General features: G+C 59.9%; 53 protein-coding genes and 2 pseudogenes (2 of these 55 only partly in view). 22 read left to right on the top strand and 33 right to left on the bottom strand.

What is annotated here, in order from left to right; genetic code table 11:
• The 11 genes and pseudogenes from lysS to ACYZT6_RS03350 form a co-directional block, all read right to left on the bottom strand.
• A protein-coding gene (gene lysS, locus ACYZT6_RS03400; protein ID WP_462025721.1) for a lysine--tRNA ligase crosses the window boundary here: on the bottom strand, window positions 1-550 show its beginning. Its footprint begins 953 nt before the window's first position; only the first 550 of its 1,503 coding nucleotides appear in the window; the start codon lies at window positions 548-550; the stop codon falls past the left edge of the window.
• A gap of 99 nt (window positions 551-649) precedes the next feature.
• Window positions 650-1,745 (bottom strand): peptide chain release factor 2 gene (gene prfB / locus ACYZT6_RS03395; RefSeq protein ID WP_102593528.1). Its coding sequence is split into 2 segments (ribosomal slippage): window positions 650-1,672 and window positions 1,674-1,745, totalling 1,095 coding nucleotides; the frame shifts between segments, so codons are not numbered across the junction.
• A 311-nt stretch (window positions 1,746-2,056) separates the two neighbouring features.
• Window positions 2,057-3,058 (bottom strand): diguanylate cyclase domain-containing protein, encoded by a 1,002-nt coding sequence (locus ACYZT6_RS03390; protein WP_462025720.1) that lies wholly within the window; start codon window positions 3,056-3,058, stop codon window positions 2,057-2,059.
• 48 nt (window positions 3,059-3,106) lie between these two features.
• Window positions 3,107-4,117, bottom strand: a complete 1,011-nt coding sequence (gene cheB, locus ACYZT6_RS03385) for a chemotaxis-specific protein-glutamate methyltransferase CheB (protein ID WP_462025719.1) — start codon at window positions 4,115-4,117, stop codon at window positions 3,107-3,109.
• Window positions 4,114-6,402 carry a response regulator gene (locus tag ACYZT6_RS03380; RefSeq protein ID WP_462025718.1) on the bottom strand — a complete coding sequence of 763 codons (2,289 nt, stop codon included), beginning with the start codon at window positions 6,400-6,402 and terminating at the stop codon, window positions 4,114-4,116. The genes cheB and ACYZT6_RS03380 overlap by 4 nt, the downstream gene beginning before the upstream one ends.
• Complete coding sequence (locus ACYZT6_RS03375; RefSeq protein ID WP_462025717.1) at window positions 6,399-7,082, bottom strand: chemotaxis protein CheW; 684 nt, start codon at window positions 7,080-7,082, stop codon at window positions 6,399-6,401. Before ACYZT6_RS03375 ends, ACYZT6_RS03380 begins: the two co-directional genes overlap by 4 nt.
• Window positions 7,079-8,344: a CheR family methyltransferase gene (locus tag ACYZT6_RS03370; protein WP_462025716.1), complete on the bottom strand. Its 1,266-nt coding sequence runs from the start codon at window positions 8,342-8,344 to the stop codon at window positions 7,079-7,081. The genes ACYZT6_RS03375 and ACYZT6_RS03370 overlap by 4 nt, the downstream gene beginning before the upstream one ends.
• Window positions 8,341-8,877, bottom strand: coding sequence for a chemotaxis protein CheW (locus ACYZT6_RS03365; protein WP_462025715.1), 537 nt, complete (start codon window positions 8,875-8,877; stop codon window positions 8,341-8,343). The genes ACYZT6_RS03370 and ACYZT6_RS03365 overlap by 4 nt, the downstream gene beginning before the upstream one ends.
• Window positions 8,877-10,052 (bottom strand): annotated as a pseudogene (locus ACYZT6_RS03360) (methyl-accepting chemotaxis protein); the annotation flags it as partial. The pseudogene ACYZT6_RS03360 and the gene ACYZT6_RS03365, both read right to left, overlap by 1 nt.
• A pseudogene (locus tag ACYZT6_RS03355) lies at window positions 10,032-10,439 on the bottom strand (MCP four helix bundle domain-containing protein); the annotation flags it as partial. The pseudogenes ACYZT6_RS03355 and ACYZT6_RS03360, both read right to left, overlap by 21 nt.
• 368 nt (window positions 10,440-10,807) lie before the next feature.
• Window positions 10,808-11,530, bottom strand: coding sequence for a tellurite resistance TerB family protein (locus tag ACYZT6_RS03350; protein WP_462025714.1), 723 nt, complete (start codon window positions 11,528-11,530; stop codon window positions 10,808-10,810).
• A 177-nt stretch (window positions 11,531-11,707) separates the two neighbouring features.
• On the opposite strand from ACYZT6_RS03350, the gene ACYZT6_RS03345 reads away from it, so the two are divergent.
• From ACYZT6_RS03345 to ACYZT6_RS03310, 8 genes are all read left to right on the top strand, one after another.
• Entirely contained in the window at window positions 11,708-12,622 is a 915-nt protein-coding gene (locus ACYZT6_RS03345; RefSeq protein ID WP_027924928.1) for a LysR family transcriptional regulator, read from the top strand.
• 100 nt (window positions 12,623-12,722) lie between these two features.
• Window positions 12,723-14,210 (top strand): gamma-aminobutyraldehyde dehydrogenase, encoded by a 1,488-nt coding sequence (locus ACYZT6_RS03340; RefSeq protein ID WP_462025713.1) that lies wholly within the window; start codon window positions 12,723-12,725, stop codon window positions 14,208-14,210.
• 82 nt (window positions 14,211-14,292) lie between these two features.
• Window positions 14,293-15,444, top strand: a complete 1,152-nt coding sequence (gene ydcS / locus ACYZT6_RS03335; protein ID WP_462025712.1) for a putative ABC transporter substrate-binding protein YdcS — start codon at window positions 14,293-14,295, stop codon at window positions 15,442-15,444.
• 263 nt (window positions 15,445-15,707) lie between these two features.
• The gene (locus ACYZT6_RS03330; RefSeq protein ID WP_462025711.1) at window positions 15,708-16,745 is read left to right on the top strand and encodes an ABC transporter ATP-binding protein; all 1,038 of its coding nucleotides are present in this window, start codon (window positions 15,708-15,710) and stop codon (window positions 16,743-16,745) included.
• Between the two features lies 1 nt (window position 16,746).
• Window positions 16,747-17,694 (top strand): ABC transporter permease, encoded by a 948-nt coding sequence (locus ACYZT6_RS03325; protein WP_462025710.1) that lies wholly within the window; start codon window positions 16,747-16,749, stop codon window positions 17,692-17,694.
• The gene (locus ACYZT6_RS03320) at window positions 17,684-18,493 is read left to right on the top strand and encodes an ABC transporter permease (protein WP_462025709.1); all 810 of its coding nucleotides are present in this window, start codon (window positions 17,684-17,686) and stop codon (window positions 18,491-18,493) included. Before ACYZT6_RS03325 ends, ACYZT6_RS03320 begins: the two co-directional genes overlap by 11 nt.
• 157 nt (window positions 18,494-18,650) lie before the next feature.
• The gene (locus tag ACYZT6_RS03315; protein WP_462025708.1) at window positions 18,651-20,075 is read left to right on the top strand and encodes a gamma-aminobutyraldehyde dehydrogenase; all 1,425 of its coding nucleotides are present in this window, start codon (window positions 18,651-18,653) and stop codon (window positions 20,073-20,075) included.
• Window positions 20,076-20,285: 210 nt separating this feature from the next.
• Window positions 20,286-21,770: an APC family permease gene (locus ACYZT6_RS03310; RefSeq protein ID WP_462025707.1), complete on the top strand. Its 1,485-nt coding sequence runs from the start codon at window positions 20,286-20,288 to the stop codon at window positions 21,768-21,770.
• 102 nt (window positions 21,771-21,872) lie between these two features.
• On the opposite strand, the gene ACYZT6_RS03305 is transcribed toward ACYZT6_RS03310, so the two are convergent.
• On the bottom strand, window positions 21,873-22,430 hold the full coding sequence (locus ACYZT6_RS03305; RefSeq protein WP_462025706.1) for a hypothetical protein: 558 nt from the start codon (window positions 22,428-22,430) through the stop codon (window positions 21,873-21,875).
• Between the two features lie 5 nt (window positions 22,431-22,435).
• Entirely contained in the window at window positions 22,436-23,017 is a 582-nt protein-coding gene (locus ACYZT6_RS03300) for a ComF family protein (RefSeq protein ID WP_462025705.1), read from the bottom strand.
• 476 nt (window positions 23,018-23,493) lie between these two features.
• On the opposite strand from ACYZT6_RS03300, the gene ACYZT6_RS03295 reads away from it, so the two are divergent.
• Complete coding sequence (locus ACYZT6_RS03295; protein ID WP_462025704.1) at window positions 23,494-24,006, top strand: BRO-N domain-containing protein; 513 nt, start codon at window positions 23,494-23,496, stop codon at window positions 24,004-24,006.
• Between the two features lie 100 nt (window positions 24,007-24,106).
• Window positions 24,107-24,310 carry a hypothetical protein gene (locus tag ACYZT6_RS03290; RefSeq protein WP_462025703.1) on the top strand — a complete coding sequence of 68 codons (204 nt, stop codon included), beginning with the start codon at window positions 24,107-24,109 and terminating at the stop codon, window positions 24,308-24,310.
• Between the two features lie 10 nt (window positions 24,311-24,320).
• Here ACYZT6_RS03290 and ACYZT6_RS03285 read toward each other — a convergent pair whose 3' ends face one another.
• Complete coding sequence (locus ACYZT6_RS03285) at window positions 24,321-24,506, bottom strand: hypothetical protein (protein ID WP_438662641.1); 186 nt, start codon at window positions 24,504-24,506, stop codon at window positions 24,321-24,323.
• A 658-nt stretch (window positions 24,507-25,164) separates the two neighbouring features.
• On the opposite strand from ACYZT6_RS03285, the gene ACYZT6_RS03280 reads away from it, so the two are divergent.
• Window positions 25,165-26,790, top strand: coding sequence for a glucan biosynthesis protein D (locus ACYZT6_RS03280; protein ID WP_462025702.1), 1,626 nt, complete (start codon window positions 25,165-25,167; stop codon window positions 26,788-26,790).
• A 207-nt stretch (window positions 26,791-26,997) separates the two neighbouring features.
• Here ACYZT6_RS03280 and ACYZT6_RS03275 read toward each other — a convergent pair whose 3' ends face one another.
• The 3 genes from ACYZT6_RS03275 to ACYZT6_RS03265 all read right to left on the bottom strand — a co-directional run bounded on the left by ACYZT6_RS03275 (window position 26,998) and on the right by ACYZT6_RS03265 (window position 30,693).
• Window positions 26,998-28,104, bottom strand: coding sequence for an NADH:flavin oxidoreductase/NADH oxidase (locus ACYZT6_RS03275; protein ID WP_462025701.1), 1,107 nt, complete (start codon window positions 28,102-28,104; stop codon window positions 26,998-27,000).
• A gap of 270 nt (window positions 28,105-28,374) precedes the next feature.
• Window positions 28,375-30,084 carry a single-stranded-DNA-specific exonuclease RecJ gene (gene recJ, locus ACYZT6_RS03270; protein WP_462025700.1) on the bottom strand — a complete coding sequence of 570 codons (1,710 nt, stop codon included), beginning with the start codon at window positions 30,082-30,084 and terminating at the stop codon, window positions 28,375-28,377.
• A gap of 66 nt (window positions 30,085-30,150) precedes the next feature.
• Entirely contained in the window at window positions 30,151-30,693 is a 543-nt protein-coding gene (locus tag ACYZT6_RS03265) for a YaeQ family protein (RefSeq protein WP_150709869.1), read from the bottom strand.
• 147 nt (window positions 30,694-30,840) lie between these two features.
• On the opposite strand from ACYZT6_RS03265, the gene ACYZT6_RS03260 reads away from it, so the two are divergent.
• Window positions 30,841-32,040: a CaiB/BaiF CoA transferase family protein gene (locus tag ACYZT6_RS03260; protein ID WP_462025699.1), complete on the top strand. Its 1,200-nt coding sequence runs from the start codon at window positions 30,841-30,843 to the stop codon at window positions 32,038-32,040.
• Window positions 31,967-32,947 (top strand): TIGR02285 family protein, encoded by a 981-nt coding sequence (locus tag ACYZT6_RS03255; protein ID WP_462025698.1) that lies wholly within the window; start codon window positions 31,967-31,969, stop codon window positions 32,945-32,947. Before ACYZT6_RS03260 ends, ACYZT6_RS03255 begins: the two co-directional genes overlap by 74 nt.
• A gap of 169 nt (window positions 32,948-33,116) precedes the next feature.
• Here ACYZT6_RS03255 and ACYZT6_RS03250 read toward each other — a convergent pair whose 3' ends face one another.
• From ACYZT6_RS03250 to ffh, 11 genes are all read right to left on the bottom strand, one after another.
• Complete coding sequence (locus ACYZT6_RS03250; RefSeq protein WP_131062584.1) at window positions 33,117-33,404, bottom strand: DUF3509 domain-containing protein; 288 nt, start codon at window positions 33,402-33,404, stop codon at window positions 33,117-33,119.
• Window positions 33,405-33,566: 162 nt separating this feature from the next.
• Window positions 33,567-34,922, bottom strand: coding sequence for a transporter substrate-binding domain-containing protein (locus ACYZT6_RS03245; protein ID WP_462025697.1), 1,356 nt, complete (start codon window positions 34,920-34,922; stop codon window positions 33,567-33,569).
• A gap of 121 nt (window positions 34,923-35,043) precedes the next feature.
• Window positions 35,044-36,453, bottom strand: coding sequence for a threonine synthase (gene thrC / locus ACYZT6_RS03240; RefSeq protein ID WP_462025696.1), 1,410 nt, complete (start codon window positions 36,451-36,453; stop codon window positions 35,044-35,046).
• A gap of 104 nt (window positions 36,454-36,557) precedes the next feature.
• On the bottom strand, window positions 36,558-37,862 hold the full coding sequence (locus tag ACYZT6_RS03235; protein WP_027924910.1) for a homoserine dehydrogenase: 1,305 nt from the start codon (window positions 37,860-37,862) through the stop codon (window positions 36,558-36,560).
• A gap of 133 nt (window positions 37,863-37,995) precedes the next feature.
• On the bottom strand, window positions 37,996-38,727 hold the full coding sequence (gene dsbC, locus ACYZT6_RS03230; protein WP_109628141.1) for a bifunctional protein-disulfide isomerase/oxidoreductase DsbC: 732 nt from the start codon (window positions 38,725-38,727) through the stop codon (window positions 37,996-37,998).
• A gap of 285 nt (window positions 38,728-39,012) precedes the next feature.
• Window positions 39,013-39,909, bottom strand: coding sequence for a site-specific tyrosine recombinase XerD (gene xerD / locus ACYZT6_RS03225; protein WP_462025695.1), 897 nt, complete (start codon window positions 39,907-39,909; stop codon window positions 39,013-39,015).
• A gap of 182 nt (window positions 39,910-40,091) precedes the next feature.
• Window positions 40,092-40,442, bottom strand: a complete 351-nt coding sequence (rplS, locus tag ACYZT6_RS03220) for a 50S ribosomal protein L19 (protein WP_003175895.1) — start codon at window positions 40,440-40,442, stop codon at window positions 40,092-40,094.
• Between the two features lie 45 nt (window positions 40,443-40,487).
• On the bottom strand, window positions 40,488-41,261 hold the full coding sequence (trmD, locus tag ACYZT6_RS03215) for a tRNA (guanosine(37)-N1)-methyltransferase TrmD (RefSeq protein ID WP_173860472.1): 774 nt from the start codon (window positions 41,259-41,261) through the stop codon (window positions 40,488-40,490).
• Complete coding sequence (gene rimM, locus ACYZT6_RS03210; protein WP_010463008.1) at window positions 41,243-41,779, bottom strand: ribosome maturation factor RimM; 537 nt, start codon at window positions 41,777-41,779, stop codon at window positions 41,243-41,245. Before rimM ends, trmD begins: the two co-directional genes overlap by 19 nt.
• Before the next feature lie 5 nt (window positions 41,780-41,784).
• Window positions 41,785-42,036, bottom strand: a complete 252-nt coding sequence (gene rpsP / locus ACYZT6_RS03205) for a 30S ribosomal protein S16 (RefSeq protein WP_010463010.1) — start codon at window positions 42,034-42,036, stop codon at window positions 41,785-41,787.
• 250 nt (window positions 42,037-42,286) lie between these two features.
• Complete coding sequence (gene ffh / locus ACYZT6_RS03200) at window positions 42,287-43,663, bottom strand: signal recognition particle protein (RefSeq protein ID WP_003209589.1); 1,377 nt, start codon at window positions 43,661-43,663, stop codon at window positions 42,287-42,289.
• A gap of 210 nt (window positions 43,664-43,873) precedes the next feature.
• On the opposite strand from ffh, the gene ACYZT6_RS03195 reads away from it, so the two are divergent.
• The 3 genes from ACYZT6_RS03195 (at window position 43,874) to ACYZT6_RS03185 (ending at window position 47,653) form a co-directional block, all read left to right on the top strand.
• Window positions 43,874-44,686 (top strand): cytochrome C assembly family protein, encoded by an 813-nt coding sequence (locus ACYZT6_RS03195; protein ID WP_462025694.1) that lies wholly within the window; start codon window positions 43,874-43,876, stop codon window positions 44,684-44,686.
• A gap of 12 nt (window positions 44,687-44,698) precedes the next feature.
• Window positions 44,699-45,934 carry a transporter associated domain-containing protein gene (locus ACYZT6_RS03190; protein ID WP_462025693.1) on the top strand — a complete coding sequence of 412 codons (1,236 nt, stop codon included), beginning with the start codon at window positions 44,699-44,701 and terminating at the stop codon, window positions 45,932-45,934.
• 402 nt (window positions 45,935-46,336) lie between these two features.
• Window positions 46,337-47,653, top strand: coding sequence for an MFS transporter (locus ACYZT6_RS03185; protein WP_462025692.1), 1,317 nt, complete (start codon window positions 46,337-46,339; stop codon window positions 47,651-47,653).
• 114 nt (window positions 47,654-47,767) lie between these two features.
• Here ACYZT6_RS03185 and purT read toward each other — a convergent pair whose 3' ends face one another.
• The 5 genes from purT to ACYZT6_RS03160 all read right to left on the bottom strand — a co-directional run bounded on the left by purT (window position 47,768) and on the right by ACYZT6_RS03160 (window position 51,114).
• On the bottom strand, window positions 47,768-48,949 hold the full coding sequence (gene purT, locus ACYZT6_RS03180) for a formate-dependent phosphoribosylglycinamide formyltransferase (protein ID WP_462025691.1): 1,182 nt from the start codon (window positions 48,947-48,949) through the stop codon (window positions 47,768-47,770).
• Window positions 48,950-49,048: 99 nt separating this feature from the next.
• Entirely contained in the window at window positions 49,049-49,516 is a 468-nt protein-coding gene (locus ACYZT6_RS03175) for a preQ0 transporter (RefSeq protein WP_462025690.1), read from the bottom strand.
• Window positions 49,517-49,721: 205 nt separating this feature from the next.
• Window positions 49,722-49,937 (bottom strand): DUF1289 domain-containing protein, encoded by a 216-nt coding sequence (locus ACYZT6_RS03170; protein ID WP_462025689.1) that lies wholly within the window; start codon window positions 49,935-49,937, stop codon window positions 49,722-49,724.
• Entirely contained in the window at window positions 49,934-50,458 is a 525-nt protein-coding gene (locus ACYZT6_RS03165) for a gamma carbonic anhydrase family protein (protein ID WP_462025688.1), read from the bottom strand. The genes ACYZT6_RS03170 and ACYZT6_RS03165 overlap by 4 nt, the downstream gene beginning before the upstream one ends.
• Before the next feature lie 56 nt (window positions 50,459-50,514).
• Window positions 50,515-51,114: a CoA pyrophosphatase gene (locus ACYZT6_RS03160; RefSeq protein ID WP_461979771.1), complete on the bottom strand. Its 600-nt coding sequence runs from the start codon at window positions 51,112-51,114 to the stop codon at window positions 50,515-50,517.
• Window positions 51,115-51,260: 146 nt separating this feature from the next.
• On the opposite strand from ACYZT6_RS03160, the gene ACYZT6_RS03155 reads away from it, so the two are divergent.
• From ACYZT6_RS03155 to ptsP, 6 genes are all read left to right on the top strand, one after another.
• Window positions 51,261-51,812, top strand: coding sequence for an NUDIX hydrolase (locus ACYZT6_RS03155; RefSeq protein WP_145306858.1), 552 nt, complete (start codon window positions 51,261-51,263; stop codon window positions 51,810-51,812).
• Between the two features lie 68 nt (window positions 51,813-51,880).
• On the top strand, window positions 51,881-52,384 hold the full coding sequence (locus ACYZT6_RS03150; RefSeq protein ID WP_462025687.1) for a L,D-transpeptidase family protein: 504 nt from the start codon (window positions 51,881-51,883) through the stop codon (window positions 52,382-52,384).
• 447 nt (window positions 52,385-52,831) lie between these two features.
• The gene (locus ACYZT6_RS03145; protein ID WP_010463034.1) at window positions 52,832-53,563 is read left to right on the top strand and encodes a GntR family transcriptional regulator; all 732 of its coding nucleotides are present in this window, start codon (window positions 52,832-52,834) and stop codon (window positions 53,561-53,563) included.
• A 47-nt stretch (window positions 53,564-53,610) separates the two neighbouring features.
• Window positions 53,611-54,717, top strand: a complete 1,107-nt coding sequence (gene nagA, locus ACYZT6_RS03140; RefSeq protein ID WP_462025686.1) for an N-acetylglucosamine-6-phosphate deacetylase — start codon at window positions 53,611-53,613, stop codon at window positions 54,715-54,717.
• On the top strand, window positions 54,698-55,720 hold the full coding sequence (locus tag ACYZT6_RS03135; protein WP_462025685.1) for an SIS domain-containing protein: 1,023 nt from the start codon (window positions 54,698-54,700) through the stop codon (window positions 55,718-55,720). The genes nagA and ACYZT6_RS03135 overlap by 20 nt, the downstream gene beginning before the upstream one ends.
• 64 nt (window positions 55,721-55,784) lie before the next feature.
• Window positions 55,785-56,811: the beginning of a phosphoenolpyruvate--protein phosphotransferase gene (gene ptsP, locus ACYZT6_RS03130; protein ID WP_462025684.1), read on the top strand. The gene runs 1,490 nt beyond the window's last position; the window shows 1,027 of its 2,517 coding nt (coding positions 1-1,027); its start codon is at window positions 55,785-55,787; the stop codon falls past the right edge of the window.

The following is a 56,811-nucleotide window of genomic DNA, read 5'->3' as shown; positions in this document are numbered from 1 at the left end:
GCGAACGCACGCGGAAGGTCTGGCGCACCTCTTCGTTGACGATCAGGTCAACGTAGCGCTGGCGATAGCGCTGTTCGGTGTCGGTCAGGCCGTGGTGCTTGTCCGGCAGCGGGCGCAGCGACTTGGTCAGCAGGCGCACTTCGGTCATTTCAACGTACAGGTCGCCCTTGCCGGAACGCGCCAGGGTGCCAACGGCTGCAATGATGTCGCCCATGTCCCAGGTTTTCACCGCGGCCAGGGTTTCTTCGGACAGGGTCTTACGGTTGACGTAGACCTGAATGCGCCCGGTCATGTCCTGGATCACCATGAACGAGCCACGGTTGAGCATGATGCGACCGGCAACCTTGACCGGGATCGCAGCCTCTGCCAGCTCTTCCTTGGTCTTGTCCGCGTACTGTTTCTGCAAGTCTTCGCAGTAGTTGTCGCGGCGGAAGTCGTTGGGGAAGGCATTGCCCTTGGCGCGCTCGGCAGCAAGCTTTTCCTTGCGCAGGGCGATCAGGGAGTTTTCTTCCTGTTGCAGGGCTTGCGGGTCGAGTTCTAGGTCGCTCATGTCTTTAAGTATTCCATCAGATTCATTGTCCCCGGCCGTTGGCCGGGGATCGCTCAGCAAGGACTAGGCGTCCCCCCGAGCTCCTACAGGGGGATCGTGTTACAGGCCTTGTTTCAGGCTCGCCACCAGGTATTCGTCGATATCGCCGTCGAGTACCTTGTCGCAGTCACTGCGTTCGATGTTAGTGCGCAAATCCTTGATTCGCGACGCATCGAGCACGTAAGAGCGAATCTGGTGACCCCAGCCGATGTCCGACTTGGTGTCTTCCAGAGCCTGGGAGGCGGCGTTGCGTTTCTGCACTTCCTGCTCGTACAAGCGCGCCCGCAACATTTTCATCGCGGTGTCTTTGTTGGCGTGCTGGGAGCGTTCGTTCTGGCAACTGACCACGGTGTTGGTCGGTACGTGAGTAATCCGTACGGCCGAGTCGGTGGTGTTTACGTGCTGACCACCGGCACCCGAGGAGCGGTAGGTGTCGATGCGCAGGTCCGACGGGTTGATGTCGATTTCGATGTTGTCATCGATTTCCGGCGACACGAACACGGCCGAGAACGAGGTGTGGCGGCGGTTGCCGGAGTCGAACGGGCTCTTGCGCACCAGACGGTGCACGCCGATCTCGGTGCGCAGCCAGCCAAAGGCGTATTCGCCCTTGATGTGGACCGTGGCGCCCTTGATCCCGGCGACTTCACCGGCGGACAGTTCCATGATGGTCGCGTCGAAACCGCGTTTGTCAGCCCAGCGCAGGTACATGCGCAGCAGGATGTTGGCCCAGTCCTGGGCCTCGGTACCGCCGGAGCCGGCCTGGATGTCCAGGTAGGCGTTGTTGGCGTCCATCTCACCGCTGAACATGCGACGGAATTCGAGTTTTTCCAAGGATTCGCGCAGGCGCTCGACTTCGGCAGCTACGTCATCGACGGCGGCCTGGTCTTCTTCTTCGGCGGACATCAGCAGCAAATCTTTGGCGTCGGCCAGACCGCTGTGCATTTCGTCGAGGGTTTCGACGATTTGAGCCAGCAGCGACCGCTCGCGGCCCAGTTCCTGAGCGTACGACGGGTTGTTCCAGACAGCCGGATCTTCAAGCTCGCGATTGACTTCAGTCAGACGCTCATGCTTTTGATCGTAGTCAAAGATACCCCCGAATAGTTTCGGAGCGCTCGGACAGGTCCTTGATACTGTTAAGGATCGGGTTGATTTCCATGGCGGGCAGCACTCGTTGGCGAACTTTTGAAAGCCGGCGAGTATAACGTAATCAAGCTGTCACGGCAGCCCGCCTGGCGGCTTTAGTGGGTTCTTTATCGGGCTTGAGATCGCTCCCCCTCACCCTAACCCTCTCCCCGAGGGGCGAGGGGACTGACCGAGTTGTTCTTCGAGCTACATCGACCTGCAATACCGAGCCGAACTCAGGACCTGGAAACCATGGAGATCGGCTCCCTTTCCCCCTCTCCCCTCTGGGGAGAGGGCTGGGGTGAGGGGTGGATTCAAGCTACAACACAAAGTCCTAACCAATCCTCACTCAATCCCCACCTGATTACGCCCATTGTTCTTCGCCAGGTACAGCCCCTTGTCCGCCGCCGAGATCAATTGCCGGCAGTCACTGCCCTGCTGCGGGATCATGGTCGACAGGCCGATGCTAATGGTCAGGCTTGAGCCTTCGCTGGGGAAAATGTGCGGAATCTTCAGCGCTTCCACGGTCATGCGCAGTTTTTCCGCCACCAGCCGTGCGCCACCCGGCGTGGTATTGGGCAGCACCAGGACAAACTCTTCCCCGCCGTAACGGGCCGGCAGGTCCGACGGTCGGGCGCTCGCATCGCGAATAGCGGTAGCGACTTTACGCAGGGCTTCGTCGCCTTCGAGGTGGCCAAAGCTGTCGTTGTAGGACTTGAAATAGTCGACATCAATCATCAACAGCGACAATTGGCTCTGATCACGTAGCGAACGGCGCCATTCCAGTTCCAGGTATTCGTCGAAGTGCCGGCGGTTCGACAGCCCGGTCAAGCCGTCGGAGTTCATCAACCGCTGCAGCACCAGGTTGGTGTCGAGCAACTGCTGCTGGCTGACCCGCAACGCGCGGTAGGCCGCATCACGCTGCAACAGCGTCATGTAGGAGCGCGAGTGATAGCGAATGCGCGCCACCAGTTCGATGTTGTCCGGCAGTTTGACCAGGTAATCATTGGCCCCTGCCGCAAACGCCGCGCTCTTGATCAGCGGGTCTTCCTTGGTCGACAGGACAATGATCGGAATGTTCTTGGTCGCCGGATGGTTACGGTATTCACGCACCAGGCTGAGGCCGTCCAGGCCGGGCATCACCAGGTCCTGCAGGATCACCGTCGGCTTGATGCGGATCGCCTGCGCAATGGCCTGGTGCGGGTCGGCGCAGAAGTGGAAGTCGATATTCTCTTCGTTCGACAACCCGCGGCGCACCGCCTCGCCGATCATCGCTTGATCGTCCACCAACAACACCATGGCGGCGTTTTCGTCGGTCTTGAAGTCGTCGAGCTGTAAGTCATTCATGGGCGGTCACCTGAATACTGCCTGGGCCAGGATTGCTGTGAAAAGTCTTCATTTTGGGAAAATCTCCAGCAATCGTGGCGCTATCTTGTCCAGTGGGCGAACTTCCACGGCGGCATCGATGGCCGCTGCCGCTTTCGGCATTCCGTAAACCGCACTGCTTTGTTGGTCCTGAGCGATGGTCAGGTAGCCCTGTTGGCGCATGAGTTTAAGCCCCTGCGCGCCGTCACGCCCCATGCCGGTGAGCAAAACACCCACGGCATCGCCGTTCCAGTAACTGGCCACGCTCTCGAAAAACACATCGATCGAGGGCCGATAGATCTCGTTGACCGGTTCGGCGGTGTAGGCCAGCGTGCCGTTTTTCAGCAAGCGAATATGGTGGTTGGTGCCCGCCAGCAACACCGTGCCGGCCAACGGGGGTTCGCCTTCCTGGGCCAAGCGTACCTTCAAGCCGCTGGCACTGCTGAGCCATTCGGCCATGCCGGCGGCGAACACCTGATCAACATGCTGCACCAGCACGATGGCAGCCGAAAAATCTTTTGGCAGGCCCTTGAGCAAGACTTCCAGCGCCGCCGGCCCACCAGCGGATGAGCCGATCGCGATCAAACGCTGGCGCGAGGCCGAACTGCGGAGCGGGCTGGGGGCCGATCGCTCACGATTGCCCTTGTCACCAATCAGCCAGCCGATGTTCATGATCTTGCGCAACAACGGCGCCGCCGCCTCTTGGGCATTGCCGGCGCCGAGTGCCGGGGTGTCGACCACGTCCAGCGCACCGTGGCCCATGGCCTCGAACACCCGGTGCACGTTCTGCTGCCGGTCGACCGTGACGATAACGATGGCGCAGGGGGTCTCGGCCATGATCCGCCGGGTCGCCTCCACGCCGTCCATCACTGGCATGATCAGGTCCATCAAAATCAGGTCCGGGGTGAATTCGGCGCAACGTTGCACCGCCTCGGCGCCGTTGCCGGCGACCCAGACCACGTCATGCGCCGGTTCGAATGCCAGGGCGCGGCGCAGGGCCTCCACCGCCATGGGCATGTCGTTGACGATGGCTATTTTCATGCCCGCGCTCCTCCGATGAGCTCAACCACTGCATCAAGCAGGGCGTCGTCATGAAAACTGGCTTTGGCTAGATAATAGTCGGCTCCGGCGTCCAGTCCACGACGACGGTCTTCTTCGCGATCTTTATAGGACACCACCATAACCGGCAGCGATTGCAGGCGATTGTCCTGGCGCAACAAAGACACAAGTTCGATGCCGTCCATGCGCGGCATATCAATGTCGGTGATCAGCAGATCGAAATCCTCCGAACGCAGGGCGTTCCAGCCATCCATACCGTCGACCGCCACGGCCACGTCGTAACCGCGATTGAGCAGCAACTTGCGCTGCAACTCGCGAACGGTCAACGAATCGTCGACCACCAGAATCCGTTTGCGCGCCGCCTCGACGGCCTGGCTGCCTTGACGGGCAATCCGCTCCAGACGCCCGGTGTTGAGCAGCTTGTCCACCGAGCGCAGCATGTCTTCGACGTCGACGATCAGCACCACCGACCCGTCGTCGAGCAAGGCCCCGGCGGAAATGTCCTGCACCTTGCCCAGACGTTCGTCCAGCGGCAATACGACCAACGTCCGCTCGCCAACAAACCGTTCGACCGCCACGCCGTAAATCGCTTCACGCTCGCGAATCACCACGACTTTCAAGGTTTGCTGACTGCTCGGGCTCGCCGGCCGCTGCAGCAGCTGACTGGCGGCGACCAGCCCGACATGCCGGCCTTCGTGCCAGAAGTGCTGGCGCCCTTCGACCTGAACGATGTCCGCCGGCTCCAGATCACACATGCGCTCGATGTGCGCCAGCGGAAACGCGTACGCCTCATCACCGACTTCCACCACGAGACTGCGCACCACAGACAGCGTCAACGGCACTTCGAGGTGAAAACGGCTGCCCTCGCCCGCCGTCTGCTCCAGCACCACCGCGCCGCGCAACTGTCGGACCATGTGCTGAACCGCGTCCAGGCCGACGCCACGCCCGGACACTTCAGTGACCGTGTCGCGCAGGCTGAAACCCGGCAGAAACAGGAAGGTCAGCAGCTCCTCTTCGCTCAACTGGGCCGCGGTTTCAGCCGGGGATAACTGCCGCGCGATGATGCTGCGGCGGACCTTTTCCAGATCGACGCCGTGACCGTCATCGCTCAACTCCAGCACCAACAGACCGGCTTGATGGGAGGCACGCAGACGAATCAGGCCTTCTTCAGGCTTGCCAGCCAGCAAGCGTAGTTCGGGGGACTCGATGCCGTGATCGACGGCGTTGCGCAGCAAGTGGGTCAGCGGTGCTTCGAGCTTTTCCAGGACATCGCGATCCACCTGGGTTTTCTCGCCCTCGATCTCCAGCCGCACCTGTTTACCAAGGCTGCGACCGAGGTCGCGGACCATGCGCACTTGCCCGCCCAACACGTCGGCAAACGGCCGCATGCGACAGGCCAGCGCGGTGTCATACAAAACCTGCGCCCGCTGACTGGCCTGCCAGGCGAACTCATCCAGTTCGGCGTTTTTTTCCACCAGCAATTGCTGGGACTCGGCCAGCAGCCGCCGGGCATCGCCCAGGGCTTCCTGGGCTTCGAGGCTCAAGGCATGTTCCTTGAGGTGGACGTTGAGGTTTTCCAGGGCCCGCAGGCCATTATTCTGCATGCGCTTGAGGCGTTGCATCGTGGCCAGGTGCGGCTTGAGTCGCTGGGTTTCCACCAGGGATTTGCTCGACAGGTCGAGCAGGCTGTTCAAGCGTTCAGCCGTGACGCGCAGCACACGTTCGCCATTATCGGTGGTGCGCCGGGTCCTTTTCGCTGGTTCTACGGGTGGCGGTTCGGCGACCGGAATCAGGGCTTCGACCGTCGGCGCGAGCGCTTCAGGCTCGGACTCGGTGATGAACGGTGCAATCGGCGTGCTGATCGGCATGGCCAGCGCCAGCGGATCCAGCAACCGCGCCATCAGTGCCACATACGCCTCGATATCCGCCGGCCCGGGATTGTTATTCGGCGTCGCGATACGCATCAGCAAATCGGTGCCTTGCAGCAAGGCGTCTATGTGCTCGGGCCGCAGGTACAGGCGCCCTTCCTGCGCGCTGACCAGGCAATCTTCCATCACATGCGCGACGCTGACGCCGGCATCGACCCCGACAATCCGCGCCGCGCCTTTGAGCGAGTGGGCCGCGCGCATGCACGATTCCAGGTGATCGGCCTGGGTCGGATCGCGTTCAAGCGCCAGAAGGCCTGCACTCAGCACCTGGGTCTGGGCTTCGGCTTCGAGGCTGAACAGCTCCAGCAAAGAAGCGTCGCGCATTTGCTCGGGGGTCATGTGAGGCTCCGGGTCACGGCGGACAACAGCTGTTCTTCATCCAGCCAACGCAGGCTGCGACCTTTGAATTGCAACACGCCCCGGGTGTATTTGGCACTGGCCTGGGAGCCGGACTGCGACGCGGCATCGAGGATGCGCTCGTCAATGGCATGAATCCCGTCCACTTCGTCCACCGGCACCACCACCGGGCCGCCGTGGGCAGCGATGATCAGCATCCTCGGCATCACTCGCGCACCAGACGCCACGCTGCTGGTGCCATCGAGACCGAGCAGTTCCACCAGCGACAAGCACGCCACCAACGCACCGCGCACGTTCGCCACACCGAGCAGGGCCCGGGAACGCTGGTGCGGCAAGGAATGAATCGCTTGCAGCGGCGCCACTTCGACCAGACTGCGGGTGGCCAGGCCCAGCCATTCTTCGCCGAGACGAAACATCAGCAGCGAGCGGGTTTTGACGTCGATTTCGACCGCCACCGAGACCTGCTCGCGATCGTCCTGCTGCAAGGCGTAGCGGTCGAGCAAGCGCGTGGCAGCGGCGGAGTACACCGCGCAGTTGCGGCAGTGAATGTGTTCGATCAGCAGCGGGCAGGACTTGTCGCCGCGTATACCGATGCGGTTCCAGCAGTCGTCGATGGCCTGGGCATCTTCATGGGTGACGCTCAAGGTGTCGGAGGCCTTCATCGTTTACGCTCACTGTCGGCGGCGCGCTCGCTGCGGGCGGCGCGGTCCTGCAATCTTTTGGCACCCGCCGTGTCGCCCAGAGATTGCAGCAAGGCTGCCAGGTGCATCAACGCGTCGGGGTGTTGCGGTTCGAGGTACAACGCCTTGCGATAAAAACCTTGGGCTTCGAGGACTCTGCCGGCGACATCGCTGAGCAGCCCTAGCCAATAAAACACCTGGGCCACCGGTTCGTGACTGCGCAAATAACGTTCGCAGGCAGCGCGGGCATCGGCGCTTTTGCCTTCGTTGGCCAGCGCAGCGATGTTCGCCAACAAGGTGGCAGCGTCCGAGGCTTTCGGCGTGACCGTCGGCGGCAAAAGGGTTGCGAATGGACGATTGCGCACGGGCGGCGGGGTCACGCTGCGCACCGGTTGGCGCACCGGCAGCGGTGTCGGTACGAAGGCTGGCAGAGGCTCGGGTACAGGCGCGCTCTGACGGCTGAACGCAAAAGACTGCGGGATGCCAATCGAGCGCATGCCGAAACGACCGAGCAAACTGCCTTCAGCTGGGCCGATAAACAGCACGCCGTCGACATGCGTCAGACGCTTGAGCACTTCGAAAACTTGCTGCTGGGTGGGCAGATCGAAATAGATCAGCAGGTTGCGGCAGAACACAAAATCATAAGGCGGCTCGCTGGCCAGCAACGCCGGATCCAGCAGATTGCCGACCTGCAAACGCACCTGTTCAAGCACTCGCTCGTTGAGGCGGTAGCCGTCTGCTTCGGGTCTGAAATGGCGCTCGCGAAATTCGATGTCTTGGCCACGAAATGAATTCTTGCCGTACAGCGCGCGCTTGGCCTTTTCCACCGACAGCGGGCTGACGTCCATGCCTTCGACCTTGAACTGATGCGGCTTGAGGCCGGCATCGAGCAAGGCCATGGCGATGGAGTACGGCTCCTCGCCAGTGGAACAGGGCAGGCTGAGAATCCGCAGCGCGCGCAGGTTGTTGATGTCGGCCAAGCGTTTGGTGGCCAGTTTCGCCAGGGTCGCGAAGGATTCCGGGTAGCGGAAAAACCAGGTTTCGGGAACGATCACCGCTTCGATCAACGCCTGCTGTTCATCCTGCGAACCTTGCAGCGTGTGCCAATACTCATCAGCCGTCATCGCCCTGGAGGCCGTGCTGCGCTGGCGCACCGCGCGCTCAATGATCGCCGGCCCCACCGACGTCACGTCGAGGCCGATGCGTTCCTTGAGAAAATCGAAAAAGCGCTGATCGCTGCTCATGGCCGCTCCTCAAGCAGCGTCAGGTCCAGCGGTGACGAAGGAAAGAGCAGCGCGCGCACCTGATCATCGAGCAGATCGGCCACCCGCACCCATTGCAGCAAACCCTGGGCATCTTCACGAACCGGCCCCAGGTAGGGCGCATGGCGATTGTCCAGGCCATAGGGTTTAAAGTCCGCCGGGTTGCAGCGCAAGGTGTCGGTGGCCTGCTCCAGAATCAGGCCGAGCAACTGTGAAGGCGTCTCCTCATCCGGCCAATAGTGCACCAGCACCAGCCGCGTACTGGTGCGGGCTTGCGCCGGTTGACCAAAGGTCAGCGCGCTGAGGTCGATCACCGGCACCACCGCACCGCGATAGGCGAACACGCCGGCGACCCACTCCGGGGCCTTGGCAATCGGCTTCAACGGCAGGCACGGCAGCACTTCGGCCACTTCGCGCGCCTGCAAGGCATAACGCTCGTTGCCGATGCGAAACAGCAGAAACAACGCGTGTTTTGCCGGCATCACCGCGCCACGTTTGACCACAAGTTCGCTCATCAGACTTTGAATCGCGAGACGCCGCCCCGCAGCCCCACGGCCACCTGGCTCAGCTCGTCAATGGCGAAACTGGCCTGGCGCAAGGACTCGACGGTCTGGCTGCTGGCATCGCCCAACTGCACCAGCGCGTGGTTGATCTGTTCGGCGCCGGTGGCCTGCGCCTGCATGCCTTCGTTGACCATCAACACCCGCGGCGCCAGCGCCTGAACCTGGTGGATGATCTGCGACAACTGCTCGCCGACCTGCTGCACTTCGGACATGCCGCGGCGCACTTCTTCGGAGAATTTGTCCATGCCCATGACCCCGGCCGACACCGCCGACTGGATCTCGCGCACCATCTGCTCGATGTCGTACGTGGCCACGGCGGTCTGGTCCGCCAGACGCCGCACTTCGGTGGCGACCACGGCGAACCCGCGACCGTACTCACCGGCCTTTTCGGCTTCGATGGCGGCGTTCAATGACAAGAGGTTGGTCTGGTCGGCGACTTTGACGATGGTCACGACCACCTGGTTAATGTTGCCGGCCTTCTCGTTGAGGATCGCCAGTTTGGCGTTAACCAGATCGGCCGCGCCCATCACCGAGTGCATGGTCTCTTCCATCCGCGCCAGGCCTTGCTGCCCGGAACCGGCTGCTACCGAGGCCTGATCGGCGGCGGTGGAGACTTCGGTCATGGTGCGCACCAGATCACGGGAGGTGGCCGCGATTTCACGGGACGTCGCACCGATTTCGGTGGTAGTGGCAGCGGTTTCGGTGGCGGTGGCTTGCTGTTGCTTGGAGGTGGCGGCGATCTCGGTCACCGACGTGGTGACCTGGACGGAGGAGCGCTGGGCCTGAGACACGAGCGAGGTGAGCTCGGCCATCATGTCGTTGAAGCCGGTTTCCACCGCGTTGAATTCGTCTTTGCGCTCCAGGTTCAGACGGCCGCTGAGGTCGCCGGTGCGCATGATTTCGAGGATCTGCACAATCCGGTTCATCGGCGCCATGATTGCGCGCATCAACAGCAAACCGCAGAGACCGGCGGCTAACACGGCGACCAGCAGGGAAACGCCCATGATGATTTTGGCGGTGACCACGGCGTCATCGATGTATGCGATGTCCTGGTCGGCCACCGCTTTGTTTTCGCGCAGGATGTCATTGAGCTTCATTCGACCTGCGGTCCAGGCCGGAGTCAGTTGCTCGTTGAACAGCTTGATGGCGTCGGCCTCTTGATTGCGCTTGTGCAGGTCGAGTACCGCGGCCAGGAGCTTGCCGTACTCCGCATGGAGTTTTTCGAATGTCGCGAATTCGACCTTGTCTTCCTCTGTAGTCACGGTGGCGCGATAGTTACTCATCGCTTCCTGCACACGCGCTTCGTAGCTTTTGAAGTCTGCGGCGTCTTCGGCACTGATGCCCTGCCCTTCCTTCAGGCCCAGCATTTCCTGAATATGGAGAAAACTGTCGACCCAGGCGCCGCGAATCGTCGAGCTGTAGTAGACCCCGGGCAACGCGTCCTCACGGACACTGGCTTCGCTGGTTTCAATCTTCAACAGCCGGGAATACGAGACGACGACCATCAGCAACATGATGGCGATAATCACCGCAAAGCTCGCCAAGATGCGTTGGCGCAACGTCCAGTTCTTCACAGTCAGTCCTCGGGGCGGTTCAAATGCTGCGGAGTATAGCTGAGGGTGTTTCATTTATAAGACGAGGGTTTGCCTGTTCTCGGCCTCGGGGGAGAAAACGGTGGGAGAGCCTTTGGGGAGGGGCTTTGCGTTGGGTCGGGTGGCGAGCCGCAGGGGCGTGGCGGAGGAAATGAGCCATAGATTGGCCATCGGGAGGTGGTGAGGTTGGAGACGCCTTCGCGGGCAAGCCTCGCTCTTACAAGTTCAGCGCAGTACCTGTGGAGCGAGCGGGCGGCGATCCGACTTGCCCGCGAAAGCGATCTTGAAATTTACAGGGAAGCCTGACGCACCTGCTTCTCCAGCTCAGCTTTCAACCCAGGCTCCAGCTTCAACTGCCGTGCCAGTTCATCGAGGTAGGACTTCTCCATGAAGCTCTCCTCATCCACCAGCATCACGCTGGCGATGTACATCTCGGCGGCCATTTCCGGGGTGCTGGCCGCGCGAGCCACTTCTGTCGGGTCGAGCGGCTTGCTGAGTTCGGCGTGCAGCCACTGCTGCAATTCCTGATCGTTGTCGAGTTTGGTGAATTCGCCTTCGATCAATGCTCGCTCGCGTTCATCAACGTGACCATCGGCTTTGGCCGCGGCAACCAACGCCTTGAGAATCGCCTGACTATGCAGCTCGACTTGGGCCGGGGGTAGACGATCAAGCGTTTGCGGCTCGGTTTTCGGCGCAGTGCCCTGTTGGGCCTGCCAGTTGCCATAAGCCTTGTAGGCAATGACACCAAGCGCCGCGAGGCCGCCGTAGATGGCGACTTTTCCGCCAACGTTGCGGGCCTTTTTGCTGCCGAGTAACAGGCCCATGGCGCCTGCGGCCAATGCACCACCGCCCGCCCCCGAGAGCAAACCGCCGAGGCCGCCCGAACCACCGCTGCCACCGAGCAATCCGCCCAATCCACCGCTGGACGCCTTGTTTTGAGCGCCACCGGCCTTGTTCTGCAACATGTCCTGACCGGACTTGAGTAGTTGATCGAGCAATCCACGCGTATTCATTTTGCCGCCTCCACGAAAGGGGTTAACCGGACACTTAAGGCCACCAGCCTAGAACGAAAGTGCCCCGCGACCGGGGACGAGAGTGCTTCTGGATGTTGCCTGGAAAAACAGGGCTATCGATTAAAGCGATATACACTCAAGCGAATCTATAAAAACCGCCCACCGGGTAATTCCACCATGATGACTTTGCGTCAGATTCGTCACTTCATCGCCGTGGCCGAGACCGGCTCCATCTCCGCCGCCGCGCAAACCGCGTTCATTTCCCAATCGACATTGACCCTGGCGATCCAGCAGTTGGAAGAGGAGATCGGCGTCGGCCTGTTCAACCGGCACGCCAAAGGCATGAGCCTGACCCACCAGGGCCATCAATTCCTGCGCCAGGCACACCTGATTCTGGCCACCGTGGACAACGCCAAACGCAGCCTGCAACAAAGCACCGACCAAGTCGCCGGGCAGTTGATCATCGGCGTGACAAGCCTCGTTGCCGGTTACTACCTCGCGGATTTACTCACCCGTTTCCAGCGCGCCTACCCCAACGTCGAGATCCGGGTGATGGAGGATGAACGCCCGTATATCGAACATTTGCTGGTCAGCGGCGAGATCGATGTCGGCGTGTTGATTCTTTCCAACCTCGAAGACCGCCATGCCTTGCAGACCGAAGTGCTGACCCACTCGCCCCATCGGCTGTGGTTGCCGGCCCAGCATCCGCTGCTGGAACACGACAGCATCAACCTCGCCGATGTGGCCCGGGAGCCGTTGATTCAGCTGAACGTCGATGAAATGGACCGCAACGCCCAGCGCATGTGGTCCGCAGCCTCGCTGCAACCGCGCATCACCTTGAGAACGGCCTCGACGGAAGCGGTGCGAAGCCTTGTGGCCGCAGGACTGGGCGTATCGATCCAGCCCGACATGACCTATCGCCCTTGGTCTCTGGAGGGCGACATCATCGAAGCGCGGCCGATTGCCGACCTGAGCCAGACCCTCGATGTCGGCCTCGCCTGGCGTCGTGGCACAGCGCGCCCGGCGTTGGTGGACCCGTTTTTGACTGTCGCCCGTGAGCAACCCCACGGCGGGCGCAAGCCATCTATTTAATCGAACGCCACCTTCAGTATTTAGAATTTGTCGACCTCGGGCCCGCGAACTAGTCTTGGTACATCAATAAGACGGCCGGGGCCCAGTCACAGGGAGCACCATGGCCACACAAGAAAAGAGAACCCGAAAAATGGCTGGCGCGCAGACCCCGTTGTTCACCGCGTTGTTGATCGATGGCGAATTGGTCGCGGGCCAGGGTTTTGTCGAACCGATCCTCAACCCGGCCACCGGGGAAGTGCTGACCCACATCGCCGAAGCCAGCACCGAGCAAGTCGAAGCCGCCATCCTCGCCGCCCACCGCGCCTTCGCCGGCTGGTCGCGGACCACGCCGCAGCAACGCTCGAACCTGTTGCTGGACATCGCCAACGCCATCGAAAAACAAGCCGACCTCCTCGCCCGCCTCGAATCCCTGAACTGCGGCAAGCCGCTGCACCTGGCCCGTCAGGACGACTTGAGCGCGACGGTCGATGTGTTCCGCTTCTTCGCCGGTGCCGTGCGCTGCCAGACTGGCCAGCTCAGCGGCGAATACCTGCCGGGCTACACCAGCATGGTCCGTCGCGATCCGATTGGCGTGGTTGCGTCGATTGCGCCGTGGAACTACCCGATCATGATGGCCGCGTGGAAAATCGCCCCGGCCCTCGCCGCCGGCAACACGCTGGTGTTCAAACCTTCTGAACACACGCCGCTGTCGATCCTGGCCCTGGCACCTGCGCTGGCCGAGATCCTGCCGCGCGGCGTGATCAACATTGTCTGCGGCGGCGGTGAAGGCGTCGGCAGCCACTTGGTCAGCCATCCCAAAGTGCGCATGGTGTCGCTGACCGGCGATATCGTCACCGGGCAAAAAATCCTCCAGGCCGCCGCAAAAACCCTGAAACGCACGCACCTTGAGCTCGGCGGCAAAGCGCCAGTGATCGTCTGCAACGATGCGGACATTCAGGCCGTGGTCGAAGGCGTGCGCACTTACGGTTATTACAACGCCGGCCAGGATTGCACCGCAGCTTGCCGGATTTACGCACAGGCGGGGATTCACGACCGCTTGGTGGCTGAACTCGGCGCGGCGGTCAGCAGCCTGCGCTTTGCCGGCAAACGCGACGCCGACAACGAAATCGGCCCGCTGATCAGCACCCGCCAACGCGACCGCGTGGCCAGTTTCGTCGAGCGCGCCCTCGGACAGCCGCACATTGAACGCGTGACCGGCGCGGCGGTGCATTCCGGCGCCGGCTTCTATTACCAGCCAACCCTGCTGGCCGGTTGCAAACAGAACGATGAAATCGTCCAGCGCGAAGTGTTCGGTCCGGTGGTTACCGTGACCCGCTTCGATGAACTCGAACAAGCGGTGGACTGGGCCAACGACTCGGAGTACGGCCTCGCCTCGTCGGTCTGGACCCAGAACCTTGACAAGGCCATGCAGGTCGCGGCGCGGTTGCAGTACGGCTGCACCTGGATCAACAGCCATTTCATGCTAGTCAGCGAAATGCCCCACGGCGGCCTGAAACGTTCGGGCTATGGCAAAGACTTATCCAGCGATTCGCTTCAGGACTACAGCGTGGTGCGGCACATCATGGCGCGCCACGGACAGCATCTCTGACTACGCTAATAACAAGCCGCTAACGGCATGCTTCACCACGTTCACAACTGCCCCGACCATAATTAAAGAAGAGGGAATTCCCATGTTCGTGCACAAGACCGCACTGCTCAGTGCAATCACCACAGCACTATTGGCCAGCGCCAGCCTCCAGGCCGCCGAACCGCTGAAAGCCGTCGGTGCCGGCGAAGGTCAGCTGGATATCGTGGCGTGGCCCGGCTATATCGAACGTGGCGAAAGCGACAAGGCGTACGACTGGGTGACCGGTTTCGAGAAGGAAACCGGCTGCAAGGTCAATGTGAAGACCGCGGCGACTTCCGATGAAATGGTCAGCCTCATGGCCAAGGGCGGTTACGACCTGGTGACGGCGTCGGGCGATGCCTCGTTGCGGTTGATCGGCGGCAAGCGTGTGCAGCCGATCAATACTGCGTTGATTCCGAACTGGAAGAATATCGACCCTCGCCTCAAGGATGGCCCTTGGTACGTCGTCAATAAACAAACCTACGGCACCCCGTATCAGTGGGGCCCGAACGTGTTGATGTACAACACCAACGTGTTCAAGACGGCGCCGGATAGCTGGAGTGTGGTGTTCGAAGAGCAAACCCTGCCGGACGGCAAGTCCAACAAGGGTCGGGTTCAAGCCTACGACGGCCCGATCTATATCGCCGATGCCGCGCTCTACCTCAAATCGATCAAGCCGGAATTGGGCATCAAGAACCCGTACGAGCTCAACGAAGTGCAGTACAAAGCGGCGCTGGACCTGCTTCGCAAGCAACAGCCCCTGATCCACCGCTACTGGCATGACGCGACCGTGCAGATGAGTGACGTCAAAAACGAAGGTGTCGTGGCGTCCAGTACCTGGGGATACATGGTCAACGGCCTGGTGGCCGACAAGCAACCGGTTGCCTCTGTCATCCCGAAAGAAGGTGCTACGGGCTGGGTGGACACCACCATGATGCACGTCGAAGCCAAGCACCCGAACTGTGCTTACAAGTGGATGGACTGGTCGCTGCAACCAAAAGTGCAAGGCGACGTATCGGCTTGGTTTGGCGCGCTTCCAGCCGTGCCTGAAGGCTGCAAGGCCAGCGAGCTGCTGGGCGCCGAAGGGTGTGCGTCCAATGGCTACGCTCAGTTCGACAACCTGGCCTTCTGGAAAACCCCGCAGGCTGAGGGCGGCAAATTCGTGCCGTACAGCCGTTGGACCCAGGATTACATCGCGATCATGGGCGGCAGATAGATTTTAGGAACAACTCGATCGGCTCCCTTTCCCCCTCTCCCCTCTGGGGCGGTCCGACGTTTCGGGAGGGCTGGGGTGAGGGGTGGCTTTTGAGGCTACCTCGAATATCTGGGCAAGGGCCAAAACCGCTGCCCTCACCCCCCGCCCTCTCCCGGAGGGAGAGGGAGCTAAAAGCGGACCGAGTACACCGCAACGATTCGGTTTTTTTCAGATGTCCAGGCAAGGCCGCTGTGACGACCCTCGCCTTTTCGGAGCACCGCACCATGACGCTTGCAGTCCAGTTCACCAACGTTTCCCGTCAGTTCGGCGAAGTGAAGGCCGTTGACCGGGTTTCCATCGATATCCAGGACGGCGAGTTCTTTTCCATGCTGGGCCCTTCCGGCTCGGGCAAAACCACGTGTTTGCGCCTGATCGCCGGTTTTGAACAACCGAGCGCAGGCTCCATCCGTATTCATGGCGAAGAAGCCGCCGGGCTGCCGCCGTATGAGCGTGACGTCAACACGGTGTTTCAGGATTACGCGCTGTTCCCACACATGAACGTACGCGACAACGTCGCTTACGGTTTGAAGGTCAAAGGCGTCGGTAAAACCGAACGCCAGAAACGTGCTGAAGAAGCCCTCGACATGGTCGCCCTCGGCGGCTACGGCGAGCGCAAGCCGGTGCAACTTTCCGGCGGTCAGCGCCAGCGTGTAGCCCTGGCCCGCGCCCTGGTCAATCGTCCTCGCGTGCTGCTGCTCGACGAGCCGCTGGGCGCCCTCGACTTGAAGCTGCGCGAACAAATGCAGAGCGAGTTGAAGAAGCTGCAACGCCAACTCGGCATAACCTTCATTTTCGTCACCCACGACCAGACCGAAGCGCTGTCGATGTCTGATCGCGTGGCCGTCTTCAACAAGGGTCGCATTGAGCAGGTCGACACACCGCGCAACCTGTACATGAAACCGGCCACCACATTCGTCGCGGAATTCGTCGGCACGTCCAACGTGATTCGCGGTGATCTGGCGAAGCAATTGAGCGGCAATCCACAGCCGTTTTCGATACGCCCGGAACACGTGCGTTTCGCCGAAGGCCCGCTGGCCAGTCACGAGATTGAAGTCAGCGGCTTGCTCCACGACATTCAGTACCAGGGCAGCGCCACGCGCTATGAACTGAAACTGGAAAACGGCCAGACCCTCAACATCAGCCAGGCCAACGTGCAGTGGCTGGACGTCAGCGCCCAGCACCAGACCGGGCAACGCATCAGCGCACGCTGGGCGCGCGAGGCGATGATCCCGCTGCACGACACCGTTGTCGGCGGAGTGTGAGATGACCTCCGTGGCTATCCCTCAAACCCCGGCGGGAGGTTCGCCGTTACGCAGGTTTTCAAACCTGTTGTACCGCCGACCGAATTTTTACCTGTCGCTGCTGCTGGTGCCGCCGCTGCTCTGGTTCGGTGCGATCTACCTCGGTTCGCTGCTGGTTCTGCTGTGGCAAGGTTTCTACACCTTCGATGACTTCACCATGGCGGTCACCCCCGACCTGACCCTGGCAAACTTTGCAGCGCTGTTCCAGCCGTCGAACTTCGACATCATCCTGCGCACTCTGAGCATGGCCGTTGCCGTGTCGATCGCCAGCGCTATCGTCGCGTTTCCGATTGCCTATTACATGGCGCGTTACACCACCGGCAAGACCAAGGCGTTTTTCTACATCGCGGTGATGATGCCGATGTGGGCCAGTTACATCGTCAAGGCCTACGCCTGGACCTTGCTGCTGGCCAAGGGCGGCGTGGCGCAGTGGTTTGTTCAGCACTTGGGGCTGGAGCCGGTTTTGCAATTCGTGTTGGGCATTCCGGGGGTGGGCGGCAGCACGTTGTCGACCTCGCATCTGGGCCGTTTCATGGTGTTCGTCTACATCTGGCTGCCGTTCATGATCCTGCCGATCCAGGCCTCGCTGGAACGTCTGCCGCCGTCTCTGCTGCAAGCTTCTGCCGACCTTGGTGCCAAGCCGCGCCAGACCTTTATGCAGGTGACTCTGCCGCTGTCGATTCCAGGCATCGCGGCCGGTTCGATCTTCACCTTTTCGCTGACCCTGGGCGACTTCATCGTGCCGCAACTGGTGGGCCCACCGGGCTACTTCATCGGCAGCATGGTCTACGCCCAGCAAGGCGCGATCGGCAATATGCCGATGGCGGCCGCCTTCACGTTGGTGCCGATTGTGCTGATCGCCATTTACCTGTCCATTGTCAAACGACTGGGGGCCTTCGATGCACTCTGACAAAGCCTCTATCGGTCTGCGCATCGCGGCCTGGGGCGGGTTGGTGTTTCTGCACTTCCCGATCCTGATCATCTTCCTGTACGCCTTCAACACCGAAGACGCGGCGTTCAGCTTTCCACCCAAGGGCTTCACCCTGAAGTGGATCGGCGTGGCGTTCTCGCGGCCTGACGTGCTGGAGGCGATCAAGCTGTCAGCTGAAATTGCCGCCATCGCAACGTTGATCGCGATGGTCCTTGGCACCCTCGCCTCGGCGGCGTTGTACCGGCGCGAGTTCTTCGGCAAGCAAGGCATCTCGCTGATGCTGATCCTGCCGATTGCGCTGCCCGGGATCATCACCGGTATCGCGCTGCTGGCGACGTTCAAGACGTTGGGGATCGAGCCGGGGATGTTCACCATCATCGTCGGCCACGCGACCTTCTGTGTGGTGATCGTCTACAACAACGTGATCGCCCGTTTGCGCCGCACTTCGCACAGTCTGATCGAAGCCTCGATGGACCTCGGTGCCGATGGCTGGCAAACCTTCCGCTACATCGTCCTGCCGAACCTCGGCTCGGCGCTGCTGGCCGGCGGCATGCTCGCGTTTGCGCTGTCGTTCGACGAAATCATCGTTACCACCTTCACCGCCGGCCATGAACGCACCCTGCCGCTGTGGCTGCTCAACCAGCTCAGCCGCCCACGGGACGTGCCGGTCACCAACGTCGTTGCGATGCTGGTGATGATGGTGACCATGCTGCCGATTCTCGGCGCGTATTACCTGACCCGGGGCGGTGAAAGCGTGGCCGGTAGCGGCGGGAAATAACGAACAACTCAATATCCACTGTAGAAACCGGCCCCTGTAGGAGCGAGGCTTGCCCGCGAAGGCGTCCTCAAGAAAGCCAAAAGCTTCGCGGGCAAGCCTCGCTCCTACAGGGATCCGGTTCCGGCAGAAAAATAATAGCTTCGAAGAGGACAAAGCCATGCAAACCAAACTCTTGATCAACGGCCAACTGATCGACGGCGACGGCCCCGCCCAACCCGTATTCAACCCGGCCCTCGGTCGTGTGCTGGTGGAAATCAACGAAGCCAGCGAAGCCCAGGTCGACGCCGCCGTACGCGCCGCCGATGCCGCCTTCGAAGGCTGGTCGCAAACCACACCAAAAGAACGCTCGTTGCTGCTGCTCAAACTCGCCGACACCATCGAAGCCCACGGCGAAGAGTTGGCCAAACTGGAATCGGACAACTGCGGCAAACCCTACAGCGCCGCACTGAACGACGAGATCCCGGCGATTGCCGACGTGTTCCGTTTCTTCGCCGGCGCCAGCCGATGCATGAGCGGTTCGGCGGGCGGCGAATACTTGCCCGGCCACACCTCGATGATCCGCCGCGACCCGGTCGGCGTGATCGCTTCCATCGCACCGTGGAACTACCCGCTGATGATGGTCGCCTGGAAAATCGCCCCGGCCCTCGCCGCCGGTAACACCGTGGTACTCAAGCCGTCGGAACAAACCCCACTGACTGCGTTGCGTCTGGCTGAACTTGCGTCGGAAATCTTCCCGGCCGGCGTACTCAACCTCGTCTTCGGTCGTGGTCCGACCGTCGGTAGCCCGTTGGTGACTCACCCGAAAGTGCGCATGGTTTCTTTGACCGGTTCGATCGCTACGGGCTCGAACATCATTTCCAGCACCGCCGACAGCGTCAAACGCATGCACATGGAACTGGGCGGCAAGGCCCCTGTGATCATCTTCGACGACGCCGATATCGACGCCGCCGTGGAAGGCATTCGCACCTTCGGTTTCTACAACGCCGGCCAGGACTGCACCGCGGCGTGCCGTATCTACGCGCAGGAAGGCATCTACGAGAAATTCGTCGAGAAACTCGGCGAAGCGGTCAGCAGCATCAAATATGGGTTGCAGGATGATCCGTCGACCGAGCTGGGTCCGCTGATTACGGCACAACATCGCGACCGCGTGGCCGGGTTTGTCGAACGTGCCGTGGCGCAACCGCATATCCGTTTAATCACCGGCGGCAAGTCTGTGGAGGGGAATGGTTTCTTCTTCGAACCCACCGTGTTGGCAGATGCTCAGCAGGACGACGAAATCGTGCGTCGCGAAGTGTTCGGGCCGGTGGTGTCGGTGACCAAATTCACCGATGAAGCGCAGGTGCTGGGCTGGGCCAACGATTCCAACTACGGCCTGGCGTCGTCGGTCTGGACCTCGGATGTCGGTCGTGCGCATCGCTTGTCTGCACGCTTGCAGTACGGCTGCACCTGGGTGAATACGCACTTCATGCTGGTCAGCGAAATGCCCCATGGCGGTCAGAAACTGTCCGGCTACGGGAAGGACATGTCCATGTACGGGCTGGAGGACTACACCGTAGTCCGGCATGTGATGTTCAAGCATTAAAAACATCGCGGGCAGGTTCACCACCGTCCCTGTGGGAGCGGGCTTGCCCGCGATGGCGTCACCGCAAACTCAAGGAAGAAACTGGCACCCGGCACCACCAGGTTCCACCCCAAAGAAGCCAAAACAATAACCACCGATCCGGGCAGCGCCTTCACGGCCCCGCCACGGTTTCGGACATCCGAAATCTGCCGATTTTCCGGAGCTAACACCATGGATACAACACCCGAACTCGCTGTACCCGTCGCGGACAGCGACGCAGAGCAGCTACGCAAGCTGGGTTACACCTCGAACTTCAATCGCAGCATGAGCCTGTGGGAAAACTTCGCCCTGGGCTTCACTTATCTCTCTCCGGTCGTAGGGGTTTATACCCTGTTCGGCCTGTGCCTCGCCGCCGGTGGGCCACCGATGTTCTGGGCCTATTTGCTGGTCGGTTGCGGCCAGTTGCTGGTGTGCCTGATCTTCGGAGAAGTGGTCTCGCAGTTCCCGATCTCCGGTGGTGTCTACCCGTGGGCTCGTCGCCTGGTGGGCAAGCGTTGGGCGTGGATGGTCGGCTGGATCTACTCCATCGCCCTCTGCGTGACCATCGCGGCCGTTGCCGTCGGTGCCGGCCCGTACCTGGCCGCGATGATGGGCTTTGAACCGAGCAACAACACCAACATCGTCATCGCGTTGTTCCTGACGCTGTTCGCCACCCTGGTCAACCTCAGCGGCACCAAAGTGCTGGCGCGGATCGCCATGTTCGGTTTCCTCTGCGAGCTGGTCGGCGCAGTGATCGTTGGCGTTTACCTGCTGATCTTCGAGCGTCACCAGTCGATCAGCGTGCTGTTCAACACCTTCGATATCAGCATCAACGGCTCGTACTTGCCGGCCTTCCTCACCGCCTCGCTGGCGGGGATGTTCCTGTACTACGGCTTCGAGGCCTGCGGCGATGTCGCCGAAGAAACCCCGAACCCGAGCAAGCAGATCCCGGTGGCGATGCGCATGACCATCTACATCGGCGGCATCGCGGCAATGTTCGCCTGCCTGGCACTGATCCTCGCCGTGCCGGACATGCAAGCCGTGATCAACGGCACCGACAAAGACCCGGTCACCACCATCCTCAACAACGCCTTCGGCCCGGTCGGCTCGAAAGTGGTGATGGGCGTGGTGATGATTTCCTTCATCTCCTGCGTCATCAGCCTGCAAGCGGCGGCGAGTCGTCTGCTGTATTCCTACGCACGAGATGAAATGGTCATCGGCAGCTCACTGCTGAAGAAGATCTCTCCTACGACACAGGTGCCGGTTGCTGCACTATTCGTGTCCGGCGTCCTGCCGGCGTTGATCATTATTCTTGGCTTCTTCCTGCAAGACGCAGTGGCAACCATCGTCAGCTTCGCCGCGATCGGCATCTATCTGGCGTTCCAGATGATCGTGCTCGCAGCGCTGTATGCGCGGATGAAAGGCTGGAAACCGAGCGGCAAATTCACCCTTGGCGCCTGGGGTTGGGCCGTGAACATCGGCGCGCTGGTTTACGGCGTCGGCGCGATCATCAACATGGCCTGGCCGCGTACGCCGGACGCGACGTGGTACATCAACTACGCGATGGTGCTGAGTACGGCGATCGTTATTGGGTTGGGGTTGTTGTACATGTGGATTGCCAAGCCGTATGACCACGGGACTGCGCCTGCGGGGGATGCCTGGAAGGTTGGTCGGTAAGGTTCCTCGGCACCGTTATTGGTGCCGGCGCTGAAATATCCCCTTTCTCACACTCCTAGAGAAAGGGGAGTTATTCACAGCCATAGACTGAAGTTAAAACCATCAAAGCAACAGCTCTGCCTGGTCGTGTTTCAGCAAAGATATGCGATCGAAAAGCTTGATTTTTTCATCTGCCTTTTGTCTAGCGTGATCCGACATAAACGCAACGAGTTCCTCTAGCTGACTCACGTTCCCGACCACTTTAAAGGCTTTTTCTTTGTTAACGAAAACGAGCGACTTTTTCTTTCGAGACAACAGCTCAATTACGTTACTCAGTGTTCCAGTACTTTTTGCATCCCATATCATCAGGCCGTAATCCGCGGCCTCGGCCATGACAACATCCTTCGCCGTAAAAAAAGCTCGCGACCCTTTGGAGTGCTTGGTTTCCACTGTTCTAGCTGGCCACTCTCCAAGATTGTTTCGCGGGACGACGCCACTGCAATAAATAGTAGTTTTGGATCGGGTCAGGCTCAACAAATACTCTTGGATGGATGTGTCGGCTCCGCCTGCGTCACCAACCACGACATCAAACTCTGAATCAACGATATTATTGATACGCTCTTTAACCTTCGGATCAAGGTGTTTGATATTAATAGAGCCCGCAATAAATACAGTTGTCATCTATCTCATTTCCAAGTTAATGCCGCGACGTAGATTTTCCCAACCTTGTGATACTTACGCAAAGCAGCACAGGCGGCATCCATTGACGCCCCACTGTCAAACAAATCATCAACGACCAAAACATTCCAACAGCCTGTACTTGTAATTTGATCATTCACACTGAAGCTAGCACCAATAGCAGCAACCTTTTCAGCCTTGGAATGCAAATCTTTAAGCGATTGCCCCGTAGCGGCCTTTCGGAGTAAATCCGAGAATACAGGCTTTCCGATTATTCGACCTAACTCCATGGCCACCTCAGTAACGGGTTGTCGGGCACGAACATTCGAAGCCGGCATAGGAACTACGAATCCTACTTGAGCAAGCTTAGGTAAAACATTCGCAGCTACAGCTTGAGCAAGAGGGCCCACCTGGCTCCAATCCTTCTGGTACTTGAGCTGGTAGGTTGCCTGTCCTACCTCAGTACGGTGGTTATCGAAGCGTGGGTTTCCGTGCTCATCGTCCCCTAGAAAGGTACTACTTATCATGTGCTTGTCCAGCACCCATCCCAGGTCCCAAGGACCGTTGATCTGTTTGAGGGATACTTTCAAGGCGTTCTCCATTTTTAAGCCTGTACGTTAAGCACCGAAATTTCCTTGGCGCTTTTTGACCATAGGCAATGAAAAACAGAGATTCCAGTCGGACGCCGCGTGGCGCTGACTCTTATGCAAAAACAGGAAATTCCTACAGACCGAACCTTCCGGTAAAAGCACCAATTCCTACAACACCCGGCGCCAGAGTAGACTTGGCGCCGCGAGCGCCTGAACGATAGGCTTGACCTCGTCGCTGCCAAATCAGCGACCCGGGGTCGAAGCCGGTAAATCATCAACATGGCGCATCCGCGCCCCCATATGAACTGGGGCAATTTTTTGCCTTTCAGTTTTGCTTTATGGTGGGCCGTGTGGCGCGGGCCTCTCGGCTTTTCCGTGTTGATCGAGAATGTTCCGACTTCGAACGCCGCACGGTCCGCCACCCATAATCTGTCGAAGGATTAGTGGCGGCTCCCTTATCAACATGGAGTCGAAAAATGCTCAAGCACACGCTAAATCCGTCCGAAACCCATCCTCATTTCATCCCTGCCGTCTTCACTCGCCACAACCGCTTTCTCCACGCTTTAATTCAGGACAACCAAGCTTGGTTCTGCGTCCAGGATCTCGGTCGCCTGATGGGCCGTCCGATGGACCAACGCCTCACTTTTAAACTTGATCCCGATCAACGCCGATACGTCTGGCTGCAGAAGGACGGCAAAACCATCGAATCGCTGATGGTCAGCGAATCGGGAATGTATGCCCTGCTTGTCCATCATTTCATCCCGGAAAACCGAAACCTGCGCCAATGGTTGAGCAACGAAGTCATCCCCATGCTGCGTAATTCGAATGCGCCAACTGTGGATAACATTCCAAGCCTCAGCTCGTTGCAGTGGGCAGGCATCTCGGTGCCGCTGTTGCATTGGCAGAATCAGGCGTGGATCAAGTGGCGGGACGTGCCTGATCTGATGCAGGCACAACGACCGTTCACGATCGTGGGCACTTGCAGTTGAGGGTAGGGACAAACAGATAAAAAAGGGGCTGACGCAAAGTCCGCCCCTTTGGTTTGGGTATACCGGTTCAAATGCCCTCATGAAGGAACAATCCGCAACCATGAAAAAATCGCGTCTCACCAGCCAAAGCGTCGTCGAAGCGATTCCATGTGATAGCTCCTTTGCAGAAAAAAATCTGCACCAGACCTCCGTGCAAAAAAACATCGCTGCTCGCCGACAAGCAATCCACGAAGGCATCACCAACGCCGAAGCAGGAAAACTGACCAGTCTGGCCACCGTGAAAGCCTATTGGCTTTCACGGTAGACATCTCTAGTCAAAACCGCGAAACACTCCGCATCGCATCCACCAGATACCGCATCGCGATCCGGTCGCTTTCCGATAACTCGCGATAACGCTCCAACAGCTTCATTTCGTCCGAATTGAGCCGATGCCTTCGTCGCCCGGTCGCCAGGCAGGGAAAGATTCCTAACATTTCGGTGATGCCTTGTACTTTCGTCATGGACGACGTCCTTCTATAAGACCGAGAAAACTTCAAAAACCGCATCGCCCTATCCTTTTATTAGTCGCCGGCCTGAAGGGCAGAAACCGGCCATGAACACAGAATAGGAACATTCCCGGCGCTGAAAAGCGGTTTTTAGAGTAATTAGTCAAAAAAAGCAGAAATGCCCTATAAATCAGAAAGTGCTGTCGGAAAACTTAACCGACATTTCTTGTTTCATTGCCGCACCGTCAAAGTGCTACCAATCATTTTTTCTCTGCAACCGAACGGTTTAAGCTATTTGGCATCTGTGTAGGGGGCGTTCTCCATTAGTTTCCCCTCCGCGTTGTCGCCTTAAAGCGGGCCAGGCAAGGCGCAGGCCGCTGGGAATGGTTGTTCCCTTTCCAAGGCCTGCAACGCAGGCTGGCCCGCTTTAAGGCACAACCCGAAGGGCCGGGCCTGCTGTTGTGCAGGGCTGCGTTGCTCGAAGCTTATTTGGAATGACCAAACCACGCTTCTCGCGCCTTGCCCTGCACAACAGCAGACCCGGCGCGGAGGGGAAACTAATGGAGAACGCCCCCCTAGTCCGTTGCGTTTGGCCGAAGGCATGTCCGAACCGATATTTTTGATCCAGCACGTGCCAGGAACGGCGCGGGATTGTTAACGACAGGTTGTACTTATGCATCGCAGGAATTTGCTCAAAGCGTCCATGGCCATCGCTGCCTATACCGGCTTGTCAGCCACCGGCTTGCTGGCCGCTCATGCCTGGGCGGGCAACGGCGCCGCTGATGGCGAGGCCCAGGCGTTCGATTTCGAGGCGCTGAAGATTCAGGCCAAGCAACTCGCCGGCAACCGTTATCAGGACACCAAGCAGGTGCTGCCACCGACGCTGGCGACCATGACGCCGCAGAATTTCAACGCGATCCGCTACGACGGCAACCACTCGCTGTGGAAAGACCTGAACGGTCAGCTGGACGTGCAGTTTTTCCACGTCGGCATGGGCTTCAAGCAGCCAGTGCGCATGTACAGCGTCGATCCCAAGACGCGTCAGGCCCGTGAAGTGCATTTCCGCCCTTCCCTGTTCAACTACGAAAAAACCACGGTCGACACCAAACAGCTGACCGGCGACCTGGGGTTTTCCGGGTTCAAGCTGTTCAAGGCACCGGAACTGGACAGGCACGACGTGTTGTCCTTCCTCGGCGCGAGTTATTTCCGTGCGGTAGACGCCACTGGCCAATACGGTCTGTCGGCGCGAGGGTTGGCGGTTGATACCTACGCCAAGAAGCGTGAGGAGTTCCCGGATTTCACCAAGTTCTGGTTCGAGACCCCGACCAAGGACAGCACCCGCTTCGTGGTCTACGCCCTGCTGGATTCGCCAAGCGCCACCGGCGCGTACCGCTTTGACATTGATTGCCAGGCCGAACGCGTGGTGATGGAGGTTGACGCCCACATCAATGCGCGCACCGCCATCGAACAACTGGGCATCGCACCGATGACCAGCATGTTCAGCTGCGGCACTCACGAGCGCCGCATGTGCGACACCATTCACCCGCAAATCCACGACTCGGATCGCCTGGCGATGTGGCGCGGCAACGGCGAGTGGATCTGCCGGCCGCTGAACAACCCGGCGACCCTGCAATTCAACGCCTTTGCCGACACCGACCCGAAAGGTTTCGGCCTGGTGCAGACCGATCACGAGTTCGCCAATTATCAGGACACCGTCGACTGGTACAGCAAGCGTCCAAGCCTGTGGGTAGAACCTACGACCGCGTGGGGCGAAGGCTCTATCGACCTGTTGGAAATTCCTACGACCGGTGAAACCCTCGATAACATCGTCGCGTTCTGGACCCCGAAAAAACCGGTCGCGGCCGGTGATTCGTTGAACTACGGCTACAAGCTCTACTGGAGCGCCCTGCCGCCGGTAGGCACGCCGCTGGCGCGGGTCAACGCGACCCGTTCGGGCATGGGCGGCTTTATCGAGGGCTGGGCGCCGGGCGAGCATTACCCGCAAGTCTGGGCGCGACGGTTTGCCGTGGACTTCACCGGTGGCGGTCTGGACCGTTTGCCGGAAGGCGCGGGGATCGAGCCAGTGGTCACGTGTTCGAACGGTGAGGTGAAAGACTTCAATGTGCTGGTGCTGGATGACATCAAGGGCTATCGGATTACCTTTGACTGGTACCCGACCAACGACAGCGTGGCGCCGGTTGAGCTGCGGTTGTTCATTCGCACCAATGACCGGACGTTGAGTGAGACCTGGTTGTACCAGTATTTCCCGCCGGCGCCGGATAAGCGTAAATACACCTGATATTAAGGGGTTGTCTGGACCGGCCCCTTCGCGGGCAAGCCCGCTCCCACAGTGATCTGTGGCGTACACAAAATACGGATTCCATGAATTCCATTGTGGGAGCGAGGCTTGCCCGCGAAGACGTCCTGACAGACAACAAACATCCCGGCCCAGAAACACAAAAGCCCCGATCAAATCGATCGGGGCTTTTTGTTTTTACAGCCGCATTCAGTCGCGTAAATCCGACTCATGAATTGGCTGATCCCGATGGGTCGCCCGCTGATACTGCGCCGGCCAGATCGCCTTGCGACCACCCAAATCATCATCCGCATGCAGCGGCCAATACGGATCGCGCAACAGTTCACGCGCGAGGAAGATGATGTCCGCCTGGCAGGTGCGCAATATGTGCTCGGCCTGGGCCGGCTCGGTAATCATGCCTACCGTACCGGTGGCAATGCCCGACTCCTTGCGCACACGTTCGGCGAAGCGGGTCTGATAACCGGGCCCTGTAGGAATCTCGGCGTTGGCCGCGGTACCGCCCGACGAGACGTCAATCAGGTCTACACCCAATGCGTGAAGGCGTCGCGCCAGCTCCACGGTTTCATCCGGATTCCAGCCGTCTTCCACCCAATCGGTGGCCGACACCCGCACAAACACCGGCAGCTCCTCAGGCCAAACCGCACGCACCGCTTCGGTAACCTGCAGCACCAGCCGGATCCGGTTCTCGAACGAACCGCCATATTGATCGCGTCGCTGATTGCTCAGGGGCGAAAGAAACTGATGCAACAGGTAACCGTGAGCAGCGTGTACTTCGACCACTTTGAAACCGGCGGTCAGTGCCCGCTTGGCTGCGGCGACAAAGGCCTGAATGACCTCGGCGATCTCGCTTTCATCAAGCTGCTTGGGGTGCGTGTGCTGCGGGTCGAAAGCAATCGGCGAAGGCCCCACCGGCACCCAGCCCCCGTCTTCGGGTTTGACGCTGCCATGCTTGCCGATCCACGGCCGATGGGTACTGGCCTTGCGCCCGGCGTGCGCCAGTTGAATGCCGGCCACCGCCCCCTGAGCGGCGATGAAGCGGGTGATGCGTTGCAGGGGTTCGATCTGTTCGTCATTCCACAAGCCGAGATCCTCGGCAGTGATACGCCCGTCGGCCGTGATGGCCGTGGCTTCGGTGAAAACCAGACCGGCGCCGCCGACGGCACGGCTGCCGAGGTGGACCAGGTGCCAGTCATTGGCTAGGCCATCGACGCTGGAGTACTGGCACATCGGTGAAACGGCAATGCGGTTGAGCAGGGTCAATTGACGAAGAGTATAGGGTTCAAGCAGCAGACTCATGGGGCACCTCTCGAATCAGTGGGCAGGCTCCAGGGTTCTGTTTGAAAAGTCGACGAGTGACAGGAAAAAGGCGCAGCACCCGCCCCCGCGGGCAAAAAATTCGACAAGACGTCACAAGGCCAATCAAGCAGTGCTTAGAGCCTAGTCGACATCGGGGGATGAGGGAGGGTTCCGAGGGATTCGGTGTCAGAAAGATCGCTTTCGCGGGCAAGCCTCGCTCCTACAGGGTTCGCGTAAATCCTGTAGGAGCGAAGCTTGCTCGCGAAGGGGTCAACGCGGTTCGATATGGGCAATCATCAGCTGCACCGTCTCGTTCCCGCGAAACTCGTTGAGGTCGAGTTTGTAGGCCAGTTCCACCCATTTGATGGTCGGGTTCGGCCAGATGTCGCGGTCGATGCCGAAGGCGATGCCATCGAGCTTCACCGAGCCGCATTCACTTCTCAGCACCACCTTGAGGTGCCGCTCGCCGACGACCCGTTGTTCAACCAACTGAAACACGCCATGGAATAGCGGCTCCGGGAAGTGCTGCCCCCACGGGCCTGCATGGCGTAACGCACGGGCCAGTTCAAGATGGAATTCTTCGACAGCCAAAACCCCGTCCGACAGCAAACGCCCGGTCAGGTCTTCTTCGCGCAATTGCCTGCGCACTTCAGCGTCAAAGGCCTCGGCGAACAACGGAAAATTCGCTTCCGGCAAGGTCAAACCGGCCGCCATGGCATGGCCGCCGTATTTGCTGATCAGGTTCGGATGCTGCGCTGCCACCACGCTCAAGGCATCGCGAATGTGGAAACCCTGAACCGAACGCCCCGAGCCCTTGAGCAGACCATCGCCGGCATCGGCAAAGGCAATGGTCGGACGGAAATAACGCTCTTTCATACGCGAGGCGAGGATTCCGATGACACCCTGGTGCCATTCGGGATCAAACAGGCACAGGCCAAACGGCATCGATTCCACCGGCAGATCTTTCAGCTGAGCCAGCGCTTCACGCTGCATACCCTGCTCGATAGATTTGCGGTCCTGGTTCATGCCGTCGAGTTGCACGGCCATTTCCCGCGCCAGACCCGCGTCGTCGGTGATCAGGCATTCGATGCCAAGGCTCATGTCATCCAGGCGCCCCGCCGCATTCAGGCGCGGGCCGACAATGAAGCCCAGGTCGGTCGAGGTGATGCGCGCCGGTTCACGCTTGGCCACTTCGAGAATCGCTTTGATGCCCGGACGGGCACGCCCGGCGCGAATCCGCTCCAGGCCTTGGTGCACCAGAATCCGGTTGTTGGCATCCAGCGGCACGACGTCGGCGACGCTGCCCAGCGCCACCAGGTCCAGCAACTCGCCGATGTTTGGCTGCGGCGTGTTTGCGTACCAGCCGAGGCTGCGCAAACGCGCGCGCAGGGCCATCAATACGTAAAAAATCACCCCGACGCCGGCCAGTGCCTTGCTCGGAAATTCGCAACCGGGCTGGTTCGGATTGACGATGGCATCGGCCATCGGCAGTTCGTCGCCGGGCAAGTGGTGGTCAGTGACCAGTACGTTCAGACCAGCCTTTTTCGCCGCCGCCACGCCTTCGACACTGGAGATGCCGTTGTCCACGGTGATCAGCAATTGCGGCGTGCGCGTCAGCGCCACTTCAACGATTTCCGGGGTCAGGCCATAGCCATATTCAAATCGGTTCGGCACCAGATAATCGACATGCGCCGCGCCCAGCAGGCGCAAACCCAGTACGCCCACGGTACTGGCGGTCGCGCCATCGGCGTCGAAGTCGCCGACAATCAGAATCCGCTGGCGCTGTTCGAGCGCCGTCACCAGTAAATCCACCGCCGCATCGATGCCTTTGAGCTGCTGGAACGGAATCAACCGCGCCAGGCTCTTGTCCAGTTCCGCCTCCGATTGCACGCCCCGCGCCGCGTAAAGACGCGTCAGCAGCGGCGGCAGATCACCGAGGAATGGCAGGGTGTCGGGCAACAGGCGAGGTTCGATGCGCATGGGGTGACAGGTGCTTCTCTTGAATACGTAGGATAAAACCGGATAACGCGTACGAACGGCGAAAAATCAGCCGCGTTCGCCGCTCAGCCACTGCAACTGGACTTCATGCTGGCCACGGTCGTCGGTGACGAAAATCGTTCCTTCACTGATCATCACGTCCCACTTGATAACGCGGGGCATGTCTTTGGCCAGGGTTTCCAGGATGTCCTGCGGAACAGCCGCGATGTGCACGTTTTTCAGGTTCTTGATCGCCGGGATCACTTTAGTTTCCCAGACACGCAGGCTGCCGTAGGCCAGCAGGCTGGTGCGCTCGGTACGGCGCGAGCACCAGGTCAGGCGATCAGCGTCAGGCTGGCCGACTTCGATCCAGTGCAGGACACGGTCATCCAGGCTCTTTTCCCACAGCGCAGGTTCATCCACGTCTGACAGACCGCGCCCGAACGACAGCTGCTCGTTGTACCAAAAGGCGTAGGCCAGCAGCCGCACAGTCATGCGCTCTTCGGTTTCTGAAGGGTGACGGGCGATGGTCTGCTTCACGGTCTCGTATACGCTGCGGTCGAGGTCGGTGAGGTTCAGTTCAAACTTGTAGGTCGTGGACGGCTGGGCCATGAACGGGCTTCTTGATACGAGGAAAGGCGGCAAGTCTAACCGATGCAGTAGGCAATCAACGAATTGAAGGCGATCAACCTTGGTCGTCTGACATTCGGCTATGTTAAAAGGCTATATCCGCTCAGCCTTTGTCCTACAGGATCCAGCATGCCGTTCACCGCCAAACCGCTCTCAGGTCTGAAAGTCATCGAATTGGGCACCTTGATCGCCGGGCCGTTTGCCTCGCGCATTTGCGGAGAGTTCGGCGCCGAAGTGATCAAGATCGAATCCCCCGACGGCGGTGATCCGCTGCGCAAATGGCGAAAACTGTACGAAGGTACCTCGCTGTGGTGGTTCGTCCAGGCCCGTAACAAAAAATCCCTGACGTTGAACCTGAAACACCCGGAAGGCTTGGCGATCCTGAAAAAACTGCTGAGCGAAGCGGACATCCTGATTGAGAACTTCCGCCCTGGCGTGTTGGAAAAGCTCGGTCTGGGCTGGGAAGTCTTGCACGCCCTCAACCCGAAACTGGTGATGGTGCGGCTGTCAGGGTTCGGCCAGACCGGACCGATGAAAGATCAGCCAGGTTTTGGTGCCGTCGGTGAATCCATGGGCGGCCTGCGCTACATCACCGGCTTCGAAGACCGACCACCAGTGCGCACCGGGATTTCCATCGGTGACTCGATCGCCGCGCTGTGGGGTGTGATTGGTGCGCTGATGGCGTTGCGTCATCGCGAGGTCAACGGTGGCCAGGGCCAAGTGGTGGACGTGGCGCTGTATGAGGCGATCTTCGCCATGATGGAAAGCATGGTGCCGGAGTTCGACGTGTTCGGCTTCATCCGCGAACGCACCGGCAACATCATGCCGGGCATCACGCCCTCCTCGATCCACACCAGCGCCGACGGCAAGCATGTGCAGATCGGTGCCAATGGCGACGCGATTTTCAAACGCTTCATGCTGATCATCGGTCGCGAAGACCTGGCCAACGACCCGGTGCTGACCAGCAACGACGGACGCGACAGCCGCCGCGACGAGATTTACGGGGTGATCGATCGCTGGGTCAATTCGCAGCCGCTTGATACCGTGCTTGCGCTGCTGAATCAGGCCGAGGTGCCCGTCAGCCGGATCTTCAGCGCCGAAGACATGTTCAGCGATCCGCAATACCTGGCCCGGGAAATGTTCCTTCAGGCCAAGCTGCCGGACGGTAAAGACTTCAAGATGCCGGGGATTGTGCCGAAACTCTCAGAGACACCCGGCGATTGCGAATGGGTCGGGCCGCAGTTGGGCGAACACAATGCGCAGGTACTCAACGATCTTGGTTACGACCAGCAACAGATTGCCAAGCTGCGAGAAGACGGGGCTATCTAAGCTGAAACGCCCCCTTTCAACAGCCATTCACAACACCCGCAACTGGCGTACAGCGGCGGTGTTGGGGCTATTGGCCGGGCTGGCAACTCCCGTTGTGGCGCAACCTAAAGAGACGCTGATCTGGTTACTCCGCGACTTGCCGCCCACGATGATTTTCGAAGGTCCGAGAAAGGGTCAGGGGATTGTCGATCAGATCCTGCCGCTGTTGATTGCCGGCATGCCGCAGTACGAGCATGCCCTGATGCGGGTCAACCGGGCCCGCGGCATGCAGATGCTCCAGGAAGAATCGTTTACCTGCGATCCCTCGCTGGTTTGGACCAAGGCGCGTGAACAGTGGATTGCGTTCTCGATTCCGGCCTTCCGCGCGGTGAGCAATGGACTTGTCGTCCGCCGGGCAGACCGTGCGGTGCTGGATCCTTTTCTGATCGACGGCGAAGTCGATCTCGCGACACTGCTGGCCAGTGGCGGGAAAAAAATCGGCGTCGTCGCCGAGCGCAGCTATGGCCAAGTCCTCGACGCGCTGCTGAAACTGGCGCCACCGGACGCGCTGACTCCCCATTACGGCAACGATGCCCTCGCCAGCCTGTTGCAGATGCAGCGCCTGGGCCGTTTGCAAATGGTCTTGGGATATTGGCCGGAGATTCGCTATCAGGCCAATAGAGAGCACATCGCCGACGATCAGCTAGAGTTTTTCCCGGTCAAGGGCACGGGTAAATACCTGTCGGGGCACATTGGTTGCTCCAATACGCCCCTGGGCCGACAAGCCATCCTCGAGATCAATCGGCTGTTGCGCACCCTGCCCCATGATCGATTGGATCAGCTGTACGCTGACTGGCTGGACCCGGAAAGACGCAATGACTATCTGAAAGAAGCCAAAGCTTTTTTCGAGCAGCAAATCGGGCAATGACAAATCGCAGGCAAAAGAAACCCCGAGAAGTGGGGAGACGACTCGGGGTTAAACGTGGCCTACATAAAGACCAGTAACAGCAAGCTACAAACACCGGAGCACAATGCTTGATCCTGCTGTTACATGCTCTGACTGACCTGAGAGCAGGAAGGTTCCCACAAAAAAAAATTCAATTTCGGCGGGCCAGAATCTTGTCCTGAGCCGCATGGCGCAAAGCCGCGATGACGCAGGGCTCCAGCCGTCCTTCGGCAATCAGCACGTCGCGGTGCAAGCCGTCGACGACATCCGTCAGCAGACGGTAATCGGTTAACTGGGCTTGATTGAACGCCCGTTCGACCACGATCGCGCCGGTCGCATTCTTCAGTGTCACCAGGCATTCGCCATGGGCGCCCGACGGGGTCAGCGTGACCTGATACGGGCTCAGAGCCTCACCGAGCAATAGACTGATACTTTCCATCTCGATCACCACTCAATAGTCCGAAAACAAAGTGCCTGGGGCGTGTTCACAGTAAATGACCACTGGCCCGAGAAGAAAGTTCTGGATTCCAGGTGCAGACGCGTCGGCGTCCCTGGTCGACAGAGCATGCACGGCAAAGATGACAGGGAAAAAACAGCCGATTCACAGTTGCCTTGTCCGGTGACCGATATCGGTCCATCCCCCCAGCAACCCCCGCAATTGACCGTCGGCGCTGTAGAACGGCACCGTCCACTGGTAGATGTCCCTGACACCGTTGTTGAACATCAATTGGCGTTCACTGAAGCGTGGTTTTCGAGTCTCCATTTGCGCCATGAACTCGGCATGCAGCAGCGCTGCGGTGTCGTTGGGCAACACATCGAGTTCAATCAGCTGCCGGCCCTGAACCTGATCAAATCGGGTGCCGAGGCTGTCCTCGTAACTCTTGTTGCACATGATCAGGCGCCCTTGCAGATCACGAACAAACATCGGATCGGGCATGGCGTCCATCAACGCTTGCTGGAACGCAAGCTGATCGCCCAGACCTTTCTCAGCGTCTATGCGTTGCTTGATCAGCGCCGCGAGCCTGCGGTTCCAGAGCAAGGAAAGCAGACCGAACAGGCTGACGATAAACATGCCCCAGCAAACCCAGTGAGTCATCTGCCGCCAGGGAGAGGGAGGTTGAACGGGAGCGACCCCATTGAGCCATTTGAGGCGAATGGCGCGCAATTCAGCCGCAGAAAAAGCCTCAAGCGCCTTGTTCAGAATGCTCAGCAACGGCGACTGACCTTTGCGTGCCGCGAGGTGATCAGCCTCCCATTTGCCCTCCACTGCATGCCCGACCTTGAGTTGCCCCAACGGATAGAGTTGCGCCCCGATTTCATTTTCGATGGTGGCAAAGGCTTCACCACTTTCAACCAGCGCCCTGGCTTCGGCGTAAGTCTTGACCGTGCGCAACTCGATCGCCGGGTAGTCGCGGCGAATCGAGCCTTCGAGTGCGTGCCGGGCCGGCAGCACCAGCACTCTTTTTGCCAACTGCTCGAGGGAGTGCACGACAGGTGCATCTGCCCGCCCGACAAACACCCACCCAGCGCCACCGAACGCATGACTGAAATCCAGGAACACCTTGCGCTCGTCATTCATTGCCAGGGTGGTGCTCATGTCCGCCTCGCCACTTTCCAGACGCCCGAGCAACTGCTCGGTAGAAAACGACTCTTCGTGAACAAACTGCAAACCCGTCATGGCACTGATGCGATTGAGCAGATCATTGTTCAAACCGCTCCATTGACCGTGCTCATCCTTGAACAGATAAAGCGGGTATTGAACCGACGCGACGATGACTTGCGGGTGCTCGGCAATCCATCTAGATTCCTGAGCATCCAGCTCGACGGTTGCGCCGGCTCCCGAGCCCCTGGACTCAGGAGTCGCCAATTGCGCTGCCGCCCCCCCTTGGGCAAAGCCCAGGACTGCGATCAAAAACATCCAGCACGCGGCTGGCTTTAACCCTCTGAAAAACAGCATTACCACTTCCTTCACGATCAACTCGCCCGTCCTTCCTGGGGCGAAAACGCGACAAGTGTGGCATGCAGAAATGAGAAAGCCCGTCAGGAGACGGGCTTCAAAATGTGACAGCTTTTACCGGTTACAGAGGCTTGCCGCGGTTGCCATGCTGACTGACAAAGGCCTGCACGGCTTTCAAATCATTCGGCAACACGGTGCAACGCTCATCTCGCTCAAACAAATCAGAAAGATGTGCAGGTAGTTCGAGCGCTTTTCCTACGCCGGCTTTCTCCACTGCATCCGGGAATTTGACCGGATGAGCCGTGCCGAGAATCACCATTGGAATATCCAGGCTACGACGGCATTCGCGCGCAGCCTTCACACCGATGGCGGTGTGCGGATCCAGCAGCTCACCGGTTTGCTCATAGACGTCGGCGATGGTTTCGCAGGTTTGCGCGTCATCCACGGCCAACGAATCGAACAACTTGCGGGCTTCGGTCCAGCGTTCCTGTTCAACGCTGAAACCGCCACCCTGCTTGAAGGTGTCCATCAAACCGGCAATCGCTGCGCCGTTGCGACCGTGCAGGTCGAACAGCAGGCGTTCGAAGTTCGACGACACCATGATGTCCATCGACGGCGACAGCGTGGCGTGCAAGGTTTCCTTGACGTACTGGTTGCCGCTCATGAAGCGGTGCAGGATGTCGTTGCGGTTGGTGGCGACGATCAACTGGTTGATCGGCAGACCCATGTTGCGTGCCAGGTAACCAGCGAAGATATCGCCGAAGTTGCCGGTCGGCACCGAGAACGACACTGAGCGAGCCGGGCCGCCCAACTGCAGGGCTGCGTGGAAGTAGTAGACGATCTGGGCCATGATCCGCGCCCAGTTGATCGAGTTCACCGCCACCAGGCGCGTGCCCTTGAGGAAGCTTTGGTCGGCGAAGCTCGCCTTGACCATTTCCTGGCAGTCATCGAAGTTGCCTTCGATAGCGATGTTGTGGATGTTCTCGCCGAAAATGGTGGTCATCTGCCGACGCTGCACTTCGGACACGCGGTTGTGCGGGTGCAGGATGAAGATGTCGACGTTTTCGCAGTGCTTGCAGCCTTCGATGGCGGCCGAACCGGTATCACCGGAGGTGGCGCCGACAATCACCACGCGCTCACCGCGTTTTTCCAGTACGTAGTCGAGCAGGCGGCCCAGCAGTTGCAGGGCAAAGTCCTTGAACGCCAGGGTCGGGCCGTGGAACAGCTCCAGCACCCATTCGTTGCCGTTCAACTGACGCAACGGTGCCACGGCGTTGTGCGAGAACACACCGTAGGTTTCTTCCAGAATCTTTTTGAAATCGGCATCGGGAATGCTGCCGGTGACGAACGGGCGCATGACGCGGAAAGCCAGCTCGTGATACGGCAGGCCGGCCCAGGAAGCTATTTCTTCCTGGGTGAAACGTGGCAGGTTTTCCGGGACGTACAGACCGCCGTCGGTGGCGAGACCGGCCAGCAGGACATCTTCGAAATTCAGGGCCGGTGCCTGGCCGCGGGTACTGATATAGCGCATAGGGGCAAACCTTCGGTTTGGGCTTCAAGGGGCAAGCTACAAGCTGCAAGCAAAAGCCGATCTGCCTTTGACTTGCTGCTTGAAGCTTGCTGCTTGCCGCTGTGTTAATTCAGGTGTTCGACACGGATCCGTACAACCGGACCCACTACACCCGTCAGTGCTTCGAGGGCGGCGATCGCGTCGTTCATGTGCTGTTCCAGCACGCGATGGGTCAGCAGGATCATCGGCACCAGACCGTCATGCTCTTCGACTTCTTTCTGCATGATCGATTCGATGTTGATGCCGCGCTCCGACAGGATGCTCGCGACCTGGGCCAGTACGCCCGGATGGTCTTTCGCCTGAATACGCAGGTAGTAGGCGCTTTCGCAGGCTTCGATCGGCAGGATCGGGTGCGCCGACAGCGAATCCGGCTGGAAGGCAAGGTGCGGCACACGGTTTTCCGGGTCGGAGGTCATGGCGCGAACCACGTCCACCAGGTCGGCGATCACCGACGAAGCGGTCGGCTCCATGCCGGCACCCGCGCCGTAGAACAGGGTCGAGCCGGCAGCGTCACCGTTGACCATCACCGCGTTCATTACGCCGTTGACGTTGGCGATCAGGCGATCGGCCGGGATCAGCGTCGGGTGCACGCGCAACTCGATGCCAGCCGCAGTGCTGCGAGCGACGCCCAGATGCTTGATGCGATAGCCCAGCGCTTCGGCGTAGTTCACGTCAGCGGTGGTCAGCTTGGTGATGCCTTCGGTGTAGGCCTTGTCGAATTGCAGCGGGATGCCGAAGGCGATGGAGGCCAGGATCGTCAGCTTGTGGGCTGCGTCGATGCCTTCAACGTCGAAAGTCGGATCGGCTTCGGCGTAACCCAGGGCTTGCGCCTCGGCGAGTACGTCTTCGAAGGTGCGCCCCTTCTCACGCATCTCGGTGAGGATGAAGTTGCCGGTGCCGTTGATGATCCCGGCAACCCAGTTGATGCGGTTGGCGGACAGGCCTTCACGGATCGCCTTGATCACCGGAATGCCACCGGCCACAGCCGCTTCGAACGCCACAATCACGCCCTTCTCGCGGGCCTTGGCGAAAATCTCATTACCGTGAACGGCGATCAGTGCCTTGTTCGCGGTGACCACATGCTTGCCATTCTCGATGGCCTTGAGTACCAGCTCGCGGGCAACGGTGTAGCCGCCCATCAGCTCTATAACGATGTCGATCTCAGGGTTCGTGGCCACTTCGAAGACATCGTTGGTAATCGCAATACCGGTCGTTTGGAACTGAGGCTTTGGCGTGCGCATGGCAATTTGTGCCACTTCGATTCCACGCCCGGCACGACGAGCAATTTCCTCGGCGTTGCGCTGAAGTACGTTGAAGGTACCGCCACCGACGGTCCCTAACCCACAGATGCCTACTTTGACCGGTTTCACTGTGAACTCCCCATAAAACGGCCGACTCAAGGCCGGCCGTGAAAACAGCCGCATGCTCGCGGCTCTCTATTAATGGCCCGACAAATGTTACCGCCGGACCATGATCGTCAAAGGCTGGCCGTGACGATGCGAATTATTTCGCGCCCAGCGCCAGTTTGGCGACTTGTGGCGCAGGCTGGTAGCCCGGAATGACCTGACCGTCCGCCAAAACGATGGCCGGTGTGCCGTTCACGCCGATCGACTGACCGAGGGCGAACTGCTTGGAAACCGGGTTATCGCACTTGGCGGCCTTGATTTCCTTGCCGTCGACCATCTTGTCCATGGCTGCTTTCTTGTCTTTCGAGCACCAGACCGCTTGCAGCTGTTCGTCACCCGGCGAGCCCAGGCCCTGGCGCGGGAACGCGACGTAACGCACTTCAATGCCGCGCTTGTTCAGCTCAGGCACTTCGGCATGCAGTTTGTGGCAGTACGGGCAGGTGGTGTCGGTGAACACGGTGATGTGCGATTTGGTTTCGCCGATCGCCGGGTAGACCACGGTTTCCGCGACGGGAATGGCGTTGACCAGTTTGGACACGCCCAGGCGTTCGGTCTTCTCGGTCAGGTTGATCGGTTTGCCGTCCTTGAGCTGGAACATGTAGCCCTGAACCACGTATTGGCCGTCGGCGCTGGCGTAGAGCACGCGGCTGCCTTGCAGTTTGACTTCGTACAGGCCCGGCAGCGGGCTGGCGGAGATGCTTTCTACCGGCACTTCGAGCTGGAGGTTTTCCAGGCTTTTACGGATTGCTTTGTCGGCCGCGTCATCGGCGACGGCAAAGGTGCTGACCAACGCAATGGCTGCGGCGGCGAAAATCTGGGTCAGACGCATGAGAACTCCTGAAGACGGACAAATGGGACGATCAGAACGCCCGTGCCGAAACACCGGGTCATAACCGCCCATCGTGCAAACCGGCAAAGCCTACCACATAAGGGCTGTGTGGCCGAATGCGGGTGACAAGACAACGCCCGACCAGCAAAAACACCACGATCCCTGTAGGAGCGAAGCTTGCTCGCGAAGGGCGTCAACGATAACGCGTGCTGTCTGGAAGAACATGTTGTCCAGACGTTCTTCGCGAGCAAGCTTCGCTCCTACACGGATCGCGCAGTACCTTGATCAGCCGCGCGGGTGGTGTTTGGCGTGCAGGTCCTGCAAGCGTGCGCGGGCGACGTGGGTGTAGATCTGCGTGGTCGACAGGTCGCTGTGGCCGAGCAGCATTTGCACCACACGCAAGTCGGCGCCGTGGTTGAGCAAGTGCGTGGCGAACGCATGGCGCAAGGTGTGCGGGGATAGCGACTTGCCGATCCCGGCGACCTTGGCCTGGTGCTTGATGCGGTGCCAGAAAGTCTGGCGGGTCATCTGCTCGCCGCGCTGGCTGGGGAACATGACATCGCTGGGACGTCCGCCGAGCAGTTCCTGGCGGCCATCACGCATATAACGCTCGACCCAGACAATCGCCTCTTCGCCCATCGGCACCAGGCGCTCCTTGCTGCCCTTGCCCATCACCCGCAGCACACCCTGGCGCAGATTGACCTGTTCCAGTGTCAGGCTGATCAGCTCCGTCACCCGCAGGCCGCACGCGTAAAGCACTTCGAGCATGGCGCGGTCACGCTGACCGATAGCCTCGCTCAAGTCCGGGGCTTTCAGCAGCGCTTCCACGTCTGCTTCCGACAGAGATTTAGGCAACGGCCTACCCAGTTGGGGCATATCGACACGCAAGGTCGGATCGACGGCGATCAGCTTTTCCCGCAGCAAATAGCGATAAAACCCACGCACGCCGGAGAGAAATCGCGCCGTGGAACGGGGTTTGTAATTCTGCTCCAGGCGCCAGGCCAAGTGATCGAGGATCAATTCACGGCCGGCGTTGATCAATTCCAGGCCCTTGTCCTGCAGCCAGCCGTTGAACAGGGCCAAGTCACTGCGATAGGCATCGCGGGTGTTGTCCGACAGGCCCTTCTCCAACCACAGGGCGTCGAGGAATTGGTCTATCAGGGGATGATCGATGGCGGGCATAGAGGCTCAGGTAACTGGAAAACTGAAGGTAAGTCTTTCATAGCCTGCCGGGGCTTTATAGAGCCTGATGTAAACGCGGTGTCTGGTGGATCGATTCGCGGGCAAGCCACGCTCCCTCAGGTAAATCGCAGGCAACAAAAAAGCAGCCCGTAGGCTGCTTTTTTCTGCATCGGAAGCTGGGCTTAAGCCAGTTTTTCCTTGATGCGAGCTGCTTTACCGGACAGGTCACGCAGGTAGTACAGCTTGGCTTTACGTACGTCACCGCGACGTTTAACGGCCATGCTGTCGATTTGCGGGCTGTAGGTCTGGAAAGTACGCTCTACGCCAACACCGTTGGAGATTTTACGAACGGTGAAAGCACTGTTTACGCCGCGGTTACGCTTGGCGATAACAACACCTTCGAACGCTTGCAAACGCGAACGGTCGCCTTCCTTCACTTTCACCTGAACGACAATAGTGTCGCCCGGGGCAAAGGTAGGGATCTCTTTGGTCATCTGCTCTGCTTCGAGTGCAAGGATGATTTTGTTAGTCATGCTGTGCTCCTAAGGTAAATCAACGGACTTACCATCGATACGTTGTTAACTATCGTCCCGCTCGCGGATGTATTCCTCGAGCAGCTTCTTCTCTTCTCCAGAAAGCGAGCGGCTTTCCAGAAGATCGGCGCGTCGTTCAAAGGTCCTACCAAGGGACTGCTGTAAACGCCAACGCCGGATATGCGCGTGATTGCCACTTAGCAACACGTCGGGAACACGCTGATCCGCATACACCTCAGGTCGGGTGTAGTGCGGGCAATCCAGCAAACCATCCGTAAAGGAATCTTCCTCGGCGGAGTCCGCATGCCCTAAAGCTCCAGGCAGCAGTCGTGTAACCGCATCGATCAGGACCATCGCCGGCAGCTCGCCGCCAGACAGTACATAGTCGCCAATCGACCACTCTTCATCGACATGAGCATCAATAAAACGCTCGTCAATGCCTTCATAGCGGCCGGCAATCAGGATCAATGCATCCAGATTCGCCAACTCGCGTACCGCCGACTGAGTCAGTTGACGGCCTTGGGGGGACAGGTAAATTACCTTCGCCGCCTCCCCGGCTGCTGCCTTGGCCTGAACCAATGCATCTTCCAGGGGCTTGATCTTCATCACCATGCCCGGACCACCGCCAAATGGGCGATCGTCCACAGTGTGATGTCGATCCGTCGTGTAGTCTCGCGGATTCCAACAGGTGAGCTGCAACAGCCCCTGTTTCACCGCACGACTGGTGATGCCGTACTCGCTGATGGCGGAGAACATCTCGGGAAACAAACTGATCACTTCTACGCGCAAGTTAGCCACGCTTAGAAGTCCGCATCCCATTCCACCTTCATCTCGCCTGCTGCGAGGTCGACGGCCAACACGCATTGCTCCGTATAGGGCAACAGGCGTTCGCGATCATCCAGGCTGCCAGCGCAAGGCTTGACCACCATTACATCATTGGCGCCGGTTTCCAGAAGATGATCGATTTTCCCGAGCAATTGCCCGAGTTGATCAATGACCTTCAGACCTTCCAGCTGGTACCAGTAGTACTCGCCGTCGGTCAATTCAGGGAACAGGTTGCGCGGCACGCAGATCTCATAACCGGCCAGAAGACGAGCTTCTTCACGATCATCAAGACCCTTGAGCTTTGCGACCAGGAACTTGTCGTTCCCACGTCCGCTGACCAGCTCGACCTGTTTCACATTGCCTTCGCGCTTGAGCGTCCAGGTTTTGTACTGCAACAGGTTTTCAGTCGGATCAGTAAAGGAATAAACCTTCACTTCGCCGCGAACGCCATGAACAGAATAAATCTTGCCGATAACGATCAAATCATCAGCAATGGCTGGCGTCGCGTTCATATTGCTCAGGCCGCAGCCTTAGATGCATCCTTCAACAACTGAGCAACACGCTCAGAAGGTTGTGCACCAACGCTCAGCCAGTAGGCTACGCGCTCTTGGTTCACGGACAGACGGACTTCTTGACCACGAGCAACAGGGTTGAAGAAACCAACCTGTTCCTTGTGCGAACCGTCGCGCGGGTTGCGGCTGTCGGTTACGGTCAAGTGGTAAAACGGGCGCTTTTTGGAGCCGCCAAGGGCAAGACGGATTGTTAGCATGTGAACATCGTTCCTGTAGTCGGTGCTGCAAATCTAAAGGCACAGCGGGCATAGGTGCCCGAAAGGCCGCATATTCTAAGGAATATCCGGACTTTTGCAAATGTCTTTTTCCGGCGGCCTATCGGACGCCATGCAGATTTGCTATAGAGCCGTCGTTGAAAACGGCCAGTCAGCTCCCGCCAAGTGCGGGTTTGCTGGAGTTCCCACATTACTGTGGTACTGCACCGACATCGCTGTCGGTGCGGATTCTTTACATTTTTGGCATGCCGCCGCCGGGCAACATACCGCCCATGCCGCGCATCATTTTGGCCATTCCGCCTTTCGCGGAGAATTTCTTCATCATCTTCTGCATCTGCTTGTGCTGCTTGATCAAGCGACCGATGTCCTGCACCTGGGTGCCGGAACCCATGGCGATCCGGCGTTTGCGCGAACCGCTGATCAGCTCAGGGTCGCGGCGCTCGGCCGGGGTCATGGAATTGATGATGGCTTCCATTTGCTTGAATTGTTTCTCTGCCGCACCCTGGGCATTGCCCATCTGCGCCAGGTTCACGCCGCCGATGTTCGGCAGTTTGTCCATGAGGCCGCCGAGGCCGCCCATGTTCTTCATCTGTTGCAGCTGATCGCGGAAGTCTTCGAGGTCGAAGCCCTTGCCCTTCTTCAACTTTTTAGCAAGCTTGTCGGCTTTGTCCTTGTCGAGCGTCGCTTCCGCCTGTTCGATCAGGCTGAGCACGTCGCCCATGCCGAGGATGCGCGAAGCAATACGCTCGGGGTGGAACGGTTCGAGCGCTTCGCTCTTCTCGCCCATACCGATGAACTTGATCGGCTTGCCGGTGATGGCACGCACCGACAGGGCGGCACCGCCACGGGCGTCGCCGTCGACCTTGGTCAGGATCACACCGGTCAGCGGCAATGCGTCGCCGAAGGCCTTGGCCGTGTTGGCGGCGTCCTGGCCGGTCATGGCGTCGACCACGAACAGGGTTTCGACCGGGTTGATCGCGGCGTGCAATGCCTTGATCTCGCCCATCATCTCTTCGTCGATGTGCAGACGACCGGCGGTATCGACGATGACTACATCAATAAACTTAAGCTTTGCTTCTTTTATAGCCGCTTGCGCGATGTCGACCGGCTTCTGGCTCAGGTCGGACGGGAAGAAGGTAACGCCCACTTCACCGGCGAGCATTTCCAGCTGTTTGATCGCCGCCGGACGGTAAACGTCCGCGGACACGACCATGACCGACTTCTTCTTGCGCTCTTTAAGGAAGCGCGCGAGCTTGCCGGCGGTGGTGGTTTTACCCGCACCCTGCAAACCGGCCATCAACACCACGGCAGGCGGAACGGCGCTCAGGTTCAAGTCTTCGTTGGCGGCGCCCATCAGGCTTTCGAGCTCGGCCTGGACGATCTTCACGAAGGCCTGGCCCGGCGTCAGGCTACGAGACACCTCGGTGCCGACGGCGCGCTCCTTGACCGAATTGACGAAGTCTTTCACCACCGGCAAGGCGACGTCGGCTTCGAGCAACGCCATGCGCACTTCGCGCAGGGTGTCTTTGATATTGTCCTCGGTCAGCTTGGCCTTGCCGGTGACATGGCGCAGCGTCTGCGAGAGACGGTCGGTTAAGTTTTCAAACATTGCGCGATCCTTTCAGGCCCTGTGTAGACCGGGATAATGGCGGCCCAGACCGGAATAAACATGTGCTCGGCGAGCCTGCGGCGTGGGCAGGTCGCGGATTATAGCGAAGACTGCGTCTGGCGGACACCTCATCGTCAGGTTGCATGGTCTTTCGTGCTACGGGGGTTCTATGCCAAACTCAGCGCCTTTCGGGCTTGCCTAACAGGATTTATGCTCCCCTTGTCACCCAGTTTGCTGACTACCCTCGCCGCCGCCTGCTTATATGCCGCTGCGACCCTCTATCAAGGCACTCGTCTGGCCACCGGCGCCAAGGCGAACAAGCGCCTGCTGGTCACGCTCGGCGTGCTTGCCGTGCTGGCTCACAGCGCCAGCCTGTTCACCCACCTGCTGACACCGATTGGCCTGGGCCTGGACTTTTTCAGTGCCGCCAGCCTGATTGCCGCGGCAGTCATCGCCCTGACCCTGCTGGCCTGCTCGCGGATCCCCGTGGAAAACCTGCTTATATTGCTGTTCCCGCTCGGTGCCGCCACGGTGTTGCTGGCGCAGTTCGCCCCCGCCGGTACGGTGCAGATCATCGACGAAGAGCCGGGCATCCTCGCCCACATCCTGCTGTCGATCCTCGCTTACGGCATGTTCACCATCGCGATGTTTCAGGCCTTGTTGCTGCTGGTGCAAGACCATCAGCTCAAGCACAAGCACCCTTCAGGGCTGATCAAGAACTTTCCGCCGCTGCAAACCATGGAGAGCCTGCTGTTCGGCTTCCTCTGGGCCGGCTGGACCCTGTTGTCGCTGTCACTGATTTCCGGCTGGTTGTTCGTCGACAACCTGTTCGCCCAGCACCTGGTGCACAAAACCTTGCTGGCTTGCCTGGCCTGGATCGTCTTCAGCGTGCTGCTTTGGGGCCGAAACCGCCTCGGCTGGCGCGGACACAAGGCCATTCGCTGGACCCTCGCCGGTTTCTGCCTGCTGATGCTGGCGTACTTCGGCAGTAAGCTGGTCCGTGAATACATCTTGCACATCTGACGGGCGGCATTAATGGACGACTTGCCCATAGGGCCGATGCTCGCGGTATTGGCCTTGCTGATTTTATGGTCGGGGCTGTTTACCGCTATCGAAACCGCGCAACAATACTTGTTGGCCCAGCGAACCGCCTCGCGCTCCAGCGATAAACCGGTCGCGAAGCTGAGCTTCCCGCTCAACAGCCTGATCTTCTGCAATACCCTGTGCCGCGCACTGGCCGTGGTCATCAGCACCTTGCTGGCGATCTTCATCTGGGCAGAAAACGGTCCGTGGATTGCCTGTGCAGGCGCCGGTGCCGCGCTTCTGGTGTTTGCCGACTACCTGCCGCGCACCCTCGCCGTGCGCTATCCCGACGCTGTTCTGGCCTTGGGAAACACGCTGCTCGGCGCGCCACTGAAAATCATCTACCCGGCCGCCTGGCTGCTCAACGGTTTGACTCAGCTGCTTATGCGACCGTTTGCCCGCAAAGTCAAAGTGGTGCAACAGAGCGAAGACGAGAGCCCGAACGACCGGAAGGACGATTACGATCAAGCCGTCTGCCGCCCGCACCCGCTGTCGGGCATCCACGCGCTGGACAACATCACGGTCAATGACATCCTGGTGACCCGCAGTGACGTCGACGGGATCAACCTCGACGACTCCCTCGCAGAAATCATCGAGCAACTGCGTAACAACAAGCGCACGCGCCTGCCGGTGTTCCACAGCGACATCAACCAGGTCGAAGCGGTGCTCAATACCCGACAGATCCGCCACTTGCTGGCCGATGCTAGCCTGACGCTAGAAGCACTGCTGGCCGCCAGTCACGAACCGTACTTCGTGCCGGAAAGCACTCCGCTGCAGCTGCAGCTGCTGAATTTCCACAAACAGCAGCGGCGCCTGGGCATGGTCGTCGACGAGTACGGTGAAGTACTGGGCATCGTGACCCTGGAAGACATTCTTGAAGAAATCGTCGGCGAATTCGAAAGCCAGCACAGCCTGGACAACCCGCACATTCATCCGCAGGCCGATGGGCGCCTGATGATCGAAGGTGCGGCGTCGATTCGCGAATTGAACAAGAGCCTGGGCTGGCACCTGCCCAGCGATGGCCCGAAAACTCTTAACGGGTTGGTGACCGAGGCGCTGGAGACGATTCCGGACAGTGCGGTGTGCCTGAAGATCGGGCGTTATCGGCTGGAGATTCTGGAGACGGAAGACAATCGCGTCACGCGCGTGCTGATCTGGCATACCAGCTCCGTGCCTGCAGTGATCTAAACCCAAACACATATCCTGTGGCGAGGGGGCTTGCCCCCGTTCGGCTGCGAAGCAGTCGCAGGTTCGGCACACGCGGTGTGTCAGGAAGAGCACTGTCGCAGGTTTTGGCACTGCTTCGCAACGCAACGGGGGCAAGCCCCCTCGCCACAGAGACCTCGCTAATCCCAAGCCACTTGTTTGATCGTTAGCCACCTTCCTATAATCAAATCCGCTTACCCAAGCCCCGCCGGACCACGTGCTTACCCCGCACGCAGCAGGTTCCGGCCAGACCATCGGCAAAATCCGCACTACACCGACGACTGTTCCTACCTTGAACAGCGGCCGCGCCTCACTCCCACATCCCTGGGTGTTCGACCATAATAATTCGCTCCACTGGGGCACATGACTGTCAGGGATAACCGCATGACGACCAGCACGACTTATAACGAAACCACGCCTGCGCAACCGACAAACTCCGCCACCCGCGTGGCCACGGCGAGTTTTATCGGCACGGCCATCGAGTTTTACGATTTCTACGTCTATGCCACAGCCGCTGCGCTGGTGATCGGTCCGGTGTTCTTTCCGCAGACTTCCGGCACCGCCCAGATGCTGTCGGCGTTCCTCACCTTCGGCATCGCCTTCCTCGCAAGACCCTTGGGCTCGGCGCTGTTCGGCCACTTCGGTGACCGCGTCGGGCGCAAGTCGACCCTGGTCGCTTCGCTGCTGTTGATGGGTGTGTGCACCACGCTGATCGGTGTATTGCCGGGTTACGACAGCATCGGGGCCTGGGCGCCGATCCTGCTGTGCGTGCTGCGTTTCGGCCAAGGCCTTGGCCTGGGCGGCGAATGGGGCGGTGCGGCGCTGCTGGCGACGGAGAATGCGCCCAAGGGCAAGCGCGCCTGGTTCGGCATGTTCCCGCAGCTCGGTCCTTCGATCGGTTTTCTGGCGGCTAACGGCCTGTTCCTGACACTGGCCATGACCCTGAATGACGAGCAGTTTCGCTCGTGGGGCTGGCGGATTCCGTTCCTGCTCAGCGCCGCGCTGGTGATGGTAGGCCTCTACGTGCGGCTCAAACTCCACGAAACCCCGGTGTTTGCCAACGCCATGGCCCGTCAGGAACGGGTGAAGATCCCGCTGGTCGAGCTGTTCAGTCAGTACTGGGTGCCGATGCTGCTGGGTGCCGGGTCGATGGTGGTGTGTTACGCACTGTTCTACATCTCGACCGTATTTTCGTTGAGTTATGGCGTGTCGACACTCGGCTACAGTCGCGAAACCTTCCTCGGCCTGCTGTGCTTCGCCGTACTGTTCATGGCGGCGGCAACACCGTTGTCGGCCTGGGCCAGCGACCGCTACGGGCGCAAACCGGTGCTGATCATTGGCGGTGTGTTGGCGATCCTGTCCGGATTCTTGATGGAACCGCTGCTGACCCAAGGCTCGACCTGGGGCGTGGCGCTGTTCCTGTGCATCGAGCTGTTTCTGATGGGCGTGACGTTTGCGCCGATGGGCGCGCTGCTGCCAGAGTTGTTTCCAACGCATGTGCGGTATACCGGCGCGTCGGCAGCCTACAACCTGGGCGGAATCGTCGGGGCCTCGGCGGCGCCGTTCTTCGCGCAGAAACTGGTGGCGATGGGCGGTTTGAGTTATGTCGGCGGGTATGTGTCGGGAGCGGCGGTGCTGAGTTTGATTGCGGTGCTGTGTCTGAAGGAGACGCGGCATAACGATTTGAACCGGGTGGCCTGAATCAAAAGCATCGCCAGCAGGCTGGCTCCCACATGGAAATTGGGTGTACACAAAATATGTGACCAACCCATAACCCTGTGGGAGCTAGCCTGCTAGCGATTGCCGCGCCTCGGTTTACAGCTCTACAACAACAGCCTGAGAAGCACGGGTCGCTTTAGCACGAGCCAATTCGATCGACTCATCCCGCGCCAACGCCACACCCATCCGACGCTGACCATTGACCTCTGGCTTGCCAAACAGACGCAACGCCGTGTCCGGCTCGCTCAACGCAGCCCCCAGATTGGCGAAAGCGGTCTGGGTCGACTGCCCTTCCACCAGAATCACCGCCGACGCCGAAGGCCCGAACTGACGGATCAGCGGAATCGGCAGGCCCAGAATCGCCCGTGCGTGCAGCGCGAACTGCGACAGGTCCTGGGAAATCAGGGTCACCAGGCCGGTGTCATGCGGGCGCGGCGAGACTTCGCTGAACCACACCTGATCACCTTTGATGAACAGCTCGACACCAAACAGACCACGGCCGCCCAGGGCTTCGGTAACGGCTTTGGCGACGCGCTCGGATTCAGCCAGGGCAATCGGGCTCATGGCTTGTGGCTGCCAGGATTCCTGATAGTCGCCCTTCTCCTGACGGTGACCGACTGGCGCGCAGAAGGTCGTGCCGCCCACGTGACGCACGGTCAGCAGGGTGATTTCGTAGTCGAAGTCGATGAAACCTTCAACGATCACGCGACCTTTACCGGCACGGCCGCCTTCTTGTGCGTAATCCCACGCGGTTTTCACATCATCGGCGCTGCGCAGCAGGCTCTGGCCTTTGCCCGACGAGCTCATCACTGGCTTGACCACGCACGGGAAACCCAGGTCCTGGACGGCTTTGCTGTAGTCCTCGAAGGTGTCGGCGAAGTGGTACGGCGAGGTCGGCAGGTCCAGTTCTTCAGCGGCCAGGCGACGGATGCCTTCGCGGTTCATGGTCAACTGCGCGGCGCGCGCGGTCGGGATCACGGTGAAGCCTTCGGCTTCCAGCTCAACCAGGGTCGCGGTGGCGATGGCTTCGATTTCCGGCACGATGAAGTGCGGCTTCTCGGCTTCGATCACGGCACGCAGGGCGGCGCCGTCGAGCATGTTGATCACGTGGCTGCGATGGGCGACTTGCATTGCCGGCGCGTTGGCGTAACGGTCGACGGCAATCACTTCAACGCCCAGGCGTTGCAGCTCGATCACCACTTCCTTGCCCAACTCACCACAGCCACACAGCAATACGCGGGTCGCGGTTGGCGACAATGGAGTTCCGATACGGGTCATCTCAGGTCCTCAAGAAGCGGATCATCGAGGGATGCAACGCCTGGCGCGCTTCCCATGGGGAGAAAGCGCGGCATTTTACATGAACCGAGGGGTTTGGCTTCAGCTGGCGATGGCCTGTTTACGCAAGCGCCAGGCCATGATCAGCCACACGACCGTCACGCCGGCAAACTTGGAGGCCATGGCGGTGAGGATCACGCCCGGGGTGAAGGCGTCGATCATGCCGAAGAAGATGAAGGTATCGAGGGGAATGCTCAGGGCCGAACTTATCCACAGGCGATCGTGCAACGGGCGTTTGGTGATGCTGAACACCAGCCAGTCGATACATTCGGACACCGCGAAGGCCGTGGCGCTGGCCAAAGCGATGGACGGATCGGAAGTGACATAAGACAGGACCAGCGCCGCGAGCATCGCCGCGATGGCGCCGTGGCCGAAGCGGGTTTGCACCATGTCGCGCAAGACAAACACCAACCCGCCCCAGGCTGACCAGATGATGTCCAGGTGCGGGGCGGTGGAAAAGGCGTAGTTGATCAGTACGACGCTGCTGATGTAGGCGATCAGGAAGAGCATGGGGTGGCGGGATACCTGTCAATTTGGCGCGTAGATTACTTCAGCCATACACAAGCACCAAATCGAAACACGATTCCTGTAGCAGCTGCCGAAGGCTGCGTTCGGCTGCGCAGCAGTCGTAAATCCTGAGTTCACGGTTTACCTGAAAAACCGCGGTGCCTGATTTTACGACTGCTGCGCAGCCGAACGCAGGCTGCGCCAGCTGCTACAGGTCCGGGGTTTTTCCCAGCATCCAGATCAACCCACTCGACTTCGCCCGCTCATGACACAACCCCAACACCTTGCGGCGCTCTTCGTTGTCCATCCGGCTCCAACGAGTAATCTCCTCCACCGTGCGCTGACACCCGGTGCAAACGTCATCCTCGTCCAGCGCACAAATATTCACACAGGGCGAGCGGACCGGGCGTTCGGGGGTGTTCATTCTTCCTGCTCAGCCAGATCGCGAGCGTAACGCTGAGAGTTATGCACATAGTGGGCAGCGCTGGCTTCGAGCATTTTCTTCTGCTGCTCGGTCAGCTCACGAACCACCTTGCCCGGCGAGCCCATGACCAGCGAACCGTCGGGAATCTCCTTGCCCTCACCGATCAGCGAGTTGGCGCCGATGATGCAGTTCTTGCCGATTTTCGCGCCGTTGAGAATCACCGCATTAATGCCGATCAGACTGTAATCGCCCACGGTGCAGCCATGAAGCATGGCGTTGTGGCCAATGGTCACGCCGGTGCCGATGGTCAGCGGGTAGCCCATGTCGGTGTGCATCACCGTACCGTCCTGCACGTTGCTGTTCTTGCCGACCAGGATCAGTTCGTTGTCGCCACGCAACACGGCGTTGAACCAGACGTTGGCGCCCTCTTCCAGTCTGACCTTGCCCACCAGCACGGCATTGGGTGCGACCCAGCTCTGCGGATGGGTTTCGACGCGGGCGTCGCCCAGGCGATATTTCATCTTCTTATTGTCCTCAAGGCTCAGGCAGCCGCGTTTACGCCATACGAACGATGGCTTCAAATATTGATAAAGCTTTTGGGCGGGTGGTGCAGGCTGATGTCGGCGTCATAGAGCAGGTTGATCAACTCGACGATCATGATCGCCGTCAGGCCCCAGATTTTGTACTCGCCGTAACGATAACTCGGCACGTACCAACTGCGGCCCTGATAATCGATGCGGTGGGTGTGTTCCCGAGGATCCTCGCGGAAAAACTCCAGAGGCACACTGAACACTGCGGCGATCTCGGCATCGTTGGCCAGGTATTCGACAAAATCAGGAATCACCCCGACATAAGGCGTGACCTTGATGCCGTGCAGGGAGATCAGCGGGCTCAGAGGGCCGATCACTTCGACCAGCCCAGGCGGCAAGCCGATTTCTTCTTCGGCCTCACGCAGCGCGGTGAAAATCAGGTCCGGGTCTTCGGGGTCGCGCCGCCCGCCGGGGAAGGCGACTTCACCGCCATGGGTCGAGAGCCCACTGGCGCGCAGGGTCAGAACCAGTTCCGGTTCGTCACTGCGGGTGATGGGCACCAGTACCGCGGCTTCGGGGAAACGTCGATCGGTTTCCAGGGTTCGCGGCGTGTGGTTGCTTACCCGGTGAAGTAGCTCGTCCAGCATGAGTCTTCTCGATTTGTTCTCTACTTCGCATCATGCACCAATCACACCGGCCGCCCAACCCCATAACCACTGCATGTCGCTAAACGACAACTTGCCGACAGACACCGTCGCACGCCAAGATAGGCGCAGCATTCAGGAACCCAAGCATGAAATTTTGCAGTCAGTGCGGCAACCCGGTCACCCAGCGCATTCCCGAAGGCGATTCGCGTCTGCGTTTTGTCTGTGACAGCTGTCAGGCGATTCACTACCAGAATCCCAACATCGTCGCCGGTTGCGTGGCGACCTGGGGCTCGAAAGTGTTGCTGTGCCGACGCGCCATCGAGCCCCGGCTCGGTTACTGGACCTTGCCCGCCGGTTTCATGGAAAACGGTGAAACCATTGAGCAGGCGGCCATTCGCGAGACCGCCGAGGAAGCCTGCGCACGGGTGCGTAACCTGAGCATTTATACGTTGATCGACGTGCCGCATATCAGCCAGGTGCACGTATTCTTTCGCGCGGAGCTGGTGGACCTGGATTTTTCCGCCGGCCCCGAGAGCCTGGAAGTGCAGCTTTTCGACGAAGCCGACATCCCGTGGTCCGAGTTGGCTTTCCGCACGGTGGGCCGTACCTTAGAATGCTTCTTCGCTGACCGGCGGACCGAGGTCTACCCCGTGCGGTCCGAGTCGATCCCGCCGCTTGCTCAGCCTGCCATCACATAAAGCTCCTGGCTCCAAAATCACCTATAACTAACTAAATAGTCGCGACACCTTTCAGGGATATCGTTTCAATGCGCTGGTTGCTTGCCGTGTTTTGCTTGTCGTTCGTCGCCATGTCACAGGCTTCCGTTGCGGAAACCCTGAACGGCAAAGTCATCGAAAAAGTTCTTGTGCTCAAATCCGCCCACCAATTGCAATTGATCAATGACGGCAAGCCGCTCAAGACCTATCGCATTTCCCTGGGCAAATCACCTAAGGGGGCGAAACTGATGGAAGGCGACAAACGCACGCCTGAAGGTTTCTATTGGCTGGACTGGCGCAAGGTCAGCGATAAATTCAATCTGTCGATGCACATCTCCTACCCGAACGTCAGCGACTCTGCCCGCGCGCGGCGTGAAGGTGTCCCGCCTGGCAGCATGATCATGATCCACGGCACACCGGACACCGAAGAGACCCCGGAAGACCTGTTCCACACCCTGGACTGGACCGACGGCTGCATTGCCATGCGCAACATGGACATGCGTGAGGTTTGGGGCCTGGTGCCGGATGGCACGATGATCGAAATCCGCCCGTAACCCAGTTACCTGTGGCGAGGGAGCTTGCTCCCGCTGGGGCGCGAAGCGGCCCCAAAAAAATGACCTGACACCGCATTCGCTGATTTCAGGGCTGCTTCGCATCCCAGCGGGAGCAAGCTCCCTCGCCACAAAAAGCACCGATTTCGTCTTCCGAGCGCTACCTTCGGTCGCTCCTCCAAAAATAATTTCAAAAGAACGCAGCCTGCGGTAACGCCTGACGGGAAGATACCAGTCCCCCCGACCGGCGTAACCGCAGGCTGCGTTCTTTGCGCTAAAAATCCCTACCTTTAATACCACTTGAAACCAACCCCTATTGATTACGCGTAACAGGGCAGGCTTTCCCACGCCCCAAGCAAAGTGGTGGCATTGACATGGTATTCAAGTGGTATTAATTTTCGATCACCACCGAGCGACAACAATCCTATATCCGCATCGGACCAAACCTACATGAATGACCTCCAGGCCCTACGCCCTGACGACACCCAGCCCACGCCGTTGTACCTGCAACTGGCACGCAATCTGGAAGCGGCAATCCATGCCGGCCAGTGGAAAGCCGAGCAGGCGATGCCCTCGGAGCGCAACCTGAGCGAGCTGCTGGGCATCTCCCGTGTCACGGCACGCAAGGCGCTGGAAGTCTTGTTCGAGCAAGGCCTGATCCGCCGCAACCAGGGTTCCGGCACTTTCATCACACCGCGCCTGGAACAACCGCTGTCGCGCCTCTCGGGTTTCAGCGAAATGTTGCGCCTCAAGGGCTTCGTCCCCGGCTCGCAATGGCTCGAACGTGAAATCACCCCGCCGACCCACGAAGAACTGATCCGTCTCGGCCTCTCGCCCAACGACAAGGTCGCGCGACTCAAACGCCTGCGCAAAGCCGACGACACGGTGATGGCGATCGAGATGAGCACCCTGCCCGCTTCGATCATTCCCAAGCCGCAAGCGGTGGGCGATTCCCTCTACGAATACCTCGACGGCATCGGCAAGCCGATCGTCCGCGCGCTGCAGCACATCCAGGCGATCAACGCTTCGGATGAATTTGCCGCCCTCGTCGGCATCGCCCCCGGCACCGCCATGCTGCTGATGACCCGGGTCGGCTACCTGGAAGACAACACACCGATCGAAGTCACCGACACCTACTGCCGCAACGACTACTACGATTTTGTCGCAGAGCTTCGTAGATAAAGAGCTCCGTAGATAAAGAGCTTCGCCGCTAAAACCGAGAACCGATCATGTCCCAAGACAACATCCTCACCGCCCACGGCTGGGTTCGCGGCCGGCTGATTCACGAACACGGCAAGGTCGTGTCCATCGAAGGCGAGCCCTGCGATCCGGCCGACAACGACTTGCCTTATCTGCTACCCGGCTTCATCGACCTGCACGTTCATGGCGGCGGCGGCAAAGACATCATGGAAGGTGCGCCGGCCTTCGAAACCATCACCAAAACCCATGTGCGTTTCGGCACCACGTCGTTGCTGGCGACCACCATGACCGCGCCGCCGGCAGAGATTTCCAGCGTGCTCAAAGCCGTCGGCGAGTTCTGCGAGCAGCGGCCAAAAGGCTGCGCCCGAGTGCTCGGCGTGCACCTTGAAGGCCCGTATATCAACCCCGGCAAGCTGGGCGCCCAGCCGAACTTTGCCCACACTGCGCTGATGGCCGAAGTCGAGGAATACCTGGCGTTGGCACCGATCCGGGTGATCACTATCGCCCCGGAAATCGCCGGCCACGATGCCTTGATCCGCACCCTCAGTGCGCGCGGCATCCGCATGCAGATCGGCCACACCCTCGGCAGTTACGAGGAAGGCGTCGCGGCGCTGGCGGCCGGCGCCAGCAGTTTCACTCACCTCTACAACGCCATGAGCCCGCTGCATCACCGCGAGCCGGGCATCGTCGGTGCAGCGCTGGCCCACGCCAAATACGCCGAACTGATTCCGGACTTGCTGCACGTGCACCCCGGCGCCATGCGGGTGGCCCTGCGCGCGATCCCGTGCCTGTATTGCGTCACCGATTCCACTGCCGCCGCCGGCATGCCCGACGGTGAATACAAGCTTGGTAGCCACACCGTGACCAAATGCCTGGGCGGTGTGCGCTTGCCCGACGGCACTCTGGCCGGCAGCACGCTGACCATGGATCAGGCCCTGCGCAATCTGGTGAAGATCGGATTGCCGATCGCCGAGGCTTCGCAACGTCTTTCGCAATTCCCCGCCGATTACCTCGGCCTTCAAGAACGCGGCCGCCTTGCACCCGGCAGCTGGGCCGACTGCGTGCGGCTGGATCGCTCACTCACACTCACCGCCGTCATGGTCGAAGGAGAAGACATTGACTTCAAAAATGCTTGAAGAGGCGCTGTCCTCGTTCGAGGCCGTGCAAGCTCAACTGCAGCAACTCGACCCGCAGATGATCGAGATCGCCGGGCGCCTGCGCCGTCAGCCGCCGCAAGTAGCGATGACCGTCGCTCGCGGCAGCTCCGACCATGCCGCCAGCTATTTCGCCTACCTGACCATGCAGCAACTGGGCATCCCGGTGGCGTCGTTGCCGATGTCGGTAGTGACCATGCAACAGGCACCGTTGAAGGTCAGCGGCCAGGTGGCGTTTGCGTTCTCGCAGTCGGGGCAAAGTCCAGACCTGGTGAACAGCCTGCGTCTGTTGCGCAAGCGCGGCGCCCTGAGCATTTCCATGGTCAACGCCGAAAGCTCGCCGTTGGAAGCCGCGTGCGAATTCAGCCTGCCGCTGTGCGCCGGCACTGAAAGCAGCGTGGCGGCGACCAAGAGTTTTATCGCCACCCTCAGCGCCAGTGCCCGTCTGATTGCCCATTGGAAAGAAGACGTGGAGTTACTGGAAGCCGGCAGCGCCTTGCCGGAAGGTCTGCGCGAGGCGGCGCAAAAGGATTGGAGCCTGGCCATCGACACCCTGCGCGATTGCCAACGCTTGATGGTGATCGGTCGTGGCGCCGGTTTCGCCATCGCTCAGGAAGCGGCCCTCAAGTTCAAGGAAACCTCGGCGATTCAGGCCGAAGCCTTCAGCAGCGCCGAAGTGCGTCACGGCCCGATGGCATTGATCGATGAAAATTATCCCCTGCTGATCTTCGCCCCACGGGGTGCCGAGCAGGCCGGGTTGCTGAGCCTCGCCGCGGACATGCGCCAGCGCGGCGCTCGGGTTCTGCTGGCAGCACCGGATGACATCGCCGAACGCGACCTCACCCTGACCCGCGCCGAGCACCCGGCCCTTGATCCGATTCTGGCGATCCAGAGTTTCTACGTCATGGCCGCCGGTTTGGCCGTGGCCCGTGGCATGGACCCGGATCAACCGCGGCACCTCAGCAAAGTCACACGCACGCACTAGTCGAATGGCAACCCGCTCCTACAGAGACCGCGTTGATCCGAACTGTATTTTTTGAGACCGAGCCATGCATAACAACAATAAAGAGCTGACCCTCAGCGCCCCGCTCAGCGGCCCGGTGCTCACGCTCGCCAAAGTCCCGGACCCGGTGTTCGCCAGCGGCGCGATGGGCGACGGGATCGCCATCGACCCGCTGAACGACACCCTTCACGCCCCCTGCGCCGGTGTCGTGGTGCACGTCGCCCGCAGCGGTCACGCCGTCACCTTGCGTGCCGATAACGGTGCCGAATTGCTGTTGCACCTGGGCCTCGACACCGTCGAGTTGCAGGGCGAAGGCTTCTCGATGCTGGTCAAGGAAGGCGCGCGGGTCAGCAACGGCCAGCCGCTGTTGCGCTACGACCTGGACAAGGTCGCGCAGCAGTGCAAAAGCCTGGTCAGCCTGATGATCCTGACCAACAGCCAGGACTTTCAGGCGCGGCCCATTACGCTGAAATCGGTGAAGGTCGGCGACCCGCTGCTGCACATCATTCGCCGGCTGGCGCCGGGCGCGCAAGCGGACGTGGACCTGTCGGGCGAAGAGCTTTTCGGCCACGTTTGCATCGCTCATCGCGGCGGTCTGCACGCTCGTCCGGCCGCGCTGATTCGTCAGACCGCGCAAGGGTTCAAGAGCAAATCGCAGCTGCATTTCGCCGGCAAATCGGCGACCTGTGACAGCTTGATCGGGCTCATGAGCCTGGCCGTCGGTGAGCAGGACGAGGTTCAGGTCAGCTGCCAGGGCCCGGATGCCGAAGCGGCGTTGCAAGCATTGCTGATCGCCCTGTCCACAGCGTTGGCCGAAGACAGCCATGCCGCGGCACCGGCGCCGATTACCCGACGCAATCGGGCAGCCGAAGCGGGCGTGCTGCACGGCGTCTGCGCCGCGCCTGGTCTGGTCGGGGGGCCGTTGTTCCGCCTGAACGCCATCAGCCTGCCAGCGGATGCCGGCAGCCACGATCCCGAGCAACAATTGCACGCCCTCGAGACCGCGCTGACCGCCGTGCGCAGCGAAATCGACCACACCCTGACCCAGGCCAGGAAACACAAGAACACTGACG

This window comes from Pseudomonas sp. RT6P73 (assembly GCF_054897715.1).
The sequence above is the reverse complement of the archived record's forward strand: the minus strand, read 5'-3'. Positions and strand labels throughout refer to the sequence as shown.

Coding starts and splice junctions, on each gene's coding strand:
- ACYZT6_RS03150 (WP_462025687.1), top strand. CDS start 51,881: ATGCGCTGGTTGCTTGCCGTGTTTTGCTTGTCGTTCGTCGCCATGTCA.
- ACYZT6_RS03275 (WP_462025701.1), bottom strand. CDS start 28,104: ATGAGTCTGCTGCTTGAACCCTATACTCTTCGTCAATTGACCCTGCTC.
- trmD (WP_173860472.1), bottom strand. CDS start 41,261: ATGGGATGCGGACTTCTAAGCGTGGCTAACTTGCGCGTAGAAGTGATC.
- ACYZT6_RS03345 (WP_027924928.1), top strand. CDS start 11,708: ATGATGACTTTGCGTCAGATTCGTCACTTCATCGCCGTGGCCGAGACC.
- ACYZT6_RS03250 (WP_131062584.1), bottom strand. CDS start 33,404: ATGGAAAGTATCAGTCTATTGCTCGGTGAGGCTCTGAGCCCGTATCAG.
- rimM (WP_010463008.1), bottom strand. CDS start 41,779: ATGAACGCGACGCCAGCCATTGCTGATGATTTGATCGTTATCGGCAAG.
- xerD (WP_462025695.1), bottom strand. CDS start 39,909: ATGCCCGCCATCGATCATCCCCTGATAGACCAATTCCTCGACGCCCTG.
- rpsP (WP_010463010.1), bottom strand. CDS start 42,036: ATGCTAACAATCCGTCTTGCCCTTGGCGGCTCCAAAAAGCGCCCGTTT.
- ffh (WP_003209589.1), bottom strand. CDS start 43,663: ATGTTTGAAAACTTAACCGACCGTCTCTCGCAGACGCTGCGCCATGTC.
- ACYZT6_RS03185 (WP_462025692.1), top strand. CDS start 46,337: ATGACGACCAGCACGACTTATAACGAAACCACGCCTGCGCAACCGACA.
- cheB (WP_462025719.1), bottom strand. CDS start 4,117: ATGAAAATAGCCATCGTCAACGACATGCCCATGGCGGTGGAGGCCCTG.
- ACYZT6_RS03340 (WP_462025713.1), top strand. CDS start 12,723: ATGGCCACACAAGAAAAGAGAACCCGAAAAATGGCTGGCGCGCAGACC.
- rplS (WP_003175895.1), bottom strand. CDS start 40,442: ATGACTAACAAAATCATCCTTGCACTCGAAGCAGAGCAGATGACCAAA.
- ACYZT6_RS03190 (WP_462025693.1), top strand. CDS start 44,699: ATGGACGACTTGCCCATAGGGCCGATGCTCGCGGTATTGGCCTTGCTG.
- ACYZT6_RS03170 (WP_462025689.1), bottom strand. CDS start 49,937: ATGAACACCCCCGAACGCCCGGTCCGCTCGCCCTGTGTGAATATTTGT.
- ACYZT6_RS03195 (WP_462025694.1), top strand. CDS start 43,874: ATGCTCCCCTTGTCACCCAGTTTGCTGACTACCCTCGCCGCCGCCTGC.
- ACYZT6_RS03145 (WP_010463034.1), top strand. CDS start 52,832: ATGAATGACCTCCAGGCCCTACGCCCTGACGACACCCAGCCCACGCCG.
- ACYZT6_RS03285 (WP_438662641.1), bottom strand. CDS start 24,506: ATGACGAAAGTACAAGGCATCACCGAAATGTTAGGAATCTTTCCCTGC.
- ACYZT6_RS03260 (WP_462025699.1), top strand. CDS start 30,841: ATGCCGTTCACCGCCAAACCGCTCTCAGGTCTGAAAGTCATCGAATTG.
- ACYZT6_RS03175 (WP_462025690.1), bottom strand. CDS start 49,516: ATGCTCTTCCTGATCGCCTACATCAGCAGCGTCGTACTGATCAACTAC.
- dsbC (WP_109628141.1), bottom strand. CDS start 38,727: ATGCGTCTGACCCAGATTTTCGCCGCCGCAGCCATTGCGTTGGTCAGC.
- ACYZT6_RS03375 (WP_462025717.1), bottom strand. CDS start 7,082: ATGAAGGCCTCCGACACCTTGAGCGTCACCCATGAAGATGCCCAGGCC.
- ACYZT6_RS03350 (WP_462025714.1), bottom strand. CDS start 11,530: ATGAATACGCGTGGATTGCTCGATCAACTACTCAAGTCCGGTCAGGAC.
- ACYZT6_RS03155 (WP_145306858.1), top strand. CDS start 51,261: ATGAAATTTTGCAGTCAGTGCGGCAACCCGGTCACCCAGCGCATTCCC.
- ACYZT6_RS03310 (WP_462025707.1), top strand. CDS start 20,286: ATGGATACAACACCCGAACTCGCTGTACCCGTCGCGGACAGCGACGCA.
- ACYZT6_RS03280 (WP_462025702.1), top strand. CDS start 25,165: ATGCATCGCAGGAATTTGCTCAAAGCGTCCATGGCCATCGCTGCCTAT.
- thrC (WP_462025696.1), bottom strand. CDS start 36,453: ATGCGCTATATCAGTACCCGCGGCCAGGCACCGGCCCTGAATTTCGAA.
- ACYZT6_RS03330 (WP_462025711.1), top strand. CDS start 15,708: ATGACGCTTGCAGTCCAGTTCACCAACGTTTCCCGTCAGTTCGGCGAA.
- ACYZT6_RS03365 (WP_462025715.1), bottom strand. CDS start 8,877: ATGAGCGAACTTGTGGTCAAACGTGGCGCGGTGATGCCGGCAAAACAC.
- ACYZT6_RS03305 (WP_462025706.1), bottom strand. CDS start 22,430: ATGACAACTGTATTTATTGCGGGCTCTATTAATATCAAACACCTTGAT.
- ACYZT6_RS03315 (WP_462025708.1), top strand. CDS start 18,651: ATGCAAACCAAACTCTTGATCAACGGCCAACTGATCGACGGCGACGGC.
- nagA (WP_462025686.1), top strand. CDS start 53,611: ATGTCCCAAGACAACATCCTCACCGCCCACGGCTGGGTTCGCGGCCGG.
- ACYZT6_RS03290 (WP_462025703.1), top strand. CDS start 24,107: ATGAAAAAATCGCGTCTCACCAGCCAAAGCGTCGTCGAAGCGATTCCA.
- ACYZT6_RS03320 (WP_462025709.1), top strand. CDS start 17,684: ATGCACTCTGACAAAGCCTCTATCGGTCTGCGCATCGCGGCCTGGGGC.
- ACYZT6_RS03160 (WP_461979771.1), bottom strand. CDS start 51,114: ATGCTGGACGAGCTACTTCACCGGGTAAGCAACCACACGCCGCGAACC.
- ACYZT6_RS03255 (WP_462025698.1), top strand. CDS start 31,967: ATGCGCAGGTACTCAACGATCTTGGTTACGACCAGCAACAGATTGCCA.
- recJ (WP_462025700.1), bottom strand. CDS start 30,084: ATGCGCATCGAACCTCGCCTGTTGCCCGACACCCTGCCATTCCTCGGT.
- ydcS (WP_462025712.1), top strand. CDS start 14,293: ATGTTCGTGCACAAGACCGCACTGCTCAGTGCAATCACCACAGCACTA.
- ACYZT6_RS03295 (WP_462025704.1), top strand. CDS start 23,494: ATGCTCAAGCACACGCTAAATCCGTCCGAAACCCATCCTCATTTCATC.
- ACYZT6_RS03370 (WP_462025716.1), bottom strand. CDS start 8,344: ATGAGCAGCGATCAGCGCTTTTTCGATTTTCTCAAGGAACGCATCGGC.
- ACYZT6_RS03245 (WP_462025697.1), bottom strand. CDS start 34,922: ATGCTGTTTTTCAGAGGGTTAAAGCCAGCCGCGTGCTGGATGTTTTTG.
- ACYZT6_RS03390 (WP_462025720.1), bottom strand. CDS start 3,058: ATGAATGACTTACAGCTCGACGACTTCAAGACCGACGAAAACGCCGCC.
- ACYZT6_RS03165 (WP_462025688.1), bottom strand. CDS start 50,458: ATGAAATATCGCCTGGGCGACGCCCGCGTCGAAACCCATCCGCAGAGC.
- ACYZT6_RS03380 (WP_462025718.1), bottom strand. CDS start 6,402: ATGACCCCCGAGCAAATGCGCGACGCTTCTTTGCTGGAGCTGTTCAGC.
- purT (WP_462025691.1), bottom strand. CDS start 48,949: ATGACCCGTATCGGAACTCCATTGTCGCCAACCGCGACCCGCGTATTG.
- ACYZT6_RS03325 (WP_462025710.1), top strand. CDS start 16,747: ATGACCTCCGTGGCTATCCCTCAAACCCCGGCGGGAGGTTCGCCGTTA.
- ACYZT6_RS03265 (WP_150709869.1), bottom strand. CDS start 30,693: ATGGCCCAGCCGTCCACGACCTACAAGTTTGAACTGAACCTCACCGAC.